The organism is Ruegeria sp. F5 (assembly GCF_056533845.1).
In genome coordinates this window covers 1-57,671 of record NZ_JBQFOU010000013.1, presented here as the reverse complement: position 1 = coordinate 57,671, position 57,671 = coordinate 1, and the positions used below count along the sequence as shown (strand labels likewise).

The 57,671-nt window shown below is 54.9% G+C and carries 51 protein-coding genes (1 of these 51 running past the window's edge); 22 read left to right on the top strand and 29 right to left on the bottom strand.

The window, feature by feature from the left end; all coding sequences use genetic code 11:
- On the bottom strand, positions 1-1,772 hold the 5' portion of the coding sequence (locus ACR0K1_RS18185; RefSeq protein WP_480615861.1) for an aldehyde dehydrogenase family protein. 610 nt of this gene lie to the left of the window's left edge; 1,772 of the gene's 2,382 nt are visible here — the first part of the coding sequence; it begins with the start codon at positions 1,770-1,772; the stop codon falls past the left edge of the window.
- A 10-nt stretch (positions 1,773-1,782) separates the two neighbouring features.
- Complete coding sequence (gene deoC, locus ACR0K1_RS18180; RefSeq protein WP_480851433.1) at positions 1,783-2,808, bottom strand: deoxyribose-phosphate aldolase; 1,026 nt, start codon at positions 2,806-2,808, stop codon at positions 1,783-1,785.
- A 102-nt stretch (positions 2,809-2,910) separates the two neighbouring features.
- Here deoC and ACR0K1_RS18175 point away from each other — a divergent pair, with 102 nt between their 5' ends.
- The gene (locus tag ACR0K1_RS18175; protein WP_480851432.1) at positions 2,911-3,048 is read left to right on the top strand and encodes a Rieske (2Fe-2S) protein; all 138 of its coding nucleotides are present in this window, start codon (positions 2,911-2,913) and stop codon (positions 3,046-3,048) included.
- A gap of 79 nt (positions 3,049-3,127) precedes the next feature.
- On the opposite strand, the gene ACR0K1_RS18170 is transcribed toward ACR0K1_RS18175, so the two are convergent.
- A complete protein-coding gene (locus ACR0K1_RS18170; protein WP_480851431.1) occupies positions 3,128-3,793 on the bottom strand; it encodes a hypothetical protein in 666 nt (221 codons plus the stop codon).
- 249 nt (positions 3,794-4,042) lie between these two features.
- Here ACR0K1_RS18170 and ACR0K1_RS18165 point away from each other — a divergent pair, with 249 nt between their 5' ends.
- Complete coding sequence (locus ACR0K1_RS18165; protein ID WP_480851430.1) at positions 4,043-5,560, top strand: basic amino acid/polyamine antiporter; 1,518 nt, start codon at positions 4,043-4,045, stop codon at positions 5,558-5,560.
- Positions 5,561-5,570: 10 nt separating this feature from the next.
- Here the strand turns inward: ACR0K1_RS18165 and ACR0K1_RS18160 are convergent, their stop codons facing one another.
- Complete coding sequence (locus ACR0K1_RS18160) at positions 5,571-6,917, bottom strand: phophatidylserine decarboxylase associated domain-containing protein (protein WP_480851429.1); 1,347 nt, start codon at positions 6,915-6,917, stop codon at positions 5,571-5,573.
- Positions 6,918-7,128: 211 nt separating this feature from the next.
- Positions 7,129-7,809 carry a GntR family transcriptional regulator gene (locus tag ACR0K1_RS18155; protein WP_480615851.1) on the bottom strand — a complete coding sequence of 227 codons (681 nt, stop codon included), beginning with the start codon at positions 7,807-7,809 and terminating at the stop codon, positions 7,129-7,131.
- Between the two features lie 72 nt (positions 7,810-7,881).
- Here ACR0K1_RS18155 and ACR0K1_RS18150 point away from each other — a divergent pair, with 72 nt between their 5' ends.
- The 3 genes from ACR0K1_RS18150 to proC all read left to right on the top strand — a co-directional run bounded on the left by ACR0K1_RS18150 (position 7,882) and on the right by proC (position 10,999).
- Positions 7,882-9,120, top strand: coding sequence for a TAXI family TRAP transporter solute-binding subunit (locus tag ACR0K1_RS18150; protein WP_480851428.1), 1,239 nt, complete (start codon positions 7,882-7,884; stop codon positions 9,118-9,120).
- Positions 9,121-9,189: 69 nt separating this feature from the next.
- Entirely contained in the window at positions 9,190-10,131 is a 942-nt protein-coding gene (locus ACR0K1_RS18145; RefSeq protein WP_480851427.1) for a D-amino acid aminotransferase, read from the top strand.
- Positions 10,132-10,135: 4 nt separating this feature from the next.
- Complete coding sequence (proC, locus tag ACR0K1_RS18140; RefSeq protein WP_480851426.1) at positions 10,136-10,999, top strand: pyrroline-5-carboxylate reductase; 864 nt, start codon at positions 10,136-10,138, stop codon at positions 10,997-10,999.
- A 217-nt stretch (positions 11,000-11,216) separates the two neighbouring features.
- Here proC and ACR0K1_RS18135 read toward each other — a convergent pair whose 3' ends face one another.
- Positions 11,217-12,059 (bottom strand): AraC family transcriptional regulator, encoded by an 843-nt coding sequence (locus tag ACR0K1_RS18135; protein ID WP_480615843.1) that lies wholly within the window; start codon positions 12,057-12,059, stop codon positions 11,217-11,219.
- A 64-nt stretch (positions 12,060-12,123) separates the two neighbouring features.
- Here ACR0K1_RS18135 and ACR0K1_RS18130 point away from each other — a divergent pair, with 64 nt between their 5' ends.
- The 6 genes from ACR0K1_RS18130 (at position 12,124) to ACR0K1_RS18105 (ending at position 16,586) form a co-directional block, all read left to right on the top strand.
- Positions 12,124-13,374: an MFS transporter gene (locus tag ACR0K1_RS18130; protein WP_480851425.1), complete on the top strand. Its 1,251-nt coding sequence runs from the start codon at positions 12,124-12,126 to the stop codon at positions 13,372-13,374.
- A 78-nt stretch (positions 13,375-13,452) separates the two neighbouring features.
- Complete coding sequence (locus ACR0K1_RS18125; protein ID WP_480851424.1) at positions 13,453-13,869, top strand: VOC family protein; 417 nt, start codon at positions 13,453-13,455, stop codon at positions 13,867-13,869.
- A 229-nt stretch (positions 13,870-14,098) separates the two neighbouring features.
- Entirely contained in the window at positions 14,099-14,668 is a 570-nt protein-coding gene (locus ACR0K1_RS18120) for a DUF2087 domain-containing protein (protein WP_480851423.1), read from the top strand.
- Positions 14,661-15,041, top strand: coding sequence for a GFA family protein (locus tag ACR0K1_RS18115; protein WP_480615835.1), 381 nt, complete (start codon positions 14,661-14,663; stop codon positions 15,039-15,041). The genes ACR0K1_RS18120 and ACR0K1_RS18115 overlap by 8 nt, the downstream gene beginning before the upstream one ends.
- Positions 15,042-15,466: 425 nt before the next feature.
- Positions 15,467-15,751 (top strand): transposase, encoded by a 285-nt coding sequence (locus ACR0K1_RS18110; RefSeq protein ID WP_480851422.1) that lies wholly within the window; start codon positions 15,467-15,469, stop codon positions 15,749-15,751.
- Positions 15,752-15,887: 136 nt separating this feature from the next.
- Positions 15,888-16,586 carry a sulfite exporter TauE/SafE family protein gene (locus ACR0K1_RS18105; protein ID WP_480851421.1) on the top strand — a complete coding sequence of 233 codons (699 nt, stop codon included), beginning with the start codon at positions 15,888-15,890 and terminating at the stop codon, positions 16,584-16,586.
- 142 nt (positions 16,587-16,728) lie between these two features.
- Here ACR0K1_RS18105 and ACR0K1_RS18100 read toward each other — a convergent pair whose 3' ends face one another.
- The gene (locus ACR0K1_RS18100; RefSeq protein WP_480851420.1) at positions 16,729-17,604 is read right to left on the bottom strand and encodes a LysR family transcriptional regulator; all 876 of its coding nucleotides are present in this window, start codon (positions 17,602-17,604) and stop codon (positions 16,729-16,731) included.
- Positions 17,605-17,697: 93 nt separating this feature from the next.
- On the opposite strand from ACR0K1_RS18100, the gene ACR0K1_RS18095 reads away from it, so the two are divergent.
- From ACR0K1_RS18095 to ACR0K1_RS18080, 4 genes are all read left to right on the top strand, one after another.
- Complete coding sequence (locus ACR0K1_RS18095; protein ID WP_480851419.1) at positions 17,698-18,546, top strand: alpha/beta fold hydrolase; 849 nt, start codon at positions 17,698-17,700, stop codon at positions 18,544-18,546.
- A 277-nt stretch (positions 18,547-18,823) separates the two neighbouring features.
- A complete protein-coding gene (locus ACR0K1_RS18090; protein ID WP_480851418.1) occupies positions 18,824-21,043 on the top strand; it encodes a tetratricopeptide repeat protein in 2,220 nt (739 codons plus the stop codon).
- 656 nt (positions 21,044-21,699) lie between these two features.
- Complete coding sequence (locus tag ACR0K1_RS18085) at positions 21,700-22,683, top strand: extracellular solute-binding protein (RefSeq protein WP_480851417.1); 984 nt, start codon at positions 21,700-21,702, stop codon at positions 22,681-22,683.
- A gap of 30 nt (positions 22,684-22,713) precedes the next feature.
- The gene (locus ACR0K1_RS18080; protein WP_480615819.1) at positions 22,714-24,315 is read left to right on the top strand and encodes a BCCT family transporter; all 1,602 of its coding nucleotides are present in this window, start codon (positions 22,714-22,716) and stop codon (positions 24,313-24,315) included.
- Positions 24,316-24,706: 391 nt separating this feature from the next.
- Here the strand turns inward: ACR0K1_RS18080 and betB are convergent, their stop codons facing one another.
- The 5 genes from betB to ACR0K1_RS18055 form a co-directional block, all read right to left on the bottom strand.
- On the bottom strand, positions 24,707-26,170 hold the full coding sequence (betB, locus tag ACR0K1_RS18075; RefSeq protein ID WP_480851416.1) for a betaine-aldehyde dehydrogenase: 1,464 nt from the start codon (positions 26,168-26,170) through the stop codon (positions 24,707-24,709).
- A gap of 63 nt (positions 26,171-26,233) precedes the next feature.
- On the bottom strand, positions 26,234-27,883 hold the full coding sequence (locus ACR0K1_RS18070) for an ABC transporter substrate-binding protein (protein ID WP_480851415.1): 1,650 nt from the start codon (positions 27,881-27,883) through the stop codon (positions 26,234-26,236).
- 14 nt (positions 27,884-27,897) lie between these two features.
- Positions 27,898-29,520: a choline dehydrogenase gene (locus ACR0K1_RS18065; RefSeq protein ID WP_480851414.1), complete on the bottom strand. Its 1,623-nt coding sequence runs from the start codon at positions 29,518-29,520 to the stop codon at positions 27,898-27,900.
- 250 nt (positions 29,521-29,770) lie between these two features.
- Positions 29,771-30,346 carry a TetR/AcrR family transcriptional regulator gene (locus tag ACR0K1_RS18060; RefSeq protein WP_480851413.1) on the bottom strand — a complete coding sequence of 192 codons (576 nt, stop codon included), beginning with the start codon at positions 30,344-30,346 and terminating at the stop codon, positions 29,771-29,773.
- Between the two features lie 44 nt (positions 30,347-30,390).
- A complete protein-coding gene (locus ACR0K1_RS18055) occupies positions 30,391-30,852 on the bottom strand; it encodes an Lrp/AsnC family transcriptional regulator (RefSeq protein WP_480615810.1) in 462 nt (153 codons plus the stop codon).
- A 109-nt stretch (positions 30,853-30,961) separates the two neighbouring features.
- On the opposite strand from ACR0K1_RS18055, the gene ACR0K1_RS18050 reads away from it, so the two are divergent.
- Positions 30,962-32,776 carry a PLP-dependent transferase gene (locus ACR0K1_RS18050; protein WP_480851412.1) on the top strand — a complete coding sequence of 605 codons (1,815 nt, stop codon included), beginning with the start codon at positions 30,962-30,964 and terminating at the stop codon, positions 32,774-32,776.
- A gap of 386 nt (positions 32,777-33,162) precedes the next feature.
- Entirely contained in the window at positions 33,163-34,380 is a 1,218-nt protein-coding gene (locus tag ACR0K1_RS18045) for an MFS transporter (RefSeq protein ID WP_480851411.1), read from the top strand.
- 179 nt (positions 34,381-34,559) lie between these two features.
- Here the strand turns inward: ACR0K1_RS18045 and ACR0K1_RS18040 are convergent, their stop codons facing one another.
- The 8 genes from ACR0K1_RS18040 to aptA form a co-directional block, all read right to left on the bottom strand.
- Complete coding sequence (locus ACR0K1_RS18040; protein ID WP_480851410.1) at positions 34,560-35,192, bottom strand: tyrosine-type recombinase/integrase; 633 nt, start codon at positions 35,190-35,192, stop codon at positions 34,560-34,562.
- 230 nt (positions 35,193-35,422) lie between these two features.
- Positions 35,423-35,833 carry a universal stress protein gene (locus ACR0K1_RS18035; RefSeq protein ID WP_480851409.1) on the bottom strand — a complete coding sequence of 137 codons (411 nt, stop codon included), beginning with the start codon at positions 35,831-35,833 and terminating at the stop codon, positions 35,423-35,425.
- A 140-nt stretch (positions 35,834-35,973) separates the two neighbouring features.
- Positions 35,974-37,266 carry a TRAP transporter large permease gene (locus ACR0K1_RS18030; protein ID WP_170511078.1) on the bottom strand — a complete coding sequence of 431 codons (1,293 nt, stop codon included), beginning with the start codon at positions 37,264-37,266 and terminating at the stop codon, positions 35,974-35,976.
- Complete coding sequence (locus ACR0K1_RS18025; RefSeq protein WP_480851408.1) at positions 37,263-37,877, bottom strand: TRAP transporter small permease; 615 nt, start codon at positions 37,875-37,877, stop codon at positions 37,263-37,265. The genes ACR0K1_RS18030 and ACR0K1_RS18025 overlap by 4 nt, the downstream gene beginning before the upstream one ends.
- A 71-nt stretch (positions 37,878-37,948) precedes the next feature.
- A complete protein-coding gene (gene dctP, locus ACR0K1_RS18020) occupies positions 37,949-38,938 on the bottom strand; it encodes a TRAP transporter substrate-binding protein DctP (RefSeq protein WP_480851477.1) in 990 nt (329 codons plus the stop codon).
- Between the two features lie 104 nt (positions 38,939-39,042).
- Positions 39,043-40,152 (bottom strand): alanine dehydrogenase, encoded by a 1,110-nt coding sequence (gene ald / locus ACR0K1_RS18015; protein ID WP_480851407.1) that lies wholly within the window; start codon positions 40,150-40,152, stop codon positions 39,043-39,045.
- 25 nt (positions 40,153-40,177) lie between these two features.
- Entirely contained in the window at positions 40,178-41,689 is a 1,512-nt protein-coding gene (locus ACR0K1_RS18010; protein WP_480851406.1) for a CoA-acylating methylmalonate-semialdehyde dehydrogenase, read from the bottom strand.
- A 34-nt stretch (positions 41,690-41,723) separates the two neighbouring features.
- Positions 41,724-43,046, bottom strand: a complete 1,323-nt coding sequence (aptA, locus tag ACR0K1_RS18005; RefSeq protein ID WP_480851405.1) for an omega-aminotransferase AptA — start codon at positions 43,044-43,046, stop codon at positions 41,724-41,726.
- A 155-nt stretch (positions 43,047-43,201) separates the two neighbouring features.
- On the opposite strand from aptA, the gene ACR0K1_RS18000 reads away from it, so the two are divergent.
- The gene (locus ACR0K1_RS18000) at positions 43,202-43,756 is read left to right on the top strand and encodes a cupin domain-containing protein (RefSeq protein WP_480615795.1); all 555 of its coding nucleotides are present in this window, start codon (positions 43,202-43,204) and stop codon (positions 43,754-43,756) included.
- Positions 43,757-44,112: 356 nt separating this feature from the next.
- On the opposite strand, the gene ACR0K1_RS17995 is transcribed toward ACR0K1_RS18000, so the two are convergent.
- The 3 genes from ACR0K1_RS17995 to ACR0K1_RS17985 form a co-directional block, all read right to left on the bottom strand.
- Positions 44,113-45,672, bottom strand: a complete 1,560-nt coding sequence (locus tag ACR0K1_RS17995) for a class I adenylate-forming enzyme family protein (protein WP_480851404.1) — start codon at positions 45,670-45,672, stop codon at positions 44,113-44,115.
- Positions 45,673-46,017: 345 nt separating this feature from the next.
- Positions 46,018-46,440 carry a LysR substrate-binding domain-containing protein gene (locus ACR0K1_RS17990; RefSeq protein WP_480851476.1) on the bottom strand — a complete coding sequence of 141 codons (423 nt, stop codon included), beginning with the start codon at positions 46,438-46,440 and terminating at the stop codon, positions 46,018-46,020.
- A 495-nt stretch (positions 46,441-46,935) separates the two neighbouring features.
- Complete coding sequence (locus ACR0K1_RS17985; RefSeq protein ID WP_480851403.1) at positions 46,936-47,700, bottom strand: helix-turn-helix transcriptional regulator; 765 nt, start codon at positions 47,698-47,700, stop codon at positions 46,936-46,938.
- A gap of 47 nt (positions 47,701-47,747) precedes the next feature.
- Here ACR0K1_RS17985 and ACR0K1_RS17980 point away from each other — a divergent pair, with 47 nt between their 5' ends.
- Positions 47,748-48,071 (top strand): antibiotic biosynthesis monooxygenase family protein, encoded by a 324-nt coding sequence (locus ACR0K1_RS17980; protein ID WP_480611177.1) that lies wholly within the window; start codon positions 47,748-47,750, stop codon positions 48,069-48,071.
- A gap of 104 nt (positions 48,072-48,175) precedes the next feature.
- Here the strand turns inward: ACR0K1_RS17980 and ACR0K1_RS17975 are convergent, their stop codons facing one another.
- Positions 48,176-48,928 (bottom strand): SDR family oxidoreductase, encoded by a 753-nt coding sequence (locus ACR0K1_RS17975; protein WP_480851402.1) that lies wholly within the window; start codon positions 48,926-48,928, stop codon positions 48,176-48,178.
- Between the two features lie 223 nt (positions 48,929-49,151).
- Between ACR0K1_RS17975 and ACR0K1_RS17970 the strand changes: the two genes are divergently transcribed.
- On the top strand, positions 49,152-49,925 hold the full coding sequence (locus tag ACR0K1_RS17970) for a methylated-DNA--[protein]-cysteine S-methyltransferase (RefSeq protein WP_480851401.1): 774 nt from the start codon (positions 49,152-49,154) through the stop codon (positions 49,923-49,925).
- Complete coding sequence (locus tag ACR0K1_RS17965) at positions 49,922-50,671, top strand: 2OG-Fe(II) oxygenase (protein ID WP_480851400.1); 750 nt, start codon at positions 49,922-49,924, stop codon at positions 50,669-50,671. The genes ACR0K1_RS17970 and ACR0K1_RS17965 overlap by 4 nt, the downstream gene beginning before the upstream one ends.
- Before the next feature lie 226 nt (positions 50,672-50,897).
- Here the strand turns inward: ACR0K1_RS17965 and ACR0K1_RS17960 are convergent, their stop codons facing one another.
- The 5 genes from ACR0K1_RS17960 to ACR0K1_RS17940 all read right to left on the bottom strand — a co-directional run bounded on the left by ACR0K1_RS17960 (position 50,898) and on the right by ACR0K1_RS17940 (position 56,578).
- Positions 50,898-51,569, bottom strand: coding sequence for a response regulator transcription factor (locus tag ACR0K1_RS17960; RefSeq protein ID WP_480851399.1), 672 nt, complete (start codon positions 51,567-51,569; stop codon positions 50,898-50,900).
- A 99-nt stretch (positions 51,570-51,668) separates the two neighbouring features.
- Complete coding sequence (locus tag ACR0K1_RS17955) at positions 51,669-53,252, bottom strand: sensor histidine kinase (protein WP_480851398.1); 1,584 nt, start codon at positions 53,250-53,252, stop codon at positions 51,669-51,671.
- A 1-nt stretch (position 53,253) separates the two neighbouring features.
- Entirely contained in the window at positions 53,254-54,783 is a 1,530-nt protein-coding gene (locus tag ACR0K1_RS17950; protein ID WP_480851397.1) for an ABC transporter transmembrane domain-containing protein, read from the bottom strand.
- On the bottom strand, positions 54,780-55,844 hold the full coding sequence (locus tag ACR0K1_RS17945) for a P-loop NTPase family protein (protein WP_480851396.1): 1,065 nt from the start codon (positions 55,842-55,844) through the stop codon (positions 54,780-54,782). The genes ACR0K1_RS17950 and ACR0K1_RS17945 overlap by 4 nt, the downstream gene beginning before the upstream one ends.
- A gap of 212 nt (positions 55,845-56,056) precedes the next feature.
- A complete protein-coding gene (locus tag ACR0K1_RS17940; protein ID WP_480851395.1) occupies positions 56,057-56,578 on the bottom strand; it encodes an EF-hand domain-containing protein in 522 nt (173 codons plus the stop codon).
- A 561-nt stretch (positions 56,579-57,139) separates the two neighbouring features.
- Between ACR0K1_RS17940 and ACR0K1_RS17935 the strand changes: the two genes are divergently transcribed.
- On the top strand, positions 57,140-57,382 hold the full coding sequence (locus ACR0K1_RS17935) for a hypothetical protein (RefSeq protein ID WP_480851394.1): 243 nt from the start codon (positions 57,140-57,142) through the stop codon (positions 57,380-57,382).
- Positions 57,383-57,671 lie beyond the last annotated feature (289 nt).

Sequence of the window (57,671 nt, the reverse complement as noted above, 5' to 3'; positions counted from 1 at the left end):
CGGGCGGCCAGGTTTTCACCGATATAGTAGAGGATCTGCGCCTTGTTGTGCCCCGAGGCTTTGGCCCAGCCCCCCGCCGCACCGGTCGCGGCCTCGACCGCGTTGCGGATGTCCTTGCGGTTGCCCAGCCCCACATGGCCGATCAGCTTGCCCTTGGGTGACACGACAGGCTGCGAATAACCGCTGTCGGGCCGCGCCTGTTTGCCGCCGACATACATCTTGGCGGTGCGGTCGATGCTGCCCAGACCGCCAAGGCCGGTTTCTTTCACCTCAGCCGGTTTGATGGGGGCCGCGTCTTTCAGCGATTTGAGGTGTTTGGGTTTGACGTATTCATACAGCCCCTCGCGCCCGCCTTCGCGGCCAAAACCGCTTTCGCGATACCCGCCAAAGCCTGCGGCAGCGTCGAACTGGTTGGTGCAGTTGACCCAGATCACGCCGGCCTTGATCTGCGGCGCGACACCAAGGGCGAGGTTGATGTTCTCGGTCCAGATGCTGGCCGCCAGACCGTATTTGGTGTTGTTGGCCAGTTGCACCGCCTCGGCAGGCGTGCGGAAGGTCATGGTGACCAGAACCGGGCCAAAGATTTCCTCTTGCGCCAGCGTTGCCCCGGCTTCGACACCGGTCAGCAGGGTGGGCGGGTAATAGCAGCCATTTTCGGGCAAAGCGGCATCGGCCTGATAAAGCGTCGCGCCTTCCTCGACACCCAACTCGACCATGCGGGTGACCTGCTTGTGCTGGATGGGATCGACGATGCAGCCGACGTCGATGGATTTGTCCAGCGGGTCGCCGACGCGCAGGCTTTGCATGCGCAGCCTGATCCGGTCGTGGAACTTGTCGGCGATGGATTCATGCACCAGCAGGCGCGACCCGGCGCAGCAGACCTGCCCCTGATTGAACCAGATCGCATCCACAATCCCTTCGACCGCGCTGTCGATATCGGCGTCGTCAAAGACGATGAAGGGGGATTTGCCGCCCAGCTCCAGCGTCAGTTTCTTGCCGGAACCGGCGGTCTGTTCGCGCAGAATGCGGCCCACGCGGGTCGAGCCGGTAAAGGCCACCTTGGCCACATCCTTGTGACCGGCGATCATCGCACCGACCGGGCCGTGCCCGGTGACGATGTTCACGACACCTGCGGGCAGGCCGGCCTCAACGCAGATATCGGCAAACAGAAGCGCTGTGAGCGAGGTGTATTCCGCAGGTTTCAGCACGACGGTGTTTCCCATCGCCAAAGCGGGCGCGATTTTCCACGCCAGCATCAGGAAGGGGAAGTTCCACGGGATGACCTGACCGGCAACGCCGACGGGTTCATGATCGGGCAGTTCCTTTTCCATCAGCTGCGCCCAACCGGCATGGTGATAGAAATGGCGGGCGGCGGTGGGGATGTCCGCGTCGCGCGATTCCCGGATCGGCTTGCCGTTATCCATGCTTTCCAGAACCGCGAACAGGCGCGCATGTTTCTGGATCAGCCGGGCAATGGCATACAGGTAACGCGCCCGCGCCGCGCCGCCCATTTTGGCCCAGCCCTTCTGCGCCGCCGAGGCCGCGCTGACGGCCTGATCCACATCCTTTTTGGTCGCCTCGGTCAGCGACGCCAAAGTCTGGCCATCCGCTGGCGACAGGCTGTCGAACTTTGATTTGCCCGGTTTGGTGAAGGCACCATTGATGAACAGGCCGAAATTGCGGCCGTGATTGTCCAGCCATTTGTTTGCAAGCTCGGCGCTTTCGGGTGCGGGGCCATAATCCATGGTCTTGAAAATCTCTGCAATTGTCATGTCAGCCCCCTTAGCTGATGCCGTGCCGGAAGGCGGCCGAGTAGCGGCCCGTTACGTGGTGCTCAAGCTGGCGTTCGATATCGCCCAGCAGGCTGGAAGCGCCAAACCGGAACAGGTCGGGCTCGAGCCAGTCATTGCCGCGCTCTTCCTTCATCATCGAAAGATAGATCAGCGCGTCCTTGGCCATGGAGATACCACCTGCCGGTTTGAAGCCGATCTTGTATCCGGTCCGCTCTTCGTATTCGCGGGTGGTGCGGACCATGGTCAGGCTGACCGGCAGCGTGGCGTTGACGCTTTCCTTGCCGGTCGAGGTCTTGATGAAATCGGCCCCCGCCATCATGCACACATGGCTGGCCCGCGCCACATTGCGCAACGACCCCAACTGACCGGTCGAGATGATCGCCTTGACATGGGCATCGCCGCAGGCGTCGCGATAGGCGCGCATCTCGTCATAAAGCGCCTGCCAGTCGCCGGTCAGCACATGACGGCGCGAGATCACGATGTCGATCTCGCTGGCACCGGCGCTGACCGATTCCTCAATCTCTTTCACCCGCAGGTGAAACGGGCTGAGCGCATCCGGAAAACCGGTCGAGACCGCGGCAACCGGGATACCCGTGCCCTCCAGCGCCTCGACGGCGGTTTCGACCATGTCGTGATAGACACAGACCGCACCGGTGGTCAGGTTCAGGCTTTCGATGCCCAACGCCTCGACCAGCTCCTGCTTCAGCGGACGGCGCGCCTTGGCACACAGCCGCCGGACCTTGCCCTTGGTATCGTCACCGTTCAGCGTGGTCAGATCCATCAGGGTAATCGCCCGCAGCAGCCAGGCCGCCTGATAGTCTTTCTTCACGCTGCGCCGCGCCGTCAAAGACGCCGCCCGGCGTTCAATGGCCGAGGTGTTGGCCTGAACCGAGGACACCCAGTCCAGATCCAGCGGCACACCGGGGTTGCGCGGAAAACGTGCGGCATGCGCCGCAACCGGAAGGTGGTCGGTTCTGACCGTTTCCTTTTGATCGTCCAATGTCGATACAGTCACTGTTTCTCTCCTAGCGTGGGCAGGAAACTCTTGCCGTGGGGCGTGGCGGGGATATCCAGATGGCGCGCGGACGTCGCGCCAGTCAAAGCCAGATTACTGGACATGGATCTGGCGCGTTATCGCGCGATCGACGGAATCGCCGCAGCCCATGATCTGTGCGTGCGTCGCGGTGCCATTCCAAGCTTGGGCTGGATGGATGAAGACTGCAAGAGTATCGTCTGTCCTTTCCACGGTCTGTAAAATGGCAATGACGGGACCTGCACCCGAGGTCCCGCAATCGCTGATCGGCCGAAACCGATCCCCAAAACTGTTCGGCTTATCAGCTATCCGGCGGAAGAACGCAATGGGCTGATTGTGTGAGCGATATGTTGCAACCAAGTTGAAATGTCACTTGGTCTACAAAGTAGAAATGTCCCAGTTGCCGCGGAACGGTAGTGCAGCCTGACAGGGTGGAGACCTCAAACATCGGAGCCCTGTCTGGCTGCACGCTTTTCTTTCGCTGCTTTCGCAAACCTTGAGTTCCAGCATTGTTGCGCCGACCTGTCGGTTTGTAGTGTGTGGCCTGAGTGCCGACGCGGCGCTTCTTGGGTGGTGCTTTATCCTGCTCTTGCTTGATGTGCTCCAGCACTGCGCTCAGTCGCTTGTTCCCGATGATCGCCGCGTGGCTCACACGTTGATCTTTGTCGTAAGCAGAGTAGGGCAGTGGAACGCTCTTTGACCGGAATTCCAGCGTACCGTTCTGGTATTCATAGCTGCCCACATATTTGCCAACGAGGCCACGGGTGAGATCGTTCTCTTCAAGCGTTATCCGCTTGCCGTCGTAGCGCAGCACCAGGTTCCTGTCGACATAGCGCTCGTCGCGCCAGCACAGGACGTCCCTCAGACGGTCGGGCTCGACATTCAGGGCCCGGTGCAGATTGTCCGGCTCCTGCAGCGAAGGTCTACAATGCGGACTGCAGGCGCAGCATTCGGCTGTCATGCTCATGGTCGGCTTTGGGCCGTTAGTCAATTGCAATAAGCCATGAGGTAGACTTCCGATAATTCAAGCTTTCGAACTTGGATGCTACTTGAGGTCTCCTAGAAAAATCGTAGAACCTAGTTCGTTTGGTTCGGGCGCTAAAAAATCAACCAAAGAACCATTCAAGCATTGCAGCAAAAAATGGAACACAAACTCCGACGGTTATGTAACTTAGGCGGGAAGTAATGTTTAGAAACCGATCGGACAATAGAACTTATGGCAGTGCAATCTAACCGGGTTTCGGAAGCATCGGAAGGAGATAGTCAACCGACATCTGCTCCCAAGAAGCTTGGTCTGTTCGCCATGACTTTGCTGGTCGTCAGCGCGATGTTTGGTGGCGGAGTTTTCAACATTCCGCAGAACATGGCCGAACAGGCCGCGCTGGGTGCGGTTCTCATTGCTTGGCTCATCAGCGGTCTGGGTATCTTCTTTGTCACGCGAAGCTTTCAGGTTCTGGCCGATATCCACCCGGAGATGACCTCGGGTATCTACATGTACGCACGCGCTGGCTTCGGCAGGCTCGCCGGTTTTCTGATTGCCTGGGGTTATTGGCTGTCCGTCGCATTCGGAAATGTCAGCTATGCTGTTCTGCTGATGGACGCCCTGAATTACTTTTTCCCGCCTTACTTTCAGGACGGGAATACCTGGCAGGCTACGCTGGGTTCATCCCTGATCATTTGGTGTCTGTGTTTTCTCGTCATGCGTGGCGTGAAGAGTGCATCGCTTCTGAACAGTATCGGGACCGTGGCTAAATTCCTGCCGGTTCTTGTGTTCTTGGCAGTGGTGGTTTTCTTCTCGTTTGGTAAGGGACTTATCACGGCGGATCTCTGGGGGAATACTCTGGACACTCAACATGCCGACAAACCCTTGGGCAGTCTTCTCGACCAGATCAAAAGCACGATGCTTGTCACGCTCTGGATGTATATCGGCATCGAATGCGCCGTTGTGATGTCCGATCAGTCCGACGCCAAAACCGTCAGCCGGGCAACGATCCTTGGCTACTTCATCGTGACGGTCATCTTTGTTCTCATCTCTGTCGTGCCATTTGGCGTGATGTCCCAGGGTGAGCTTGCAGCGCTGGCCCCACCCTCCACTGCGGGCATCATGATGTCGCTCGTCGGCTATTGGGGCGAGGTTTTTATTAATGTTGGTGTAATCATCGCCTTGCTCAGCTCCTGGCTGGTTTGGACGCTGATTGTGGCGCAGTTGCCGTGGGTCTGTGCAAAGGACGGGACTTTTCCGAAGTTCTTTGCCAAAACCAATCAGGCCGATATCGCGTCGAATTCGCTTATTATTTCAACCGTTATCATGCAAGCGGCCATCATCGTTGTCTATTTTGCCGATAACGCATGGAACTTGATGCTATCGATCACAGGCGTGGTTATTTTGCCGGCATACATAGGCTCTGCAGTTTTTCTTTGGAAAGTGATCTGGTCGGGCGAATACCCGCGTACCGCAAAGCTCGGCAGGAATACGGCCTTGACTACCAGCTTGCTCGCGACCGGCTTCGGCCTGTGGCTGGTCTACGCGGCGGGCATCCAGTTCATGCTGGCGGGCGCCATTATCTATGCGGCCGGATTGCCCGTATTCTACTGGGCGCGCCGGACTGCCGCAGATTCAGCCACCGCGTTTGACCGGGCCGAGGCATTGGTTGCCGCGGGTCTGATGCTGCTGGCAGGCGTTGCCTTGTGGATGTTGGTCGACGGGCAGCTGCCTGAGGTGTTTTCGGGTTGAACGATCAGGATTATTTGCGCGGTCCAACCGTCGCAATCCGTTGGTTGACCAGGATGTTTGTGCTGTCGAGTCCCGGCTCCTGCCCGTGCAGATCAAACTCGATATCAACGTCTGACTGAAAGACCAGGCAATGCGTTGAACCGCCAAAATGGAACATGCCGATCTCGTCACCTTTGGTGACGTGCTGGCCTTCGTAAACGGTGATGTCACAAGTTGAAACTTCGGCCATGCCGATGCCGACAAAACACATGAGGCCGATATCAGGATTGTCCGCCTCAATGAATATCAACGCGCGCGTGGCAACCTCGGCAATATAACCCTGCGAGGCATTTGGACCAGCAGGGTCCAGTCCTTCCGGCATGATTTCCGAGTAATAGGTTCCTTCGATCCGACGGGTTTTGACGACCCGGCCCGAAACCGGGGCATGCCAGCGATGATAGCTGAGCGCGCTCAGGAATGCCTGGTACACTGTGGCCGAGTCGAAGTGATCAACCAGCGGATCGTTATCCAGCATGAATTGCAACGCGTAAGGTTGCGCTTTGATCCAGAACTGATCGCGCAGCTTTACCTCTCGGGCGACACGATAGGGCGCGGACTCGCAGGCGTTAACGACAACCGCATAATCGTTGGGCGCAGCAATGGGTCGAATCCCGTCGCGAAACTGGCGCGTAAAGAAATCGTCCCAGGATTTGAATCCAAAGTGAGGGAGCGACGGGTCGCAAATGAAATCCTCTTTGAAGGTGGGCATCGCTTTTTGCGCAGCTGCCCCGAACCACCCGGTTTTGGAATCATCAGTCAAAACCGATCTGCTTTCCGGTGATTGCAAATAGACTGCCCATTCATTCAGCATGTCGCGCAGGCACGCATCAATCTTGTCATCCAGAAACCCGGCCCAGCCGCCGACATTGGCCATTGACCAATCGAGGATCGCATTGAACGGAAATCCGACTAGACCGCTTTCATTAAATTCGGGCGCGTGCGTCATGATCGTGTTAAACAGCCGAAGCATGTGTTCATAGTCGCGCACCTGCGGCTTGCCTGTAGGTGTGGATTGCTTGCTCTCAGGGACCTCCTGAAACATCTGCGAAAAGAACATATAAGCCTTCGCATCCGTCTCGATCAGGGTCTTGAGCCGTTGTACAGATGGCAAAAGCGGGCTGGTGTCTTGCTCGGCCTTGGTTGCGATTTTCGCAGACCAAGCGTCCAGCACATCTTGATCCGAAGGCAACCATTTGCCGACTTTGTAATGAACGTTTACAGAAGTTTCTCTCAAAGTCATCGTAAGCACCTTTTCCCGCTGCGTCCTAGTCGATCTCAACCCTGACGATATTACGTGTCCAGACGCCACGGTGTCCATTTAGATGCAGACAACTTGAAATTTGCAGTTTCAGCGGTCCTGACGTTTTTCGAGTCATAAATTGTGCAATTGCAGCGATCGGCGGCTATGCGGGTTGCGACCACAGCATCACAAAACCACTCTGAAGGTCCCTTTTGGGCCGCTTTATCTGTATAAACTCGTTGGCTGCAAACCCCGCCAATTTCGTTTTTGATTGTCAGTTCGAACCATTTCACAACACGTTTCGCTCATTCAGAAACTTCATTGTGTTTTTCAAGCCTTGCCGCATGTGATCTTCAAGGTGAGCGAGCATGTCATCTAAATTCTCACCATTGGCGAGTTCAATGTATTTGTCATGGGATTCCCGAAGTGGCCCGCCACGCCCATGCGCCTTCTGATGCATGGCAAAGTAAAACTGGAGGTTGGGTTTCAGGCGTTCCCAGCTTTGCAGCAGAAGGGTGTGTCCCGAAAGTTCATAGCACCAAGAGTGGAGGTGCATTTCCGCCATGATCGCGCCGTAGGGATCATTATTCGAGATGCAATCGCATAACCTGTTGTTGCGCATTTGCAGGTCGGCGAGGCTAATCAGGTCTCGTTTGTCCCAGCAGAACTGAAACGCCATCTTCTCAAGCCCCGTTCGAAACGAATAGATTTCATTAAGATCAATTGGATCCAGTGTACGAAGGAAAGTTCCGCGGAACGGGATGTAAACAAGAAGGCCGATTTCGCTCAATTGAACCATCGCTTCGCGCAGTGTGGCGCGGCTGACATCCAGCTGAGCAGCAACCTGAGTTTCAAGCAGTTTTGCGCCAGGCTCCAGATCCCCGGTCAAGATCAGTTTCTGGAGTCGCTCCAGCGTTCTGTCTTTCAATGTGTCGCCGGATTTCTCCGATGAGGATGCTTGCTGTGTCATTTCGATCCTGTTGATGGAATTTCCAATGGATGGAAGGCGAGATTACGTCGTTAGGCCAAGATAGCCAGAAAAATGATCGCAGCTGAACTTCCAATTCGGTCCAATGGTCGACTGCTGCAGACCGCTCTCAAGGTAGCCGGCCACTTCAAGAATGTCGACAATCGTATAAATTGTCGACAATATGGGAATTTTGTTGTACCGTTTCGGCAGGTGGGGATTCGAAAAGCTCCGAACCTTGGCTGCGATTGCCCACTCCATCGGCAAGAGATGATCACCCGGTTTGCAACCGCGGTGACGCAACAGGTGAAAAGGGAGTTATTCATGTTGTCGAACGGCATCCTGAAAAGGAGAATTCATACCGGGCTTGCAGCATTCAGTACGATCGCGCTGCTGGCAGGTGCACCGGCGAAAGCAGAAGAGTTTCTGACGATCGGTACCGGTGGTGTCACCGGCATTTACTATGCGGTCGGTGGCGGTATCTGCCGGCTTGTTAATCAGGGCCGGAAAGAGCATGGTATTCGCTGTTCGGTCGAGAGCACCGGCGGATCGGTCTATAACCTGCGCACCATGCGCGAGGGCGAACTGGAAATGGGCATTGTTCAGTCCGACTGGCAGTTCCACGCTCTGAACGGGACCAGCCTGTTCGAAGAGGATGGCCCGGACGGCGAACTCCGCAGCCTGTTCTCACTGCATCCTGACACAGTCATCATCGCCGCTCGCAAAGACACCGGTATTGAGTCTTTGGATGATCTTGGCGGACGGACCATCAACTTGGGCAATCCTGGCTCCGGAACGCGTGGCACAGCTGAAGTCCTCGTAGACGCGATGGGCTGGGAGATGGATCACTTTGGTTTGGTGACCGAGCTTAAGTCAGCAGAACAATCAGCAGCGCTATGCGACAACACCATCGAGGCCTTTCTGATGGTTGCTGGCAATCCAGTCGCCAACGTGCTGGAGGCCGCCACAACTTGCGACATCAACATCATTCCTGTCGAAGGTGATGCTGTTCAGGCGCTGGTCGAAAGTAAGCCATACTATGGGAACGTAACCATCCCCGGTGGCCTATACCGCGGAGTAGATGGAGATGTGCCGTCCTTCGGTCTACCGTCTACGTTCGTGACGTCTTCAGATGTACCTGAGGAAACCGTCTATGTGATGGTCAAGGCAGTCTTTGACAACTTTGATGCCTTCAAATCATTCCACCCGGCCTTTGCCAATCTCAAGAAAGAGGAAATGGTGGTAAACGGTTTGTCGGCACCGATGCATCCGGGCGCCGAGCGCTATTTCCGCGAAGCCGGATTGATCAACTAAACCCACAACAGAGGCGGCGGTCGCCGCCTCTGCGCCTCTTCAACGCAACGTCCACGCAAGAGTCATGACATGAGCGAGCAAACTCTAAGCCATTCCACACATGACGCGCAGGAAGACGCGCGCAATCGAGACATCAAGATCTTTCTCAACGGCAAGATCATCCCGCGCAGCGAAGCGATGGTGTCTGTCTACGACTCCGGTTTCATGCTGGGCGATGGAATGTGGGAGGGCTTGCGACTCTACAACGGCACATGGGCGTTCTTTGACGAACACATGGATCGATTCTTCAACAGCTGCAAAGCCGTCTCTATTGACGTCGGCATGACGAAAGACGAAGTCCTGCAGGCACTGAATGACACGGCCAGAGCCAATGGAATGACAACTGACGTGCATTGCCGGTTCATGGTGACCCGCGGGCCAAAGGACAAGCCGTTTCAGCACCCGGGACTGTCTCGCTCTGGGCCCACGGTGGTTGCGATTGTGGAACACTCGAAGCCAGTGGACAGCCTGATGAGCCAGGGTATTCGCCTGGCCACAGTGCCCCAGGTACGCGGTCTGCCGATGAGTCAGGACGCCAAGTACAACAGTCATTCAAAGCTGAACTGCGTTATTGCGTGCCTACAGGCAGAACAGGCTGGCGCTGACGAAGCCCTGATGCTGGACCCGCATGGGTTTGTGAACACCACAAATGCGTGCAACTTCTTCATCGTGCGCCGAGGTGAGGTTTGGACCTCCACAGGCGATTACTGCATGAACGGAGTGACCCGCCAGAAGGTCATAGACCTGTGCCGGGCAAACGACATCCCGGTATTAGAGAAGAACTATTCGCTTTATGAAGCCTACGGAGCTGACGAGGCCTTTCTGACCGGGACTTTCGGAGCGCAAACCCCCGTTGCGTCCATAGATGGAAAACAGATCGGGGAGCATGAAGGCGCTGGTCCGATGACCCGCCGATTACGCGAGCTCTACAAAGAACTTGTGCAACGAAGCACCCTTAAGGTTGCGAGCTGATTGTATGGAACAAGTCGTGCGCCCAGAAGGTCAGTGCCGGTTAGAGGTCGGTGATCGTGGCTTGTTGCTTTTGGGGTGCGGCGAGATGGGATCCGCTCTATTAAACGGATGGCTCAATGCCGGGTTGGAGCCCGAACAGATCATCGTCCTGGACCCGCGTCCATCAGACTGGCTGGAGGGCCTTGCGGGACGTGGTCTGCGCTTGAACCAACAACCAGATGAGCCGCCTGCTGTTGCGGTAGTTGCGACGAAGCCTCAGGTCATGACTTCTGCTTTGTCGGACCTGAACTCATTTGGGTCCGGGCAAACTCTTTTCGTATCGGTTGCCGCTGGCACTTTGATTTCGACATATGAAGAGTTGCTGGGTCCGCAGACGCCAATTGTACGCACAATGCCAAACACACCAGCAGCTGTTGGTTCTAGCATTACCGCCCTTGTCGGCAATGCCTGCACTACCGTCAGTCATATGGATCTCGCAATACAACTGATGCAGGCAGTTGGAGAGACCGTGGTCCTCGATGATGAGGCCATGCTTCACGCTGTAACCGCGATTTCTGGAAGCGGCCCGGCCTATGTGTTCGCGATGACAGAGGCATTGGCAGAAGCCGGGAGAGAATTGGGTTTGGCTCAAGAAGTTTCGGCCAAACTGGCATCTGCAATGGTTTCTGGGAGCGGGGATTTGATGCGGCTCAGCACAAACTCACCTGCCGAACTTCGAAATCAGGTTACGTCGCCAAATGGAACAACTGAAGCCGGCCTGCATGAGTTAATGTCCCTTGATAAAGGGGTGTTCCCGCTCCTTCTAAGGACTGCGCAGGCTGCTCATAGTCGCAGTATCGAGCTGTCTCAAGGCAAAGACGGGACGTGATGTCCAAAGCGCCCTGATTAACTCGTTGCTGTGCTTCAATAGTAGTCCACTTCCGTGACGTCCTGTATTCAGTCTAAGGCGTGAGATGAATTGTACGTATAACAAATGGCCGGTTTCTTGAGCCTAAAACAATGATACCAAGCAAATCCAACGTCTGCTTGAGGAACGCTGCGATGCGGCGGTGCAAACAATCATTGATGTCTGCAAAGGGCCGCAATCACCTGACCGTATTTGGCACGAGAAATCTGTCTTTTTGAACCGCTCTTGGACTTACGCCAAGCGTTTGTCGGAACATATAGCTGAACGCGCTTGTCGACTCGTATCCCATGTCGAACGCTACCGAGGTTGCGCTGGCACCCGATGCAAGCAGCGAGACGGCATGAAGAACCCGCACGTGCCGCAACCATTTTGACGGCGGCATGCCCGTTTCTGCAACAAAAAGGCGTTCAATGGTCTTTCGACTGGCAGGCACATCTGACAACCATGCTTCCACCGAACGAACGTTGCCAGGGTCGTCAAGGGCAGCTTGAGCAGGCCGCTGAAGTCGCGCGTCTTTCGGCAAAACCAGACTGAGCGGTACGTCCTTCGCTGCGAGCAGCTCGTGCCTTAGAAGGGTGTGCAGGGCAGTGTTGTGATCGTAGGTGCGCGTATTTGTGACCTCGGGCATTGCGGCAACAAACAATGCATCCAAAAGCGGCGTCATGGCCACAACTCGGCAGTTGGGCCCAAGTTGCTTGGCCTCGTCGCGATTGACATCGACGTAATGCATGACGTTGTTCGACCCGTAGCGCATCCAGTGCTGTTGGTCGGGGGGAATCCAAATCGCCATGGCCGGGCTCAGGAGCAGAACTCGGTCGGGTGTGCCCACGTACATCGAGCCCGAAGCCGCAGAGATGAGTTGACCGAAATCGTGACAATGCCAGTCGTAGCTTTCGCCTGACGCTGGCTTGATTGTCTCCCCCAAATATCTGGGTCGAACTGACCGTCTTGATAGGGCATCCGACAATGACGAATCCTCGATGATAATTGCCTCTCTTTCGACAGACAGACATATCACCATTGGCTAGACAACGCCAAGCCATCGGGCATTGGGTCCGATGTGACGCTCTGGACGGAAACCTAATGTGACCAAACGAACCTTGATGGCATGGTTCGCCGTGGGCCACTTCGCGAACGACTGGCCAATTGCGACCCTGTGGCTGATTGTGCCCGCTGCTGGCCTAACAATGAACCTTTCGCCGGCTGAGGTCGGATTGCTTTTTTCACTGTTCACCGTTGGCGGTGCACTGGCCTATGTGCCTGCAGGTCTGATTGCGGATCGTGTCTCTGACCGAGGACGCCTTCTTGTCACCACCTTCTTCTGGGTTGCCTTTGGCTATGGGCTTGCGGCACTGGCTTCGGGGTATTGGAGCCTGGCCTTGCTTTTGGCGATTGCGGGAATGGGAAACGCCGCTTGGCATCCGATTGCAACTGGTGTGCTAACGAACGCCAACAGGCGCAATCGCGCCAGTGCCTTGGGCATACATGCGGTTGGCGGCTCGTTCGCCGAAGTTTTGGCGCCAATATCGGCCGGATTGCTTCTTTCGTTCGTGGATTGGCGTGGGGCTCTGGTTGTTTCGGTGCTGCCGACGGTCTTTGTCGGTTTTTGCTTCCTAAGGGTGGTTCAGGCAATTCCTACTGCCGAAAGTCCGCGCGTGAACCGACAAGACATGTTGGAGCTGATGCGGGCTTGGCGGAGCCGAAACGGATTGCGCATCGTCACGACAGCTTCGCTCTACAACATGGTACTGATCGGATTGTTGAGCATGATACCGCTCTATCTGGTGACAGCTCACAGATTCGCACCGGGACCCATCGGGATCGCCTTTGCGACCATTCTCTTAGCCGGTGCGCTGGCTCAGCCGTGGGTTGGATCAATTTCCGACAGGTTCGGCCGCTTGCCGATACTTGCAATCGGAAATGGGCTTGCAGCCCTGGCGATTGGCACACTGATGTTCGAACCTCCGTTCTGGATCATGATCGCCATGATGACGCTTGGGGTCGCGTCGTTGGATGCAGTTCGGCCAGTGATGCTTGCAGCGGCTGTTGATCATTCGGATCGCAGTGAAAGCACCACGCTGGGTTTCGCGTTCGCGATATTGGATGGCGTAGGTGCGTTTGGAGCGGTGCTGGCTGGAGTGGCGGCAGGTTTTTCATGGGGTACCATGTTTGGCTTCAGCGCCGCCCTTGCAGGTGGCGCAACTTTGCTTTGCGTCAGAAGCTGGCGTGAGTCGGAGCGGTCCCACCATCCCGCTTCGGTGACCCGAACGTGGGAAAAGCGCATGACAATCGAAGAATCCAAAGCTGAACATGCCCGGCGATACTGGTTACTCTAGGCAAAAATTGGCAGGCACAGAGGACGGTGTGACAAAATTCGGTTAGAAACACTGATGCCCTGTTAAGGAACCCAAACAATGATCGCATACATTACCGTTGGCGCAGACGACATAAGGCTTGCGGAACGCTTTTATTCGGCCTTCCTGCCAGATCTGGGATATCGGCTGGAGTACTATCATGGTGATCTGAGCTATGCGCTACCTGCGAAACCAGGACAAACACCAAACCTACCTGAGTTCTATGTCAAATCCCCATTCGATGGGTCGCAGGCTTCGGCTGGAAACGGGACAATGATTGCGTTTGAGGCACGCAATCAACAACAGGTTCGCGACCTTCATTCCGCCGCTGTTGAGGCTGGCGGATCGGACGAGGGTGCACCGGGCTTCCGAGAGCTTTATGGGCCAAACTTCTTCGTTGCATACTTGCGCGACCCTCACGGCAACAAGATCGCAATATTCTCGAGCGATCAGAACGAACCGGGACGGGATGGATGACAGCGACAGTTATGAAGGTGATAAACGTCAGAATGCCGCCTTGGCTAAGGTCGCAAATATTGTTATGCCTCAATCACGGTCGGCAGACACCGAGGCGTCGCTGCTCCTTTCGGAGAGCTAAACCTGCCATAAAGATCTAACGGCATAGCACCCATTCACTCAGATGAGAGCGCCGTTTCGTCAAGCCAGCGACCGACGATCCAGCACTGGCGCTCGATTTGGATGACCCATGCCTAAACTTCAATTGCCGCTATATTCGGACGACCTGACTGGCTTTGTGCGCTCTCTGTCCAAACAGTTGGGCGACGCAAGCCCTTCGCATCTCGTGCTCATGAACATGGCTGCGCGTGCCGCAGGCTTTCAAAACCTACAACATATGCGTACGGTTCATGCAGCCGGGCAAAGGCTTGGGCGCTCAGTTGGCGAGCGGCCTTTGGATGCGCGGGCTGTAGAGCGCGCCCTAAATCAATTCGATGTTGTTGGTCGCCTCATTCAGTGGCCGTCCAAACGCAATGTGCAGACGCTTGCTCTCTGGGCGCTTTGGGCGAGACTGCCTGCGGCACAGCCTATGCCAGAGCGTGAGGTGAACGAGCGCCTGACCCTGCACCACCTCTTTGAAGACCCGGCAACCCTGCGCCGAACAATGGTTTCCTGCGGGCTTCTTACTCGCCGCAACGACGGAACAGATTACCGGCGCATCGAACAGGAACCGCCAGCGGAGGCCAAAGCGCTGATCAAAGCTCTGGGTCTGCGGTGCTGGGCAAATTCGCAAAGTGCGAAAGAGGTGCGCCATGCATAAGGGCTCGTGCCTCTGCGGCGCCGTGCGGATCGAAGTGAACGGTGACCTGCCGCGCCCCACGGCTTGCCACTGCCAGCAATGTCGCAAGCATTCTGGTCACTACGAAGCTTCCATAGATATTACCCGGACGGCACTTCGGGTAGAAGGAAAAGCCGCTGTGCAATGGTACCATTCATCCGAAAAGGTCCGGCGTGGCTTTTGCAGAATTTGTGGGTCGACATTGTTCTGGGATCCGATCCACCATGACTGGACGGCTGTTGCCATGGGTGCACTTGATGGCCCAACGAACACCTCGCTAGCGATGCATATCTTCGTGTCAGAAAAAGGCGACTATTACGAAATCGAAGATGGTCTTCCACAGAACGAACACTAGCGCGGGCTGCGGCATAGGTGGATAAGTCGGATGATTGGTTTGGTCGTCAAGCCGCCTTCCGCCAGCTCCGATCGGGCTCCTGGAGAAACAAGGACCGTAGTCAAATGATCCGCTGATTGAGTTCATTGGGATCGTCTACGTCGACTTTCCAAAAACTCCTGAGCAGCTTTCGGTAACCTCGCCAATACGCGCTCAAAATCGCTGGCTTTGTACAACGACGGATCGCCCATGCGGTTGCCTCAATTGCGTTATTCGGAGTCAAGTTGTGATGCTTACGAACGTTCTTGGCCTCGGCCAGTAAGTCTTTGCATGGCTTGAATGGTGCCGGCGGCTCGGAGACATTCCATCCTGCGACAAAAACTGCCCTCACTGTCTTTGCCCCCTAAAATTGGGCCACTACTTTGGCCGAGAAGGGGGAACAAGGGATGGCTCGGAAGCGATACTCGGACGAAGACATTCTGAAGCTGCTGCGTGAGATTGAACTGAAGCTGGCAGATGGCGACGATGTTCGGACAGCCTGTCGTGGTGTCGGTGTCAGCGATGCGACCTACTACAATTGGCGGCGTCGGTTCGGTGGCATGGGCAAGTCGCAACTGTCGGAGTTGCGCAGCTTGGAGAAAGAAAATACCCGGCTGAAGAAGAATGAGCCCTTTGTCCGCCATTGGTCCGAGGACAATGGGCGAATGCCGAACTGGAACTGGACAAGCTGATCCTCAAAGAAAGTCTGAACTACCTAAAACCGAGGGTCCGACGACGAGCTAACTTCGTCAGGCCGTCATTCATGCTCGCCAGAAGCTCGGCACATCAGAGCGTCGCACCTGCAAGGTGGTCGGCCTAGCAGCTTTCATGGGCTCTCTGGTTAGTGGTCTGGGCGGTTTTGGCGGCTCATTTATCATCGTCATCGTCCTGACGCCGGTTGTTGGGGCCAAAGCGGTGATCCCCTTGATCAGCGTTTATGCGATTTGCGCGAACCTTTCTCGGGTCGTCGTCTATCGCAAAACGATCGCCTGGAAACCAGCCATCCAGTTCACACTGGCTTCGCTGCCCGGTATTTTTCTGGGCGCTAGTTTCCTGAAAGAAGTGCCCGAACAGGTTTTTTTGGGCTTTATGGGTGCGATCCTGATACTTATTCTTCCTGCTCGGCGATTTCTAAAGAGAACGTCATTTGAGCCGGGGTTAAAAACTGTTCTCAGCCTTGGTTTTTCCTTCGGTTTCATGAGCGGAACTGCCGCCGGGTCGGGCATGCTGGTCATCGCGTTTTTCAACAGTATCGGCCTCAGCGGACCGTTGCTGTTGGGAACGGACGCCGTCATCGGTTTATTCAACGCTGTGACGCGCCCGGGGACATTCTACGGATTTGGTTTGTTAGACAAAAACCTGATACTTCTGGGCCTATTCATGGGTTTGATTACTATCCCAGGAACTTGGCTGGCCAGTCGTTTGGTCCACAAGATGGGCGCGCGCATCCACAACTATCTTATAGAAGCCCTAATCGCAGTGTCAGGAGTGTTGTTTGTCGTACGAGCTTTCACTGTCGGCCCGTGAGACCGGTGGTTCTCGCCAAATAGGAGAATTTTGGGAAGCCGATGAAGTCCGCAAAGCCGTTGTTAGGTCAACTTACTATGAAAGCCCGCGTTGAGCCCAAACTGCGTAGCGCCACGTCATAGGCAAAGTTTTTCTTTTGCGATCAAGCAACGCGCAACGAAGTAGGTCTTCCAACCTCCGCCGCGATTTCTTTAAGCAGTGCGCGAGCAGTGTCACTTCGGCTCTTGGGAATAGAGCGCGCGACGTAGGCAATCGCCGGAGGCTCGGGAAAGATACCTTCCATAACCTCTAGGTCTGAAGACAAATGCAGGCCGTTCATCAGTGCTACGCCAAGCCCTGCGCGCGCTGCCGCAAGAATGCCAGAGACGCTCGGGCATTCGAGCACAGCGTCGAACTGGTGCCCCAGTACGGTGCCGTGTGATTGCGCCCAATGCTTGAAAAAACAGTTTTCATCGAAGGCGAGGAACGGCACAGGCGCGTCCGGCTTTAGCGGCAGGTCATGTGACTTGATCCAATGCAGCCGATCCTCGTAGAGCACGATGTCGTCGCGGCGAACCTCATCTCTCAAAACCTGAATGACCGCGATATCGATATCGCCCGCTGACAACCAATCCAACAAAGTCAGGCTCTGGCCTATCCTTGTGTTTACCTTGGTGTCGGGATGCAAACGCGTGAACCGCCCGAGAATACGGGCCACGTCTCCACCAGTCGTGTCTTCGGTCATTCCCAAACGAATGGTGCCAACCATAGGTTTCTTGCCTAGCGCGGCCAGAGCTTCGTCATGTAAATCCATCATCCGCCGCGCATATTCTAACAAACGCGTTCCAGCTTCCGTGAATAAGGGCCCACCGGCACGTCGTGCCAACAGTTCACAATCCAACACTGTTTCAAGCCGCTTGATTTTATGGCTCACCGCAGGTTGCGACAACGCCAGATGTTCAGCGGCGCGTGTAACGCCACCGTGGGCAGAGATTGCAACCAAAGCACGCAGGCCTTCAATATCGAGCCGCTCAGTCATTCGAAAATTCGATCATGTTATGACAATCATTCATTTGATGTATTGACTAGCAAAGGGCTAAGGCTGGGAAAAGTAGAAAATGGAGTTTCCCTCATGGCCCACTTTGTTGATCAAGATGTTCTCATCAACGGCACACGCATTACGCACGGCGTGCATGGACGCGGAGCCCCCGTGGTTCTTCTCCACGGCACGCCTTCCTCTTCCTACATCTGGCGTAATATCCTGCCGACGTTGGTTGAATCCGGCTACAAGGTTCACGTGTATGACTTGCTCGGTTACGGGTTGTCTGAGCGCCCGCAAAACCCAAGCGTCGACACATCCGTGACAGGTCAGGTGCCGATCCTTGAGGGACTGCTGGAGGTTTGGGGGCTCGAAGACGCCCACATTGTTGCGCACGACATCGGCGGCGGCGTTGCTCAGAGATTTGGTATTCGATGCCCTAAACGGATGCGAAGCTTGACTATGATCGACGTAGTCAGCTTTGATAGCTGGCCCTCCAAGCGGACAAGTGAACAGATGCAAGTCGGGCTTGATAAGCTGATCAAGGCAAGTGACGCGGACCACCGCGAACACTTCCGAGACTGGCTCTATTCGACGGTCCAGAACAAGGAACGTTTGGCAGAAACGTCGATGGAGACTTACCTCGATTTCATCTGCGGGCCGGTCGGACAGAGTAGTTTCTTCCAGCATCAAGTGATGCACTATGATCCCAAGCACACTGACGAGATTGCACCGCGATATGCCGAGCTTGGGCAAAAACCGGTGCAACTCATTTGGGGGGCAGATGATGCGTGGCAGGTCGTTGACTGGGCGAACAGATTGCATGCAGCAATTCCCGGGTCAGAGCTGCATGTCCTGGAAAATTGCGGCCACTTCTCGATGGAGGATCAGCCCCAAAAAATCTCTGCGTTGCTAGTCGAATTTCTCGGCCGGAATTCGTGACGCAAAAGAAATATTGCTGCCGTACCATAAATGAGGGTGGACGGTAGCTTCGTCCGCAAGCTTGCGTTTGGCTTACACCGAATTCGGCTCTTGCAGCGAAGGTCTGCAATGCGGACTGCAGGCGCAGCATTCGGCTGTCATGCTCATGGTCGGCTTTGGGCCGCCCTGAACCGTACGGGTAGCCACCGGTGACCTCGATCACCAGCCTTAAGCACCCAACTCGTCATCTTCCGGAGAACTTCCTATACTGTTCGCAAATGTGGTGCGAGGGATCGGTTTGGTTCAGGAGATGCTTCAACGTCGGCTGGCGGCCATCGTCGCGATCGACATGGTCGGCTACAGCCGCCTCGTTCAATTGGACGAGGCTGGCACCTTGGCGCGCCAAAAGGCGATCCGTACCGATCTGATTGACCCCGCGGTGCGGAGCTTCGGGGGGCGAATTGTCAAGACGACGGGCGACGGTGCGCTGCTTGAGTTCGCAAGTGTGGTCAGCGCCGTCGAATGGGCCGTCGCTGTGCAGCGCGAGATGCCCGACCTCGAAGTGGACATTCCCGAAGACCGCCGCATCGCTTACCGGATCGGTATCAATCTCGGCGAGATCGTGCATGATGGCGACGACATCTTCGGTGACGGGGTGAATATCGCGTCCCGCCTGGAAGGTTGCGCTGACCCCGGAGGAATCTGCATATCCGAACCGGTCTTTCTGAACGTCCGCGGTAAGCTCGATCTCGGCTTCGCGGATCTTGGCCCGCAACAAGTCAAGAACATACAGGATCCAATCACAGCCTTTGCGGTGCTTCCAAACCCCGAAGATGCCGGTACCGTTGTCACGGCCCGCCGCATGCCCAAGCCGACCCTGCGCTTTGGGGCGGTGGCGCTCGCCTTGGTGCTTCTTGCTGCGGGATATCTCGCCTGGAATTGGCTGGCACCGCCCGAGCCTAGGGGCGACCGCCTGCTGATCCTTCCATTCGCTGTTGCCACGGCCGCGGACCGGCAACTTGCCGACGCTGCGACCGAGGATTTCATCGCTTCGCTGTCGCGGGTTGAGGGGTTGGAAACCGTCCCGCACTCCGTTTCCATCGGATATAAGGGCATCGCACCCGAACCTGGTGATATCGGTTTGGACGCCGGTACACGTTACGTGCTCGACGGAATGGCGGCCCGCTTGGACGACCGGATTGAGCTGGCTGTAAGGCTCAGGGATTTCGGTGATGCCGGCGCGGTAATCTGGGACGAAAGCGCTGGCGGGGCACCTGATGAATTCTTCGATCTTTTGGCCGGACTCAAACAAAGGGCCATCGCCGAACTCGTAGGCCCCGTGTCGGCACGTGAACGCTCCGTGTTGCAGGCTCCGGGCACGAAGGATGTAAGCGCGTTCCTCGCCTATGCCGAAGCCGAAAGGTTCCTCGCCAGCGGGAACTTTTTCGAACTGGAAAAATCTCTACCTCTCTACGAGCGCGCGATCGAGCAGGATCCCGATTTTCTGGCCGCGCATGCAGGTTACGCCACCGTGAACTTCATCATCTGGAGCCGCAGCTACAACACCATCCGATATACCCTCGATGCGCTCAAGGAAGCGGAACAAACGGTTCGCCAAATCCTCGACATAGATGATACATATCCGGATGCGCTCGGGCTTCAGATCGGCATCAAAATCGAAAAACGCCAATGGAACGCTGCCCTGACCGAGGCCCGGGGTGCGGTCTTCCTGCAACCTGATGAACCCCGGTTGCGGTACGTGTTGGGCCAGGCTCTTCTTGCGGCCGGGCTCTATGACGAAGCGCGCACAGAATTCACGGCTTACGAAGACCTTTCGCCCCGGCTCAATGCATCGGAAATGCGAGAGCTTGCCTTTCATCGCCTTCTTCTGGACGAGGTCGACCTGGCGCTTGCGCTCCTGGACCGCGTCCCGCCCGAAGAAAGCGACCGGATCGATCAGTATATTTTTGCGGCGGCGGCACATGCCCGGAACGGGGATATCGAGATCGGGAAACAGTTCATGGACCTGTTTCTGAAGGAAACGGTCTGGAACAACCTCCTTTGGCAAAAGGGTTACTTTGGACGGTACTCGGATCCGGCCCTTTACGAGGTTTGGGCTGAAGCGCTCGCGGCCGTCGGAATGCCAGCCTCGCCATTCGATTTCGAGAAGGGGCGGGAAGCCGACAGATTGGGGCATGACGAATTGGTCGCGCTCTTCTCGGATGAGTACGAAGAAATTGTCGACACCGGCCCCTTCGGTACGCCCTACCGGCAGGATCACCCGTCCAAGGGGGTGACCGTTATGTTTTTCGGCTGGATGGATGGCCAGCCAATCACGTCGCGTTGGGCGATCCGGGACGGTCAGTACTGCCACCGCACGAAGGCGGTCCATGTCAACCGCGAAGAGTGTAACAACGTCTACATCGATCGGGAAAAATCGACGGACGCAGTCAAATACGTCGCGAATGTCTATTCCTTCGGTGTATTCGAGTCCGAATTCCGGCGCCGGGTAGACTAGGCGGCGCTACGCATATTTTGCATGGTCCTGTGCAAAGTAAAGTTGCTGTGACTTCATCCAGGTTCTTACTTTGCGCTTGCCGCGAATGTCCGCGAAGCGGGCTGCACTCGCGGCATTCCAGGACCCTGGCCAAGGTCTGATCTGGGCCGATGCGGGGCAGGGACCCATGCTGCGCTGCATCCGAGGTCTGGAATGAGCCGAGGCTGTCCGCCGTGGGGTGAACAATAGTGAGCAGAGTTCGCGACAACTGCTTTTTTTGGATCTCTCACCGAAATGTAGGGCCCATGAAACGACAAACTGGTCGGTGTATTACCTCGAAAGGTCGTTTTTGTCCTTTGGTAGCGACCAGTAGTCCTGATGATCAAGTGAACGGCCGTGCGACTTGGGTTTTCGTTTAGTGTGCAAGATCGGAGCGGCACCCGAAACTTGACCTGTTCGGATTAAGAATCTTTGAAAAACCAATTGGGAGGACAGAAATGAACGACCGCAGACCCCTTAAGAAATTTGGGTGGTACTTGGCACCCGCCGCGCTTGTGCTGTCCATAACGGCGGGGGTTTCCAGAGCGCAGGAGACCACTAATGAAGTTCAAACAGCTGCGCAACCGGCCCAACCGATCACCTTTACTTCGTGGACCGGTCCCTACATGCGAAGTCAGATGCTGGGCTTTGTACGGCCATATGAGACCGAGAAAAACACGCGGGTGCATGTTGCGCATTACAATGGAGGAATATCGGAAATCCGCGATCAGGTCGAAAGCGCCAACGTGATTTGGGATGTGGTTGATCTGACGCAAGCAGACTCGCTGAGGGCTTGCAATGAAGGTTTGCTGGAAGACTTGTCAAACATCGAACTGCCGAATGGGGCTGATGGCACACCGTTTCGCGAGGATTTCGTCGAGGGCGCGCTGAACGATTGCGGCGTAGGCGTCATCGTCTGGGGCACCGCTTATGCCTTTAGCAACACGGCTTTTGGCGACAACCCACCCGCCAGTATCGTTGACTTTTTCGACACAGAAACATTTCCGGGCCCACGTGCCATTCGCAATGACCCGACCGTAATCATGGAATGGGCCCTGATGGCCGATGGTGTGCCGCGCGAAGAGGTCTATCCGACGCTGGAATCCGAAGACGGCGTGGAACGGGCCCTGGCTAAGATGGATGACATCAAATCCGGCCTTCAGATCTGGGAGACCGGCCGTGAGCCGGTGCGCATGCTCAATGGCGGGGAGGTCACTATGTCATCGATCTGGGCCACGACAGGGGCGACTGCGTCACAAGAAGACGGGGCCGATTTCACCGTCAACATGGACGGTCGGGTGATCGAGCTGGATCTCTTCGGCATCCCGAAAGGCAGCCAGAATAAGGAGGCGGCGATCGATTTCATCCGCTTTGCCAGCAGTTCGCAGTCGCTCGCCGACATGGTGGGTTACCTGCCCAATGGACCGACCCGCAAATCGTCCATTGCGCTGTTGTCCGAAGATGTGTTGGAGCGCATCCCCAATGGCCCAGCCTATGATGGCAAGCTCTTTATCATGTCGGATGCCGATTGGTGGTCCAACCACCACGCAAGGCTCGAAGAGGCCTTTCAGTCCTGGCTGGCCGGGTCCGCGCGCCAGGGCGCTGCCGGATCAACACGGTAAGCGCAGGCAGCAGGGAAACGAGGTATAAAAATGACTGACCAAACAACACAAAGACCTGAAAACCTTGTCGCCAATTCCGGGCTGTTCAAGGGTATGAATCCGCTGATGGGCATCGCCTCGATGGTAATGATCCTAGGGTTCGTGATCTTCACCATCCGCGATGTCGAGGCCTCGAGCGCCATCTTCGCATCCGGCAAGGACTTTATCATAGGCAGCCTAGACTGGTTCTACGTGCTGGTGGTCAACGCGGCCCTTTTCTTCGTGCTCTGGCTAATGATCAGCCGGTTCGGCCATGTGAAACTGGGCAAGGACGAGGACGAACCTGATTTTTCGACCTTTTCCTGGATCTGCATGCTGTTCAGCGCGGGGCTGGGATCGGGCCTGATCTATTGGGGCGTCGCAGAGCCGATGTTTCACGTTCAGGGTAGCCCGTTCCTGGATCGCGGCGGGATTGAACCCGGTTCTGTCGATGCAGCCATCTCGGCAGTCACGATCACCAACTTCCACTGGGGCTTCCATGGCTGGGCGCTCTATGTGCTTGTGGGTCTAAGCCTGGCCTATTTCGCCTATCGCCACGGTTTGCCGCTGACTCTGCGCACTGCGCTCTATCCGGTACTCAAGGAGAGGATTTACGGCCCTTGGGGTCACCTGGTCGATCTGATCGGCGTCTTTGGCACGATCTTTGGCCTGGCCACCTCGCTTGGCCTTGGCGTCACGCCGATTGCGGCAGGGCTTGAAGACCTCGGGTGGATGGCCAACACCCAGACCAACCAGTTGATCCTTGTGGCCATCATCACCTGCATGGGCACGGCCTCGGCCGCATCTGGCGTGGGCAAAGGCGTGCGGATCCTGTCAGAAACCAACGTTATGGCCAGCGTCTTCCTCTTGATCCTGTTCATCGTGCTCGGGCCAACCGCGTTCCTGTTAGGGATCACTCTATCTGGATTTGGTGACTACCTTTGGACGGTTATCCCAATGGGATTCTGGATCAATGGGGAGCCCGATAACCAGTGGCAGAGCTGGTGGACGATCTTCTACTGGGGCTGGTGGATTGCATGGTGTCCGTTTGTGGGTCTCTTCATCGCACGCGTCTCAAAAGGGCGCACCATCAAGCAGTTCTGCTATTGCGTTCTGTTGATCCCGACTTCGGTCGTGATGCTGTGGATGGGAGTTTTTGGTGGTGCTGCTGCCGGCGTTGATCTCTTCTATGACGCTGGCGTGGTCGAGGCGGTCAACAACGACTACGCCGCGGGCGTCTTCGCGACGGTCAAAGGCTTTGGTTATACTTGGTTGACCTACCCGATCACGGTCCTGATCACGGTCCTGCTGATCTCGTGGTTCGTGACCTCGTCGGATTCTGGCACGCTGGTGATGTGCACGATGCTATCGATGGGTGATGAGCACCCACCAGTCAAGTTTCGCGTCTTTTGGGGCCTCACTGCTGGGATTGTTGCGGGTGTGCTGATGCTGGCTGGAGGCCTGAGCGCCCTGCAAACGGCATCAATCGTGGCGGGTCTACCAATCGCAATCATCCTTCTCTTCATGATCTACGGCATCGTCGTGTCGCTGCACGAAGAACACCCGCTGCCCGATGTCGAGGACAAATACGACCTGGAATTCCTTAACCGATAGCCAGTGGAGCCAGGCGCAAAAAAGAATGGCGGCTGCGGTCGCCCTTCTTTTTTTGATAATTCGAGGTCTTTGTGAGCAGCTTCATCTGACTGGTCCAAATTGATTTTCAGTGCACGTTTGGCCTTGGTTCCAGCCGCACGATAGCTTGCCGCTAAGCCGTCAGTGAGTGGTTTTGGTAAGTGCCGCGCTCGCAGCGAAAGTCTGGTTCGGTGAAGTTGCATTGCGGTGTGGGCGGACCCGATGAATGGCAGGTTTGGGCCGAAGGTGCTTCTAGAGGCTCAGAACTAGTTTAGCTTCTTTACAGCGAAGGTAGGGTAACCGGTTTACGTTCACACATCTTCGAAGTTTGATGGCCAAACCTCGATCTATGGATCGAAATTGACGATCTAAATCAAGCGAACGGATTGGCCAATTGTTTCAGGCTGGAGTAAATGCCTTTCGTGCGCATATGCTCGGCGAGTGTCTGCAATCCATTTTCGTATCCAAGCCCCGACTGTTTGAAACCTCCATACCCAAAGCCGACAGGCAGATCGAGCACTGTGTTGATCCAGATGGTTCCAGCATCCAACCGACGCGCAACTTTATGCCCGCGCGCCATGTCTTTGCTTACAATAGCGGCGCACAATCCGTAGATCGTATCATTGGCCCGCCCCACGGCTTCGTCGAGAGTGTCATAGGTAAGGACAGCCATGACGGGGCCAAAGATATCTTCACGGACGGCACGCATTTCATCATGACAACCTGCAAGGACTGTTGGTTCGTAAAAATTACCGAGTGGCAGCTCGGGTACATCGGCGAACCGGCCACCGCAAATGATCTCGGCCCCATCCTTTTTTGCATTGGTGACATATGAATGCACCTTGTCTCGGTGATCTGGAGAAATCAGCGCGCCCATATGCGTTTTTGGGTCGAGGGGGTCGCCGACACGGATCCCAGCAACGGCTTTGCGTACACGGTTCAGAAACTGCGCTTCCAGTGAATGCGGCACGAAAACCCGTGTGGTATTGCCGCAGATTTCGCCATTGGAAAGGAAATTTCCTTGTGCAGCTATGAAAGCCGCCTGGTCGATATCTGCATCCTCTAGAACGATCAGTGGAGACTTGCCGCCAAGCTCCAGCGAAGTGACGTTAACTTCAGAACTAGCGGCCTCCAAGATGCGCCGTCCAGTCGGGATACTTCCCGTCATCGCGACGTGATCAATATCCGGATGGCTTACCAAAGCTTGGCCAACTGCACCTGCGCCCAAGACGACGTTGAACGCACCTACCGGCAATCCCGCTTCGGTCAGTATTTCCGCAAGGACCAAACTTGAAAGCGGTGTTAGTTCAGATGGCTTAAGGACAACTGCGTTACCCGCCGCCAATGCGGGAGCAGCCTTCCATGCCGAAATTTGTAACGGATAGTTCCAGGCGCCGATTGCAGCGCAAACCCCAAGAGGTTCGTATCTAAAATGTGCAATTCCGTCGGGAAAATCCTGGGATCGTCCCTCAAGCGTCATGGCAGCGGCAGCGAAGTATTCGAAACCCTGCGCGGCAGTTTCAATATCTATCGGACCGATTTCAGATATCGGCCGACCTGTCTCGGCAACTTCCAGTTCGGCCAGCGCCGCGCGCTTGTTGCGAAGAAGTGCGGCAGCTCGATGAAGGATCGAGGCGCGCTCAGCGACAGACACAGCAGCCCATCCAACCTGCGCCTGACGCGCGGCTTTCACTGCTTGGTCGACACAGGCAGGCGTGGCCTCGCCGACCTCGGCGATCGTCCGACCGGTGCAAGGGTTACTTGACGCGAATGTCTTACCAATTGCCGGTAAAAATCCCCCTTGTACGTATGAGGAAAGCCCCGTTGGTTTCAGCATCTTTAGTCCTTTTGAGGTGTTCTAAGGCCAACTTGGGCATCCACGTAATCACCGCACGATCTGTTAGGTGAAGCCCCACTTATACTGGTGGTGATCCCAGGTGATGTGCCGGCCCACACCCTTGAGTCCTGGCTTGAAGTGATTATAAACCGCCCGCCAGTAGGGCTGTATGATTACGCCATCCTCTTGCATCAAGACTTGGATATCCTTCATCACCTCACGTCGCTTGTCAGCATCTGCAATCGACATAGCCTTATCCAGTAGGCCGTCGAACTCGGAGCTTGCGTACCCCGTTTCATTCCAGGCGACACCGCCGCGATAACCGGCGGCAAGCACTTGAACGCCAAGCGGTTCATGGTTCCACTGGGTTGCTGAAAATGGGAAGGAATTCCAACCATTCCAATAGGTACTGCCTGGCAGGACTGTTCGCTTGACTTTGATCCCAGCATCTCGCAACTGCGCCGCAACTGCATCACACGTATCCTTCTGCCAGACTTCCTCATGGCTGATCAGTTCATGCTCAAAATCTTCTAGCCCAGCTGCAGCCATTAATTCTCGCGCCTTTGCCTTATCGACAGTGGCAGCTGGCATTTCAGCATATTCCGGGTGCATCGGGCCAACATGGTGGTTTTCCGCGACCGAGCCGCGTCCACTGATCCCTAGTTCCAGTAGAACCGAATTGTCGACCGCCAAGGCGAGAGCGCGACGCACATTCGGATCTGCATAGAGTGCCTTGCCGTCGATCTCGGATTGTTGGTGCGGGCGGATTACAAGGGTATTGGCTGTCACAACTTCAGCCCGTTCAAAACCAATGCCATCCAGCACGTCAATGAAATCGCCGGTCGTTTCGTCCAGCACATCGACCTCATCCGCTTCCATCGCGGCCACCCAAGAAGCTGCATCCTGACCAAAATCAATGTACTCAATCCTGTCCAGGTACGGTCCACCATATACTTCGGTGCCCCACCAGGTGTGATCTAAGTTTCGGCTCAGGACGGCCTTTTGGCCAACCTCCAGCATTTCCATCAGAAAGGGCCCCGTGCCGACGTTGTTGAGGTAGTCGTCAGAGAAGCTTTCATGAACTACCTGTGCCGGAAAGATTGTGGTGCTGGCGATGATGGCTATGTCTGGTTGTGATAGTTTCAGCTTCAAATTCAAATCGTCTATTACTTCAACAGCGTCCGGGCGCATCTTTCCGGTGTCTTCATCAGTCATAGCGCCAAATCGCGAGGCCATTGAATTGCCTTCGACCGTGTTGTCGCACCAGCGTTCAAAGTTACGCGCTACATCATTTGCCGTGAACGCATCGCCATTGTTCCAGGTCACGCCCGGGCGAACTTTCAGCATGTACTCAGTGGCGTCGTCGTTCGCTTCCCAACCTTCCAGAAGCATGCCCCGAAAGCTGCCGTCATTCTGATATTCAACAAGGTATTCTAACGTTCCACGGGAAAAGTTGGACATCTGGATCCAGTCGTAAAGCCGCGGATCCTTGAGCGCTTGAACGCTCATCTGGTGCCTCAAGACACCGCCTTGCTTCGGAGGCTCGTCGGCCAAAACCGGTTGCGACACTCCGATCAAGCCATATGCAGCAGTCGCTGATATCCCAAGCGCCGTAACTCGTGTAAGGAATTCCCGCCGATCCAGCTTACCTGATCGGTACTCTTCGGCGTACATATTCGCTGCCGGATGGGGTTTAGATTTTAGTTGGGCCATCGGACTCTCCCTTTTCATAGGGTTGCGGAAGGCTGGGGTTGCGGTGTCAACATCGGGCCTCCCTTGATATGATCTGCGGCCTTTTCACCGATCATGATGCACGGAGCATTCAGGTTACCGCTTGTGATTGACGGAATGATTGAAGCGTCTGCAACACGAAGCCCTTCTAGCCCGTGGACTCTGGTCTCGGGGTCGGTGACCGACATGGTATCCATTCCCATCCGACAGGTTCCGCACGGGTGGTAGGCGCTTTCAACGTTGGCTAGGATCGCTTCATCGATTTCCTGTGAGTTTTTGGCTTCTGCAAAGGGGGCTGCGGCTTTTTTTCGGAAGGGAGCGAGGCTGGGTTGCTCACCGATCTCACGTGCTTGCTCAAGACAAGTGCGCAATTCGGTGAGGTCCCTGGAGTCTGTCAGATAACGAAAATTGAGAGCAAGTTCGGCGCGGGGATCGCTTGAGGTCAGCCGCACCTCACCGCGGCTGCCGGCACGCAATGTACCGACACAGAGGCAGAAACCTCCTTCGCTTGAATAGATGTTCATGCCGTTTAGGAAGAAAGGGAAGAAATGGTATTGGATATCCGGATGAGCAACATTTGAACCAGACTTTGTGAAAGCTCCCACTTCGACTGCATTAGTCGCGCATATGCCATTCCTGAAGGCGATCCACTGCGCGCCCGCGGCGACCTTTCGTATCGGATTGGCGTATCGGTTCAATGACCTTGACGGTGAGCCAGTCCATTGCACATGCAGCTCAAGGTGATCTTGTAGGTTTTGCCCGACGCCAGGCAAATCGGAGATAACATTGATCCCGTGATCCCGCAGGTGATCCGCCGGTCCAATTCCAGACCGCATAAGTATCGCCGGTGACCCAAAGGCTCCCGCAGACAAAATTATTTCACCGTTGCAGGAAACAGTTTCGACTTGTCCTTTGCGCTCAACCTCGACACCAGTAGCGCTGTGATTATCGAACAGAATTCTATGGACCAATGCTCCGGTCATCACCTCGAGATTGGAGTGCGGTTTGCCCCCACGCAAATACGCATGGGCGGTGCTTGCCCTTTTGCCCCGGCTAATAGAAGCGTCGAAACTGCCAAAACCTTCCTGTTTCGGACCGTTGAAATCTTCTGAAAGACCAAATCCCGCTTCCTGACCAGCAGCGAGGAAAGCGCTATTCACCTCCATGCCCATATCCTGCGGTCCAGTTGCTACTGGCCCCGACCCACCGCGCCATTCGGATTCTCCCCGACTGTGGGTTTCAAGCTTCTTGAAATAGGGAAGCACTTCGGCGTGGCTCCAGCCGATAGCACCTTCCGTTGCCCAACGGTCGTAGTCGGCAGGATGACCACGCAAAAACGCCATGCCATTTATCAGTGAGGAGCCACCAACACCGCGCCCTCGCGGGTGATACACACGGCGTCCGCAGAGCTTTGACTGCGGTGTGGAGCTAAGCGCCCAGTTGAAAGGCCCCCCCGCATAGTTGACGTAGTAGGCCAATGGCATTGCCGTTGACCAATGCCGCGCCGGCGGGCCCGCTTCGATCAGCAGGACACTGGCTTCGCGATTTTCAGCAAGTCGAGAGGCCACTACACAGCCAGAGGAGCCGGCACCGACGACGATATAATCGTAGGCGGCCACGCTAAACGCTTTTGCTGATCAGATTAATTTTTTGAGTCGACATGCCCATACCCTCCTGAACCCGGTCTTCATTTGGCGTGCGAACTACGCTTGGTCCGCATCGACCAATGGACAGAATCCTCGCTTACTTGGGATTGTCATACGATCGTATGATTCGAGTCAATAAATTTCATACGATCGTATGATTTCGAGAATGACCCGGAAAAAAGTAAAGTTTTCATTAATTTATTTGGGGAGATCGTCTGCGGACTCACAGCATCCGACGAATGCTCTCGACCACCAGGTTGCGAGCGCGCTCGGGAGGCATCAGATCGGGTTCCACCTGCGACCGAAGCCAAAGGCCGTCTGCTAGTGCCATTAGCGAGGCGCTGAAAGTCGCAGGGTCCACATCTTGTCCCGTCTCGAGGTTGTGTTTGTGAATTTCATCCCGAAGTGCCTTACGCCAGGTGGCATAGGCCTTATGACAAACCACTCTAAGCTCTTCGTCGTGCAAAGAGGCCACTGAAAAGGCGATCCAGGAGCGAACGCTGCGGTGATCGAAATTGGGTGGGACAAACATCGATACAGTCATATTGACGATCCGTTCCTCGGGCGTACATCCACCCTGTGAGAAAAAGATATCGTTCCATTCTTCAAGCAAGTGTTCGTAAGCAGCGACAAGCAAGGCGCTCTTAGTGGCGAACCAATAGGTTACCATCCCACGTGAAACGCCGGCGATTTCCGTCACGGTCGACACCGACGTATCGCACAACCCCCGTGTCTCGATTGACGTAAGTACGGCCTCAATCAAGTGTTGGCGTTGTTCGGTGACGGGTTTTGCTTTCATGTCTTTTGACTAGAACAAAAGGGACTGTCAGGTCGATAGGGACTTCACCTTGGAGGCATCGGGAAATTTGGCGACTGTTTAACTTGTCCAAATACGAAATGTGTCTCCAAGCTGCCGATCCCCTCTATCCGGGTCAGCCTATCGCGGACGAACCCTTCGTAATCCTTGAAGGACTGACACATGACTTGAAGTAGGTAATCGTGCCCACCGGACATCAGGTAACAAGCAATGACCTCATCCAAGCGAGCCACGCCTCTCTCGAATGTAGTGATCGTCGCTTCGTTTTGACGCTCCAACCTGATCTGGACAAAGGCCATCACGGCGAGACCGTAGGCCTCGGGATCAATTACGGCGGAATAACCCTGAATAACACCCGACTTTTCCAGTTCTCTAACCCGTCGAAGGCAGGGTGTAGGCGAAAGGTTGACCCGCTCGCTTAATTCCTGATTCGTTACGCGCGCATTTATCTGAAGCTCGCGGAGGATTTTATAATCTGTCGAATCCATGTTTCTTTATAGCAGATTCTGCCAAAAATTTGATTGAATTATAGCAGGTTTAGCTACATTTGCGCGATCTCGTTGCCATACTTCCCAAACAACATCGGGAGGCACCAAAATGACTAAAACTGCGCTGACACAGCTGAGCCCACTGAGAAACACGACCCGTGCAACTGGCGCTGAGGATCTTGCCCGTGAGCAGGCCATGCATTTCGGGATCGATCCGGACACCGATTACGGGCGCGCGTTGATTGAGCTGACTCGCAATCTCTATGCGGCCAACGCTGCTACGGCCGATTTGTGGAAAATCACGATGGATGGGTTGGACGGGGTCGACCGTGGGGACAAATTCGCTTGGTTCAATGCCAAGCGTTTTGTCAGCTTCCAACTGGCAAAGGTTCTCGACAACCTGCAGAACCCGTTGCGCGCCACGTATCAATCAATCACGACGCACCAGCCCGGTTTTGTGGTTAAAGGTGCCTATCCGCTTTTCGACAATGTCGCTGCGATTTTTTCCGCTAGTCCGGTCATTACCCGAACCGCGACCTACCTGTTTGCATGCACTGAGTGGGTCGAAGACGCTTTCAACGGCCGCGAGCCCTTGCATGACATCTATTCACGCTTGCTGAATCCAACATCCATCAGCCTTGCCAACCATATCGTGGACATTGAATGCGGGCCTGAGTCGAACCAATACATGGCTTGGAATTTCAACTCCGGCATGGCCGCTATCGATGGTGTGCTGAGCCATTTGGTCGGCCGGGATGACATCATCGTCGCTTCCCGGAATGTTTATGGCGGCACCTATCAACTGCTGCATGACTGGTACGCCAAGAGCTCCAACCTCGCTGTCGAGATCGAATGGGTCGATGGCTATGACGCAGAGAGTTTTGCCAATGTGATGGAAAACGCAGCAGAGAAATATGCCGAGCGTCTGGCCGAAGGGCGAAAGATCTATGTCTATCTTGAAAGTCCCTGCAACCCTCATGGTTATGTACTGGATGTGTCTGGCATCAGCCGCGCTGCGCATGAGCGGGGCTGGCGAGTGGTCGTCGATACGACAGTCGGCACACCGTTTCTGCACCCGGTTCTGAAACACAACGATGCGATGGCGCGACCTGATTTCGTTGTGCATTCCTACACGAAAGAGCTTGCCGGGTTCGGGACAACAACCGCTGGAGTCGTCATTGGTCGTAACGAGGACATGTTCGTGCCCAAGGGTAGTTCTGCCGATGCAGTCTGGCCAGACGGTAGTGCCCGTAACGTGAATTGGGACGAATGCATGTTCTGGAACGTGTTTTACATAAAAGGCGGTTTTCTAGACTCAGAAAAAGCATTCGAGGTCCTCAACGGAATGAAAACCTATGAGATGCGCACTTTGCAAAAGGCCATCAATACAACCGTCTTAGCACGAGTGCTAGACATGCACCCAGACATCAACGTGTCGTGCCCGGTTTTGGAAAACAATCCCAATAATACGATGTTAAAAGAGCATATGTATCTGGGTCTTCCAGCTGGTCTGTTCACCATAGATATGGAGGGTAAGAGCGGTGGCGGTGTTCCTGCAGAAGCCTTCAAAAGGTTCTTCGATGCACTTGAACCAGCGCTTGGGATGCAGGTGAGCTTAGGCCAGACCTGCACCGTCGGGCTTTGCCCGGCGTTGACGACCCATTCTGAATTGAGCTCCGAGGCGCAATCAGTGGCAGGAATCCACCCGACTACAATGCGGATTGCCGTGGGGCTGGAAGATCCCAGGATTTTTCTGGCGCACGTTCAGAGGACCGCGAAACGCACTATCGACCCTCACATCACCGGGTTCTCATCTGGCTTCCCGGTAGGAGAGGAAATCGACAAAATACTCAAGGAAGTGACACATGACATCCATGATCGACACCTTAAATCTCTGCCTAGCAGTGACCGCTTATCAAGCTAGGTGAAACCGCGAAGCATAGTCTCGGTGAGTTCAAACAGAGACCCAATTCTTTTCGGGATCACCTTGGCATCCGAAAACGGCAACTATGTCCCGCGCTCTGTGAATTCGTCCAAAAATAGATTTTGCAGGCGCGGCGAATGACCGGAATGAATGCTGCAAACGCAGAAAATCGGTGCCGTGTCGAGTGACCGGTATGGGCCGTCTCCATCTGAAACAGATGGACCTATCGATCGAATGATGCGTTTGCCTCTCTGGCGGCTGTGAGCCCTAGGTTCTGGATGCTGCACGGAACACGAACGGCAGCTATCAGGTCTAATTTGCACAACAAACTTGCGCTCGTATCTTCCCTGGGCAAGAGTTCTTCTTGCATGTCTGGAGTACCAACAGTGGCCGCATATCTGCTCGCCAGAAACCGTAACTTTCGCCTGCTTTTTAGCGCAGGAACACTGACCAACTTGGGCGACGGGCTGGTTATTCTTGCGCTGCCTTGGCTCGCGACATTGATGACGCAAAACCCGATAGCCATTGCTGCTGTCGCGGCTGCAGGGCGGCTACCGTGGTTGCTGTTTTCAATTCCGGCCGGGGTCATTGTTGATAATGCGGATCATCGCAAGCTCATAGCGCGTACCGACTTGTTGCGGGCGGCCGTCATTCTGGCAATTATGATGTTGGCAATGAACCAACAAGCGCAAGGGACTGTCTGGGTGCTTGCAGGTCTTGCCTTCTTGCTGGGATCGGCAGAGGTCTTACGGGACAATGCCGCCCAAACCTTGCTCCCATCCATCGTGGACTCACAAGACCTCGAAAGTGCGAACGGTCAACTTTGGAGCAGTGAGCAACTCACCGGTCAGTTTATTGGCCCTCCGTTGGCGGGATTCTTGATTGCCGCTGGAATTGCTATTCCTTTTGGCATTGACGCTGCACTGCTCGTATTGGCGGCAGGCCTCGTCTGGATGATTTCGCTCCGACCCAAACCAAGGGTCAGCGCTAGCTTTCGTACAGCGCTGATCGAAGGGATCACGTACATGCGACGTGATCCGTTTTTGCTTCGACTGGCGATTGTCTTGGGAATTGCGAATTTCATTGCGACCGCAACAATCACGGTTCAGGTTCTCTTTGCGCAGGAAGTCTTGGCGCTTTCGTCGTTACAATACGGCTGGGTGTTGTCTGTAGAAGCCGCTGGCGCGATAACTGGTAGTTTACTTGCAGCCAGATTTATCTCATTGCTTGGAACTCAGGCCTGCTTGTATCTATCCATTGCAGCCTGGAGTCTTGGCTATGCGGTGGTTGGAATAAGCCAATCAGTTGTCACAATGAGCATTGCGTTGTTCTTTGTTTTGGCAGGGGCGATGCTCTGGAATGTGATTACAGTGTCTTGGAGACAACGGCGCATCCCATCTGAGTTACTTGGCCGGGTCAACAGCATTTACCGTTTTTTCGGTTGGGGTTCCATGCCTTTAGGGGCTTTGGCTGGCGGGGTCGCTGTATCTGTTCTGGAAATTGAGCTTGGCCGTGAACTCGCCTTGCGTTCAACATTCCTACTGGCGGGCCTCACTTGTGCTTTCTTGCTGGCGTACGCATTGCTAAAACTGCGCTTGGATTAAAGGCATAGCAGACCTAATAAGCGTAACAGGCTATGGCCGTTTCGTCCGCGATGTGTCAGTTGGTGAATCTAAAGGCTTTGCGCTTGCATCGAACGGCGGCTCTGACGCGCCGCAATGCGGCGTCGCAAGTTACGGTTGGAGGTCGGCTTTGGGCCGCCAACGAAAGCGGCCCGTGGTATTCAGATTTCAATTGCCTCTGCAATAGCAAGTGCATCCTCAAGCTCAACGCCGAGATACCGAACGGTACTGTCCATCTTCGTGTGCCCGAGTAAGAGCTGCACCGCGCGCAGATTGCCCGTCTTTTTGTAAATTTGAGTGACCTTTGTGCGCCGCATCGAATGTGTGCCATATGCGCTGGCTTCCAAACCTATAGACGTGACCCAATCACGCACGATCCGCGCATACTGGCGCGTTGAAATGTATAAACGCTCATGAAAACGCCCTGGCCAAAGGTACTCAGACCCGACCATGAGTTCGTCTTGCATCCACCTCTTGACTGAGCTCCGAGTTCCTTCAGAAATCTCGAAGCGGACTGGTTTCTGAGTTTTGCTTTGCAGCACCGAAGCCCGCTCCTTGATCTTACCAGAAGCCATGATGTCAACGACTTTCATCTTCACCAAGTCACAGCCGCGCAACTTGCTGTCGATGGCCATATTGAATAGAGCGAGGTCGCGATGGTTTTCTGCGAGCTCTAATCTTATTCGAATTGCCCAGACGTGTTTGGGTTTCAACGGCCGTTTCTGACCGACGATGCGTCCGTTTTTCCAAGCTGGGCGAAGCGCGCGAATGGCAGGCAAGTTTGGTGTTTCCATAACTGATCCTCCGATCCGCCATGCCCGCCCACAACGACAACCCGACGTTGACGAAAGAGGATATCACACGATGCCGCGTTGCCGCCGAGGTCGGCTGTGAGCCCTACCTCTCAAATGCCGCAAAGTAAATTCTGGTAGGAACGCCAATAGCAGACCTTGGTCGCAGTGAGACTTGCTTATTACCGCAGATCTCAAAGGACAGAGTTACTGACACGCTGCGGGCGCCAGCATCACAGACGGAGTACATGCACCGAACATTGAGCATGTCGAACGACGAGAGCGGCTGTTGAACCCAAAAAGAACTCTTTCATCCCTGGTTTGTGCGAAGCAAGGACAATACAATCTATGCCATGTTTGTTTGCATACTCGGTGATTGCTCTGCCAGCTGATTGACTCTCGATCAAGACAGAAGAAACCTCAGTTTCGTTTTTTAAGCGCTCGGCCAAACGCGCCTTTGCTTTTTGGAGAGATTTTTCTGCGATCCCTTCATCCATATAGTACATTATCTGTCTATTTGGAGGCTCATGGATGTGCGCGGCAGTGATTTTTCCGCCTTCGGATGCAAGGGCATGCGCCGCAGAGATTGCATGTTCACTGATGCCATGTTCCAGAGACAGCGCGACTAAGATATTTTTATACATTAAAACCTCCGTAATTGGGTTTTCAGTTTTTGGCTGCGTACGAGCCTCTCCCAATTCATCTGTAAGAGAGTGCTCAGGCACCCCAGTCGTTAGAATTGGGGTGCGTGCTTTTTGTCTTGCGCTACAGCGCTTTCCCATCGCTACCTGCTGAGCAGGAGGTCCGGCAGGAAAAGGGCCAACTCTGGTACAAATGTTGTCAGCATCAGAGTGGGGAGCCAGGCAAAGACGATGAAGATCAAAGTCGGCCACAACATGCGCGAAACCGGTTCATCACAAACCTGAGCGCCAAGATAAAGTAGTGGCGCAGTTGGAGGGGTGATGTTCGCCATACCAAGGTTCACGCCAATGACGGCCGCAAAATGGATCGGATCCATGCCAGTGCTCTGAGCAATGGGCAGCAGGATTGGTGTTGCCAAAAGCAAACCGGAGATATCATCCATTAGCATTCCGATCAGGATCATCACGACATTAATCATTAGAAGGATGACGACCGGATTGTCCGAAACGGAGTAGACCAGATCTTTGGCCAACTGAGGGGCGCCTTGCGAGATCAAATTGTCCGACACGATCAGAACCATGAAGATCATGACCATGACCACGCCAATCGTAACACCGGAATTCTGGATGGTCTGAGCCAGTGTTTTCCAGGTAAGGCCGCGATAGAAGTAGATCGCGATCGGGATCGAGTAGACCACTGCAATACCCGCAGCCTCGGTCGGCGTCATGATGCCACCATAGATTCCGCCCAAAATGATCAGCGGCATCATAAGCGCAGGTCCGGCCAGGCGCGCCTGAACTCCGAATGTCGGCAGGAACGGTTTGGGACGTTCCGTCAGGTTGATGTCGTCATACTTCCGCAGCATGAACTGATTAACGACTATCAAAAGCGTGATTAGGATGATCGCTGGAATGACCGTGGACAAGAAGCACTTCAGTACGTGCTGCTGTGCAACCCAGCCATAAAGGATGTGCGACGAACTCGGTGGAATCAACAGGCCCAAGGGGCTGGCCGCCACGATCAGAGCTGCCGATTGCCCACCCGGATAGTTGGCCTTTTTCAGGTGGGGCATCATGATGCCACCGATACAAGTCAGTGTTGCATTTGCACTACCTGAAATGGAGCCGAACACACCGCAGGCCAGCACCCCAGCAGCGCTCAATCCTCCTTTAATATGGCCAATGAACATTTCAGCCAGAGAGACAAGAGGGGCCGCGATTTTACCTTTCTCCATGATGCCTCCGGCGATCATGAAGAGTGGGATCGCCAGAAGTACAAGTGAGCGGATACCTGTAGAACCGGTGGGCAAGTAGCCGGTGATGGATTGATCTCCGACAAGGGCGATGAAAATCAAAACCGATCCGAATGCCACATAAACGCTGACGCCCAACAGCAGCATAAAGCAGACGATTAGGAGACTTCCTCCGATGATCATTGGGTTTCTCCTTTTTGCATTTCTGATCTCAAGGGAAGCCCGAGCCCCTTGCGGATATGCACGTACAGATATGCCGCCGTAAACGTCGCCATGAGGCCAAAGGCAATCATGATCGCAATCCGCCAGGTCACAAACGGAATGCGCAGCACTGGGGTTGCGCGCAGCCGGGGGAATGAGAAGTCATCAAGCAGCGAGACATAACAGGCGTACATGAGGAATAGGATCACCAGCACCTCGACTGTTAGGACGACAAATCCGCGCCACCAAATCAACCGAGGATTTTGGATCACGATGCCAAGAATGTCCGCGTTGATGTGCAGGTTGCGGGCAGAGGCCAGAACAGCACCTGCAAAAAAGCCGATGATGCTAATGCCCAAAAGCCATTCTTCGTAGGCAAACAGATCACCGCCAAATCCATACCGGATGACAACAACTGCCCCAAATGTGAAAGCCATCAGGAAACCGGCAAACATAACGACCTGCCTCATGGCAAAAGCCACTGCTTTCAGCGGATACCCAATAATGACTGGCAACTCGTCAGTGATTCTTTTCGAGCTCTTCTTTTCTGCACTTTCGACGACCAACGGACGCCCAGCTTCAGTGCTAGACATCTTTCTCCCTCCCTTTGTTGAGCTAAATACGAAAAAAGGGCCAACTGATTAGCTGGCCCTTTTCTCAGTGTTTATTGCTGTTCTTTTGCTGCCAGCAGGCGGTCGATGATGTCCTGACCGACGTTTTGTGCCATCGCTGGCCAGACCGTTTCCTGGACATGAGCGGCCATCGCAGCTTGTTCTTCGTCACTCAGGCGCAGGATGGTGTAGCCTTTGTCGAGCAATTTCTGGCCGAACACTTCATCATTCTCACGGTTGTAGGCAAAAAAGTCTTCGGACGCCTTCGTCATCGCGGCTTGCAGCGCGGCGCGCTGTTCGTCGTTCAGCTTGTCGAGTGTCCGCTGCGACGCGTAGAAAGTTGTCAGCTCTGAGATCGAATTGTATTCGACAAAATAGGTTCCAACGTCCGACTTGGCGAAGATCGAGTAGGTCGCGGTTTTGGTGCAGCAGATTGCTCCATCGACAATCCCGGCCTGAAGTGCGGGGAAAATGTCGCCCCATGCCATGGTGGTCGCTTGATAACCTAGTTCTTCGACCATTGATTTCACGACGCTGGACGACCAGACGCGAATGTTCATGCCCTTGTCGTCAAAAGTATTCCAGTTCTTGGGCTCTTGCGACGAAACGATGCCGATGAATCCTTCCGGATTCTGCGCCATGACGCGCACGCCATATTCGTCGGTGATCTCTTGCAGGATGGTGTTGAACTCGGAATCCATGTTCAGAAGCGTGCTCTCCATGTCATCCCAGCCGCCCAGCAGGAACGGCATTGACAGGAATTCCAGGCGTGGATCAGTATCGGCGTAGATGAACGCCGATGCCAGGTCGATATTGCCGCGTGCAACATCTTCGAACAGCGCCTCACCCGAACCCAGTTGGTTTGCCGGGAATACTTCGATCTTCAGGCCGACGTCTGCTGCCGCGACATCCGCTGCGACCTGCTCCATCATTTTCGTGCCCTGATGGTCAATCGGGAACACGCCGGCAAAGCGCAGTGTCATGTCTTCCGCTGCGGCTGCTGTCGAGAGTGTGGTTGCAGCAAGCAAAACAGCGCCACCCATCGCGCCGAGGGCGCGGCGGTTAATCTTCGTAATCATTAAGGTTTCCTCCTCAGTGGTGGGTGTCCCGCCGCATTACGCGCGGCGGGACATTTCTTTGCTTCAAATCAGCAAAGTTCCGGGGCGACGAACTCGTATCCAAGGTCATCGGCCACAGCCTTGTACGTCACCTTTCCGTGGGCCACGTTCAGGCCGTTCATCAGATGACGATTATCTGCCAGCGCCTGCTTCCAGCCATGGTTTGCAATAGCCAGAGTGTGCGGCAGCGTGACGTTGTTCAGTGCATAGGTCGACGTTCGGGCGACTGCGCCCGGCATGTTGGCGACGCAGTAATGAACAACATCGTCGACAACATATGTGGGCTCAGCGTGAGTGGTGGCTTTGGACGTTTCAAAGCAGCCGCCCTGGTCAATCGCAACGTCCACGACGACCGCACCGGGTTTCATTTTTGAGATCAGCTCGCGTGTGACCAGCTTGGGCGCAGCAGCACCCGGGATCAGAACCGCACCAACAACCAGATCAGCATAGGTGATTTCTTCCTCCAATGCGGCTTTGGTCGAATAGACAACCTTGGCGGACGCCTCGAAATGGTTCTCCAGCTTCTCAAGCACTGCCGGATTGCGGTCCAGAATGGTCACGTCCGCGTGCAAGCCGACGGCCATCTGAGCTGCGTTGAAACCAACGACGCCTCCACCAATGACTACTACTTTGCCTGGTTTCACACCGGGCACGCCGCCCAGCAATACGCCCAGACCACCCTTGGCCTTTTCCAACGCGCTGGCCCCGGCTTGGATCGACATGCGACCAGCAACCTGACTCATCGGTTTCAGTAGGGGCAGACCGCCATTGTCGTCGGTGACGGTTTCATAAGCGATGCAGACAGCGCCCGAGTCGACCAGATCTTTGGTCTGTTCCGGGTCGGGGGCCAGATGCAGATAGGTGTAAAGGATCTGACCTTCCCGCAGCATGGCGCGTTCAACGGCCTGAGGTTCCTTCACCTTCACAATCATCTCTGCATTGGCAAAGACATCGGCTGCGGTTTCGGCAATCTCTGCGCCAGCGGCCCGAAAGGCATCATCATCTGTGCCAATGCCGATGCCGGCATCGGTTTCCACGATGACGTTATGACCATGAGAAACCAGTTCCGCGACGCTCTCGGGGGTCAGGCCGACCCGATATTCATGGTTCTTGATTTCCTTGGGAACACCAATGAACATGTTCTTCACTCCTTGGATCGGATGATCATTGCGCCGTTGGCATGACGAATTCGGCACCTTCCGAGATGCTTTCGGGCCAACGCTGCATGATAGATTTCTGTTTGGTGTAGAAACGAACACCCTCTTCGCCATAGGCGTGCATGTCGCCGAAAAGGCTCTTTTTCCAGCCGCCAAAGCCATGCCACGCCATGGGAACCGGGATCGGAACGTTGACGCCGACCATGCCGACCTGAACCTGTTTGCCAAACTCACGCGCTACGTTGCCGTCACGGGTGAACAGTGACACACCGTTACCAAACTCGTGGTCGTTGATCAGTTGCAGACCTTCCACAAAGTTGGAGACGCGGACGCAGGACAGGACGGGGCCGAAGATCTCTTCCTTGTAGATCTTCATGTCGGGTGTGACGTTGTCGAACAGGGTGCCGCCCAGGAAGAACCCTTCTTCATGCCCTTCGACGGTATAGTCGCGACCATCGACCAGCAGGTCAGCACCTTCTTCGACGCCAGAGTCGATGTAGCCTTTGATCCGGTCGCGCGCAGCAGCCGTCACGATAGGGCCCATTTCAGCGTCCAGCTCAAGGCCATTCTTGACCTTCAGAGTTTCGGCGCGCTCTTTCAGGACCGGCATTAACTTATCGGCAGCATCACCAACCAGCAGAGCAACCGAGATCGCCATGCAGCGTTCGCCTGCCGAGCCAAAGGCTGCGCCAATCAATGCGTCCGCAGTCTTGTTCATGTCGGCATCGGGCATCACCAGCATGTGGTTCTTCGCGCCACCCAGAGCCTGAACGCGTTTGCCATGCCGCGCACCAACCTCGTAGATGTAGTTCGCAATCGGGGTCGAGCCGACGAAGGACACGGCTTTGACGTCGTCATTTTCCAGCAATGCATCCACGGCGACCTTGTCACCTTGTACGACGTTGAACACGCCATCGGGGAAACCGGCCTCCTGCATCAGATCGGCGTATAGCAGCGCAGCGGACGGATCGGTCGGTGACGGTTTCAGGATAAAGGTATTGCCTGCGGCGATGGCGATCGGGAACATCCACATCGGCACCATGACCGGGAAGTTGAAGGGAGTGATCCCAGCCACAACGCCCAACGCCTGACGCGTTGTCCAGTTGTCCATGCCAGTGGAGACCTGCTCCGTGTAATCGCCCTTGAGGAGTTGCGGAATGCCGCAGGCAAACTCGATGATATCAATACCACGCTCAACTTCGCCTTGGGCGTCGGTGAACACCTTGCCATGCTCAACCGTGATGGCGCTCGCCAGATCGTCCTTATGCTCGCGTACCAGGGCCAGAAAGTTGTTCATAAGGCGGGCGCGGCGGATTGGCGGTGTGTTTGACCACTGCGGGAACGCGGCTTTGGCAGCGGCCACTGCGTCGTCGACGGTCTGAATGTTCGCCAGTGACACCTCGCCGGTTTGCGCACCGTTTGCGGGATTGAAAACTGGCTGCGTATTTTCGCCGGAAGGAACAGTGATTTGGCCATTAATGTAGTGGCCGATCAAAGCGATCGGGGATGCATCTTTCATGATGTCAGTCCTATTTGGGGTTAGAAGTTAGGGGTTATGGCAGATCCGCCAATACCTCTCCAAGTGTTTGAAAAAGAGTCGTTATTTCGGGTTCCGAGATGATCAGTGGTGGCGACAAGGCGATGATGTCAACTGTGACACGGATCATTATTCCGGCGTCCCAGGCAAGTTTCATCGCGTCATAGCCCCGTGCCCCCGGCGCGCCCTCTCGTGGTGCAAGCTCGATCGCGCCCACCAATCCCAGATTGCGGACATCGATGACGTTCGGCAGACCTTTGAGGTTGTGAAGCTGATCCTCCCAGGGCTGCGATAGCAATGCAGCGCGGCGGAACAAATCATTCTGCTTGTAACTCTCCAGCGTTGCCAGTGCGGCGGCGCATGACACAGGGTTGGCGGAATAGGTGTAGCCGTGGAATATCTCAATCGGCGCATCGGCATTTTCCATAGCCGACTCGTAAATCTTGTCGGATACGATGACCGCACCCATCGGGATGACGCCATTGGTCAGGCCTTTGGCCGTCGTGATTATGTCCGGCTTCACATCGAAATACTCCGATGCTGTCGCCACACCCAAACGACCAAAGGCGGTGATGACCTCGTCGAAAATCAGCAGAATGCCATGGCGGTCGCAGATTTCCCGTAGTCGCTTCAAGTATCCTTTCGGCGGCAGAAGCACACCGGTGGACCCGGCCATCGGCTCAACGATCACTGCCGCAATTGTCGATGCATCGTGAAGCGCGACTAATCGTTCCAGATCATCCGCCAGTTCCGCGCCGTGTTCCGGGCAACCGCGGGAAAAGGCATTTTTCTCTAGATCATGCGTGTGGCGCAAATGATCCACTCCTGTAAGGAGCGTCCCGAAATGCATCCGGTTCTTTACGATGCCGCCCACCGAGATGCCACCGAAGCCAGTGCCGTGGTAACCACGCTCACGCCCGATCAATCGCGTGCGCGCGCCATCACCGCGCATTCGGTGGTAGTGTAGCGCGATCTTGAGCGCTGTATCGACAGACTCGGAGCCAGAATTAGTGAAGAAAGCGTGGCTCATCCCCTCAGGCATCATCGCTGTCAGCTTTGCCGACAACTCAAACGCCTGAGGGTGGGAGAACTGGAAGTTCGGTGCATAATCCAACTCGTGCACCTGTTTCTGAACCGCTTCAACGATCAGCGGATCGCGGTGACCTGCGTTAACGCACCACAGTCCGGCGGTTCCATCCATGACCTTCCGACCATCAGAACTGGTGTAATACATCCCCTCGGCCGCTTGGATCATCCGGGGCTCGCGAAGAAAATCACGATTGGCCGAAAACGGCATCCAAAACGATGACATTGTATTGGGTTGATCGAGCACGTTCATTCCTCGTGATGCAGATTTTCATTTGATGACAGATCCTTGCAGAGTTCAGACCTTCCGCACACCCGGCTTTTTTTTAATCTGTAAGTTATTGAAAAAAATCGTCGCGCCCCTAGAATGCTTTCGATCCAAAGCAAGAAAGCACTAGAGTAACGGTTTTGTCATCAGATCTCGAAACTGCCCGTCGTCTAAAGTTGATTCGGACGACCAAGGGCCTCAGTCAACGTGAAATGGCCAAACGCGCGGGAGTCGGTAGCGGGACGATTTCTCAAATCGAAAGCGGTTCGACCCAACCATCTGTGGCGTTGCTAAAGAAGATCCTTGCCTCGATAGACGTCAATTTGGGCTTTTTCTTCAGTTTTGAATTGCAAAACGAGGAGTCGTTTTTTTACCCGCACGAAAGAATGCGCGACTTGGGATCACCTGGTGTCTCCTATTTGCTTGTCGCAGGAGAGCGCCGAGACAGAAAACTACAGATGCTCATAGAAGAGTACGATGTCGGTGCCGACTCGGGTCGATCTGTACTGTCGCACGAAGGTGAGGAATGTGCGGTTGTGATAGAGGGCCGTCTTGAAGTCACAGTAGATGGGCAGTCCAGGGTTCTGGGCCCCGGGGACGCGTACTACTTCTCAAGCATATTGCCACACAGGTTTCGAAACGCTGGAGACGCACCCTGCAAAGTCATTAGCGCATGCACTCCTTCGTCGTTCTGACTGAATCCCAGAAGCTCTTTTGTGAGCGCTTCAATATATCTTTGGATGGTCAAATTCGACATCCAACTCAGAATGTAGAAATGAAATCGAAATTCACGATCATGGCCGTTTGTCGCCTTTCTCACGCGATCCCCGTCGGCGGGCTTTTTAGATTTCGCGCGTGCAGCGAATGGCCGGAATGCGGGCTGCGGCTGCGATCTCCAACGAAGTGCTCAAAGTCGGCTCTGGGCCGTTGGCGGGCATAGGCCATTGGTTTACGATGCAGCATTCGGTGCTTGGTACCCAAGACATCGCCCAATCTTTCCCGCAGAGAATAGCGGGGAATCGGCTGCGACTGCCCCCGGCCATTTAGAGTTTTACATCACATGCGCGGGACCGCTTTCTTCTGCGGCCAATCGTTTTAGCGCCATCCTATCAAGCTTGCCACCCATTGTTAACGGAAGCGTATTCAATACCTTAACTACATCTGGCGCTTTGTAACCAATCCGCTCCCGCGCGAAGTCAATTACTTCACTGGCGCTAACTGATGCGACGCCTTCGGCTAGACTCACGAATGCCCAAACATCTTCGCCATGCATCTCGTCGCGCACCCCAACCACCACTGCTGCCGCTACGGCTGGATGCAGTGTTAACGCATCTTCAACCTCTGCCGGGCTGATATTCGAGCCATCATGCACGATGATCTGTTTCTGGCGCCCCCGGAACCAAAAATAGCCATCCGCATCTCGCTGCATCAGATCACCGGTGTCGAACCAACCGTCCCGAAAGGCCGATGCAGTCGCCTCCAAATTTTTCCAATACTCGGTCATCATGCTTGGACTTTTCACCCAGTGCCGACCATCAACCCCTGCGGGGACCTCCTCCCCGGCCTCATTGCGAAGCTCAGAGACATATCCCGGATTGTTCTGTCCCACCGCTCCAGTCTTTTCAGCGCCTCCATGCGTGTTGGAATGCGACGTTCCCATCTCCGTCATCCCGTAGAATGATCCAATCGGCACACCAGCCAGCGCGTCGAACGCTTTGACCACCGTTTGCGAGGGTTTGTCGCCTCCCGCCATCATCGTTTTCAGAGAAGAAAAATCCTCTCGTACTGCGCCGGGCGCCGTAAGCAATGAAGCCAACGGCGCAGGTAGGATTTGCGCAACTGTCGGTCGTGTCTTTCGCAACAACCCCAAAAGCTCGTCAGGGGTAAAACTCCGTGCGACATTCGTTTTGGCACCGGACCAAAGCCCCGCAAACGTAAGCCGCAGCCCTGCGGTATGAGAAATCCACGAAGCTGGCAGCACCACGTCCTGAGGGCCAAGTCCCAACCCTTGGGCATTGCTCGCCGCCATACTCCCCATACTGGCGTGGCTATGCGTTACTCCTTTCGGTTTACCAGTGGTTCCGGAGGTGAAAAAAATGAATGCCGGAGCTTCCGCATGAACTTCGGGCAGCGCTTCTTCACATTCAGTGTCCATAAGGTTCTCAAAGACAAATGCGCCGTCCAGTTTGCCTTCATGGGCTATCACCCCCACAGGCAATTGCGATATGCCGGTGACCGCGGAAATATCATGGGCGCGCTCACTATGCACCAAAAGCGCGGCCGGAGTTGCCAAACGAAGCGCATAATCAATATCCGCAGCTGAATACCGATAGTTGAGCGGCATCGCCACCAAACCTGCTCGCATGCATGCCAGATAGTGGATCACCAGCGCTGCTCGGTTCGGCATGATCGATGCCACACGGTCCCCCGGCATCAGCCCCAGGTTCAGATAACTCCGAGCAAGCCGGGTACAGGCGGCCTCAATCTCTCGCCAAGTTAGAGCTCCATCCAACGCAAAAAGCGCGATGCCGTCGGGGTTTGCTGACAAACTCTCGCCAAGCAAGTTTGTCAAATCCGCCGATGCAGATAGCGGCGGCCCAGCTACCGGCATGTACTTCTCCTTAAATCCAACCTGTTCCAAGTTGTAGTCTACACTGCGCAGTCGCAGAAGGTCTCGACCTGTGCAAAATTCTAAGTCAGAACGAGCGACGGACGACTACGCCACACTTAATTTCTTTGTTCGACACCGTGGGCGCAACTGCCTACAAATTTCGCGTACGCAGCGAACGGTGGGTTCGACGGGCCGCTTCGCAGCATCAGTTGGCGACGCTCAAAGACGGCTTTGGGCCGTTAGACGTATCGTGGAAAACGGGGCAGGGGCCAGTGCTGCGTCTGCACGAGGTCCGCAGCAGAGCCCGAAGCAGACACCAGTTCGTGACATCAGACGACCTCAGGTTCAGAGAATTGTTCGCGTGCCGAGATGGTCTGCAAGCTGATCGAATGCCAACCTGATCCTTCGCGCTGTTTGTAACTCAGAGTGTGTGGCCAACCAGATAGGAAACTTGAATGGCTCGTGTTCGGGCAGAACACGCTCCACACCAGGTGTCAGGGCTGCCACATCGTCTGACATAACACTAATGCCGAAACCTTGGCGCACAAGCTCCCATGACACTACCCCGCTCTGCGACCCGATCCGAAAACTCTTGCGGGTTACTTCGATGCCAGCCGGATTGAGAAATCCAATCATCGTGTCAATGTCTCCAAAACCGACGAAATCCAACTTGGCAATTTCTTCTTCATTTCTTGGTCGTCCAACCTGTTCGAGGTACGAACGGGCAGCGTAAAAATGTGCCGTCGCTTCTGCCACGAGCTTTGCAATCAGGTCCGGCTGTGTTGGGCGAACATGCCGAATTGCAATATCTGCCTCACGCCGCTGATGTCTCGTATGTCATTTGCTGCGACAACGTCGATCTCAAGCCGCGGTGCCGCGAGCCCGATCTGTTTGAGAATAGGATGTCGCTTTTTGCTGGCCTATTTCGGATGGCATTTCCAGACGGTCCGCAGGCTGAGCAGAGTATTAGCACTTTTGTACTTATTGGCATTTTGTTCTTGGCTGTCTCATTCATCACTTGGAAGGCGTATACTGCACCAAGCCGGCCTTAGCAAAATGGCGGCCTTTCCCACCAAGCAGTTCCAGTACCGTGGCCAAGGTCAATTTTGCGTCCTGCGGACGCAGCAGTTTTGCACCTTGCCAATTGGCAGGAATTGGCCGTGTTCGACAGCTCAGTTCTGTACCTTTTCTTCCGTGCTGCGCCGAAGACCAACCTTCCCGCTGTTTTGAAGGGCCTCCATTTCCGCTGGAAGCCACGCATATCTATGGAATGTTAAAGTCGTGTCCCTCCAGACTCTGTTTGAAATCAACCCGAGCCCGCACCTGGAACTTTGAATGTGTTATTCTCGCTGACCGAATTCGATCGCATCGAAAAGTGCGCGGTTGGTCCTTGTCCTGATCCCAAGCGAGCACATACCACACCGGATAGCTGAGCAGCAGATAATGCGGCTCAATTTCCCTTGTCGTTCTTTCTCCTTCTACATCAACGTATTCGATCTCGATCGAGTGGCATGTCAGGAAAGCCTGGTGCAATCTCTCGACACCCGAAGACTCCTGTTGAGCTATGTTGGCCTGCACAAAGAGTGAAGCTGTCTCCCCAATGAGTATACGTGATTTCAATCGGTTGATCTCATGAGATGATTTCGGGGAAAACGACGCCATCAATTTCCTGCGGATCGGTGTTAGGTTTGCCAAGAGGATTGGCGACTGCAAACGCTCTATGACCGCAAGGCTTACTAAGAGATCAACGGCCTCTTGGTAGCTGAGGTTGATCCGCCCGATGCCCCAGCTCCAATGCAGCCGAACACCGCCGCCTCGCCCACGATCCGCTTCAATTGGAAGACCGCGGTCTCTGAGGAGTTCGATGTCGCGCCCAAGAGTTCTTCCACTCACCCCGAGTTCAGCCGCCAATTCACGCACAATTAAGGCGTCGTCTGTTTTTAACCTTGCTGCGAGTAAATCCAGGCGCTGGAGGCGGGAAAATGTGGTCGACTTTTTCACATTATCAAATACGACATATAATGTCATATTTGTCCATAAGACTGTTTTGCGACCTCAAATACAAGGAGAGATTCATGAGTGAGCAAGTGATTGAAATGGCCGAGATCAAACTCGTGGTGGGCAAAACAGAAGCAGACTTGATAGCGGGCGCTGAAAAGATGCGTGAAGAATTTCTTGCTCTGCAGCCTGGCTACGTATCCCACGATCTCGTCCGAACGGGGGGCGGCAAGTACGCGGACATCGTGCGTTGGGAAACCGATCAACATGCACGTGAAGCCATGGGTAAGGCAGAGCAGTCGGCGGTATGCGGAGCGTACTTCACCCTCATGGAGTTCGACCCTGAGAACCCTCATGACGGCGTCTCACATCTCAGCGTTCTATCGGCAGGAAGCAAGTAGCGTAAAACCGAGAAAACTTCATGCCATTCAACCAATAAGGAAACAGAGCTTCCAGAGACTTATCAGCCCACGGCCCGGTCAATGCCGAGCCGTGGATTGCGCTTCTAACCTTTCGTTATGGAGTTGCCACCGTCAGCAGTCATGGCGCTGCCCGTAATGAAAGAGGACTGATCTGAGATCAGGAACATGGCGGCCTTCGCGATTTCCTCTGCTTCCGCCATACGTTTAAGAGCATGAATGCTGGCGACCCACTCGTGCGCCTCGGGATCGTCGCCCGCCATTTCGGTTTTTGTTCCGCCCGGCAAGAGAGCGTTTACACGAATGTTCTCTGCACCATGTTCTACGGCTAGAACCTGTGTCAGCCCAATAAGACCCGCTTTCGAAGCGGCATAAGCCGCCATGCCTGGCAGACCGATTGTGTGCCCAACAAATGTTGATGTGAGCACGATTGAGCCACCACCCCGCTTGTTCAGTGCCGGAATCTGATGCTTTGCCGCATGAAACGCACTGGTCAGGTTGGTTTCGATGACATTGTCCCAATTGGCGTTTGTCATTTCTGAAATCGGTCCCATTTCTCCTATGACACCGGCGTTATTGAAGGCTGCATCAAGCCCGCCGAATTCAGCTTCCGCCAATTCAACTAACTCTTCCGCGTAGGTATCATCAGCGACATCTCCCGCCAGATAAGCCGCTCTTCCGCCGCTGTCGCGAATCTGGTTGCTGAGGCCAGCCAAACGGTTTTCCCTCCGGGCGCCAAGCACGACATTGGCGCCGCTTGCGGCAAAAAGCGTAGCCGCCGCCTCGCCAATTCCACTGCTCGCACCTGTGATGATCACGGTTTTGTTCTCAAGTAGCATAGTATCTCCAGTTCTGAACTTTCGAGCGAGAGATAACTGTGTGCCAATGTCGGAACGACCCGTTTCATGCGCTTCCGATCCACAGGCCTTCGGGAAGCGCAAGAAACGGGTCGTGAGGCTCGAAGAGCAAACATATCCCTAAGGCAGACGAGGCGAGTTTGACCTGAGACGGAAGCTGGGTCCCAAACACCGCCCCAATCAGAAACTAATGGAGATTTGTCCGATGACGATGCACACATCAGATTTTCCGCAGTCACTTGAATTCGCATTGAGCGATGATGACAGATGGAACGCGGTCAAAGACAACGACGCCACTCTTGACGGTCGTTTTGTCTATGCGGTCCGAACTTCCGGCGTCTATTGCCGCCCTTCTTGTCCCTCGAGACTGCCAAAGCGGGAAAACACCACTTTCTTTGATGGGACGGAACAGGCAGAAGCTGCCGGCTTCAGGGCATGCAAGCGCTGCGGTGGTATTCCAGCGCCTCGAAAACCACACGAAGAACTTGTCGGATACGCGATCGAGAAGACCGCAATTGGATACTGCTTGGTTGCAATTGGGCCACGCGCCGTGATGTCGGTTGAGCTCGGAGATAGTCCAGACACCTTGCGCGAAGCGTTCTGTGCCCAGTACATCAATACTGTTGAGTTACAGGCCGACCACGCAGCCATGCGGATCATATCGAACGTGATTGCGATCGTTGAAAACCCGAAATCATCTCATGCAATCCCCTTGGATTTTCAGGGCACGCGTTTCCAGAAGAACGTCTGGAATGCGCTCAGAAGAATTCCTGCTGGCCAGACCGCAACCTATTCCCAGATTGCCAACGCCATAGGGAAGCCGAACGCAGCCCGCGCCGTCGGAGCGGCCTGTGGAGCCAACCGCTTTGCGGTACTGGTGCCGTGCCATCGGGTTGTACGTGCCGACGGTACATCCAAAGGATTCAGATGGGGATTAGGGCGGAAAGAGCAACTCCTTCAGTTGGAGGCTGCGGCATGAACAAGCACAAAACTCATGAATTGGGCGAACAAATGGTTGGTAGACCGGAACAGCGGGTGGCCCAATACGACTGGGCGGCCATTCACGAGCAGCTTGACCGTGACGGATGCGCCGTACTGACTTCACTGCTCAGTAGAGATGAATGCACGGCGATCGCTAGGCAATACAACGAAGAGGACATCTTTCGCAGCCATATTCACATGAAGCGTCACGGCTTTGGGCAAGGAGAGTACAAGTACTATTCCTACCCGTTGCCTGGTGTTATCAGTCAGCTTCGAAGCAAGCTCTATGCTCGGCTCGCGCCGATCGCCAACACATGGGCTGAGCGAATGGGGACGGGCATTCAGTACCCAGAAATGCACTCCGATTATCTGGATATGTGCCATATAAGTGGGCAGGAGCGTCCAACCCCCTTGCTACTTCAATATGTGGAAGGCGACTTCAATTGCCTCCACCAAGACCTGTATGGGGACCTGTTCTTTCCTCTTCAAGTCGCTTGCCTGCTTTCGGAGCCCGGGCGTGATTTCAGGGGTGGTGAGTTCGTATTGACAGAACAGCGACCGCGAATGCAGAGCCGCCCGCAGGTTGTCTCACTTGGCCAAGGTGATGCAGTAATTTTTGCGGTGAACACGCGACCAGTCAATGGTGCGCGTGGGGATTATCGCGTCACGATGCGACATGGGGTTTCACGCCTAGAGGAAGGGCATCGCCACACACTTGGCATCATTTTTCACGACGCAAAGTGAACGGAGCATCGTGGTGGGCTGAAGCCATAATCGCGCAGAAAATCGGGCTCTGATTTCAAGGCGGCGATAAATCTCTGATTGCTGGTCAATGTCCGTTTTGGCGAAGCTGCACTGCGGCGTTGCAGGACAAGTCGGATGACCGGTATGAGGCCGGAATGACTATTTTCTAGAATTCCGAATTCGCCGAGGTCATCTAGACCTACAGACAGAGTTTTCAGTGTGTTTGTCAACTCATCCTATACCCAACATTTCTGAGCGTTACGATCCGTTGACCTTCTGCTCCGATTTTGCGCCTTAGGCGGCCAACGTAAACGTCGACGACGTTGGTTAATGGATCTTCGCTCATGCCCCATACGGAGTTGAGGATGCGCTCTCGGGACAGAACCCTACCCACATTGGTCAGAAATAGCAGAAGAAGATCGCGTTCTTTTTTGGACAGTTGCACCTCTTCGCCAGCTACGGATACGTGAAGGGAGCGCCGGTCGAAGCTTAGGGTTCCACATGTTATGACGGACCCCCCAAGATCGCTGGCATAATTGTTGGCACGCCGGTGCAGGGCCTCAACGCGCGCGATGAGTTCGTCGAAATCAAAGGGTTTCGGAAGATAGTCGTCAGCGCCGATTTTCAGCCCTTCGATCCGTTCTTCGGGGCTGTCAAGCGCTGTCAGCATCAGGATTGGGATTTTCGATTTACGGGCACGCAGTTTACGGCAGACATCCTGCCCTTGAATTCCCGGCAGCATCAGATCCAAAAGGATGACATCGTATTCTCCGGTAGCCGCGTATTCCAGTGCATCTTCCCCGCTTGAGGCATGATCGACAGTCCAGCCTTCTGCAGACAAACCACGACGGATGAAATCGGCAACGCGTACCTCGTCTTCCACAATTAGAATATTCATGTCACCCTCAATTCACTTGGTGCTTCTATCCATCACAATGACAAAAGGAGTATGGCCGCATCGGTTCTGGAAACAGAAATTCAGATATACAAAACAACATCAGCCCGTCTCTCGCCACGTATCAGGTTGCACAACTTTCATCCGTGGGCCTTTGGGCAGTGTTAAGACAATTTTCAAACCACCCTCTCGACGGTCTTGCAGATCAACGGTTCCACCATGGGCTTCGACGATTGACTTAACGACCGGAAGGCCAAGACCGCTGCCCTCGATCCCCTGGCCCGACGCGTTCGAACCTCGGTAGAAACGATTGAATGCCTGGGACTTTTCTGCGGCGCTCAACCCTGGCCCATCATCTTCGACCGCAATCGAGCAAAAGGCGAGGCCTTCATCCAGCTTGGCCTCAATCGCAGGGCCGCCATAGCGTCGGGCGTTCTGCAGCAGCGCAAGCAAGGACTGGCGCAGGCGGACTTCGTCAACGGAGGCGAGAACTTTGTCCGCGGGTGTTACGACCTGAACCGGATCAGGGAACATGGCGACCGCATCGTGCAATATCTTTCGCAGGTCGGTCTTCCTGCGATCAAGGCGAAGCTGGCCCGCCTCGAACCGGGCGACGGTCAGCATATCGTCGACAATCTGATTGGTGTGTTTTGCAGAATCCCGGATACGGGCGAGGGAATCCGAGACCTCTACTGACAGTTTGTCAGATGTCCTTAATGTTACATCGGCCTCTCCAAGTATGATCGCCAACGGTGTGCGCAATTCGTGACTTATATCGGCCATCAGTTGCTTTCGGTTCTTTTCCCCAGTCTCGAGTTTATCAATGAGCTGCTGAAGCTCGGACGTTCTTGCCGCGACAGTTTGCTCGAGCTGTCTTTTTTGTTCCGCGCGGCTGGCTTCGCGCGCAGCCAATCCTTCGGCCATGCCGTTCAGAACCACGCCAAGCTCCCTGAACTCACGGCTGCCACCCAGGTTCACAGGCTCGGAATAATCGGCCCTGCGAAGGTGGCCAATGGCTTCAGCAAGTCGGATCAATGGCTTTCTGATCTGGCGATTAAACGACATAAGGGCGACCAGAAGCACTCCGATTGCAGCCGCGACAATCATGTAGACCAATCGCTTGTTCCATTCCCTGAAAGCTGTGGCCTCGGTCAGAACGTCTTCGACTTCCTCGATTTCCTCGTCGAGCGCGGACTTGATTTTTCGGTCCAGTTCGTCGTCGATATCTCCGTCCAGAAGGGCTGCCAGACGTTCGATGCGAACAAATGTTTCAATCGGGCTGCCTTCTGCTGTGAGACTGGCAATGGCTGCGTTCACAGATTCGATATCGTCCTCAATTTGATCTAGCAGTTCCAGTTCTTCGATTTCCTCGTCACCAACCATTTGGATTTCACGAGCAATGACATCGCGAATGTCTTCAAGAGTTTGCGCGATTTTGACCTGTAGTTCCGCTTCCCGGGCGCCGTCATCCCGATCCCCGATCAGCAGCGCGTCCCCATGCTGTTTGAACAGACGATAAAGGTCTGCTTCTAGCCGGAGATGGAGCCCATAGGACTCCTGGGCCAACAGTATCCGGGCATCCCACCAGCGGGTTTTTTCCAGACTGTAAAGGGTCAACCACGCAAGCCCGCCCAGAAACCCGACAAGTACAGCGGCGTATATTCCGAACAGGGTGGATGAGCGCATATCAAATGACCTTTGAAATCTCATGCATTTTAGAGGGGGCGGAGCCGTCGGCCAATACGATCGTTGCCGAGGAAAGTTTTTGAAACGTTGCAAGCAGTTCAGCCACCTGATGTAGGCAGGCAATCCATCTGATCGAGGCAATCACTACGACTTCGGCCTTGCCCAGTACGGCGCGGGCAAGATCCAGACGCAAAGTCTGATCAGATGTCAACCCGTGACCGTTTTCCGCGACGCGCTGGTCGAGCCCTTCGGGGGCCATAAGCAGGTCGGATAGACCCAATTGCCGCAGTACCTTCGCGATCCTGCGGTCACTGGGGCGTTTCCTGCACATCAAGGTTACGGATCGGCGCAAACTGCCCTGAAGCCCGATATGAGTGTCTCCGATAAAAGCGAGTTTTGGCGGGACTTGCTGATCACCATAGCGAACTGCGATGCCCTCATGAGTGTCAAATCCCGCGATACATCGCGCGAGCCTGCTGGCATTTGGCCCCCTCAGCTCCGAGACGCTGTTCGGTCGGGCAACAAATGTAACAGGCGTTCCGTCAAGCTCTCCGGTGACGTCAATTCCCATGGTATTGGTCTGATTTGCGATTCTTCTTTTTACCGTTGGCTCTGAAAGAAGCCGTTGAGATTTCTCACGCGCGACTTGCCAGGCGCAGTGATAATCCCATGCGCTGGCGAGGTGTTGTAGAGGCAGCGCGATCAACGCCATCACTGCAAGACAAGCTGCAACGGTTGCAGGTGCGATGCCTGTTCCGCCGGCCCGCCAAAGCATCAACAGACCTGCGAACACCACACCCAATTGCAGGATTATTTGAAGGCCCGCTACAATGCCACGGCGCGCAAGCGCATCGTTGCGAAGCGATACACCCTGCGCGTCCAGCTTTTGCAATTCACGGTTTGTCCGGCCCATAAGATCGAGCTCGGGGGCAATCGCAATCCGCTCGGTCATGGAGATCGCAATGTTGGCCCGGCGGCGGCGCAGTATTCGGTGGCGATACTCAAGATGCCAGGCTATCGCTGCCACCAGCAGCAGCGTCAGACCAAGTACTGTCATTCCACTGACCGCAAGAGCGGGGTGAAGGTAGTACAAAATGGCTGCCGCGCCCGGGATAACGACTGCTGCCGCGCAGACACTCGGCAAACCGCGCCCAAACCACAGGCGGGCCGCCGAAAGATCACCAACAAACCGTAAAGATAACGCGCCAACCCGGCGTCTCTCGTGGCGTGATTTGGGAAGTTGTGCGATTTGCTGATAGAGCGCGCGCCGCAATGATATTGCATAGCTCTGGCCAAGCGCTTCCGCACGATATCGTGAAAGGAATAGACACACGGCAGCGATCACACCGGAGGCGGCCAATTGCCATAGGATCTCGTGGGCGGGCGCACGACCCGCGTGGATCGCTTCAAACGCGCCCCGTGTTGCGAGGGCGGCCATTGCCAGGGCTATCGCCTGAACGACGCCGCTTGATACCACGAGGACCGCATCGATGATGCGGTCCCGTGTGGCCAACCTGGGGAAGGGGGTCATGCGGCCACGTTCTCTGGTTCATGCCGCATCAGAGGGGCAACATGTTGTGCGATCATTGCAGGCGACCAAAGATCTTCACGCGACAGGATCGGGCACCCGGTGGCTTCAAACGCTTCGGCTGAAGCGAGGGGTGAGCAACTTACCCGCCCGGAAATCGCAAATGGGCTTAGCCCAACCCGTCTCAGCACAGTAATACCGCCCAATGCGCTCAGCGCGTCTGGCGCTGCAAACAGGATGCCATCCAGACGATCCCGAATGCGCGAGGATTTAAGGATTGCGCGTGTTTCCTGTTGGAACACGCCGTCTGCGATTTCTACAACCACCACTTCGGCCCCTCGCGATGCGGCTGTAGCTATAAGCGTGTCAAAGCCCGTTTCGATCTTCTCCAAAGACATCCGATAGGTTGTCGCCATTCCTACATCCGTAAAATCAAGCGCAACCGCGCCTGCATCCTCAAAACTGTTGAAATCGCCGAAGGCGCCGGTGCCTGTGGCTTTTACACCTGCCACAGAATACCCCGCGCGCATCAAGCCATGGCCCAGGCTTGAAGCAGCGGTTGTCTTTCCGGAGTTCATCGATGCCCCAAATACGCCGATTACGGTTACCCGGTCATTGGCGGGCAATTGTGGCAGGGCATAATCCACGATATTGATCACTTGATCTTTGGCGTTGGTCAGAAGCCCGAGGGGCTTCAGCCGCGTTGGTTCTTCCATGCGGATATGCGCGGCATCCACCCGGCCCGCTACACCACCACCCGCAACCAGATCAATGAGATCATCGTCGACAACAGCACTGGCAAGGAATTGATCCGGCGCATAGCGATCACCCAGGCACAGTACCACAAAATCGCCTGGATAGCTGGTCGAAACTCGCCGCTCGGCGAGCTGTATTTTCTTGTGGTGCCCGATCTCGACGATCTCGCAGAGGATCAGATCGCCTGCTTTTGCACTGCTCGTCTGAGTGTTGAGGCCGTAAACATCCGACCGAACAACGCGGCGGGTTGTGAATGCCCATTTTGCGGTTTCGCAAGCACTTATGGGGATTGGGGAAAACTGTGTCATGCTTTGCTCCGTGGCTGACGTGTCCATGGTTTCATCTTGTCAGCACCGTGTGAGAAAGGTTGCAAAGGTGCATGACGGGATGTGGTGCGATTGAATGAACAGCAGATGAACGCGTTGTCTGGGCGGGAACTTAGATTCGTAGCGGCCCCAATATTCTGAGCAGGCAGAGATGCAGGGATTGAGCTTAGCACCCAACGACGGCTGGTCGATGATCAGTCGTCATCGCCGTCATCATCCCCATCGTCGTTCCCGTTGTCATCTCCACCGTCATCATCACGGTCGTCACCGCCACCCTTTCCGCCAGAGCCGCCATTGTCGTCGTTTCGCTCCCCTCCTTTCCGATTTCCCCGATCTTCACGTCCGTCTCGATCTTCATTCTTCCTGTCCGAGCTTTGCCGCAATTCCCTGATCGTAATGCGGCTGTCACCATTTCGGTCGATATCGTCAATCAACCTGCGCGCGCCTGCTTCCCCGAAGGCAGCCACAAGTTCATTGAAACTAAGAACGCCGTCAGAGTTTGTATCGATAGATCGAAAGCTCGCTGTCTGTGCAGTGGCCATGTCCGATAGACCAATGCTGACCATCAGGGTAATGGCGAAAATGAACGAACAGAACCTATGGCGGAATGTTCTTTTTCTGCACTTCACCGCCTCGCGTCGATCCAACAACAAAGATATCCCTTTAACCGACGATTGTTCTTTAAGAACCAACGCGTTTCTATCCCAGTAGGACAAGGTAGCGCGCTCAGATGAAGCGCTATTATTTTGCGGATGAACGTCAGATGACAACCTCTAGTATTTTTGCCAGTTGACGTTTGGAGCGAGGTCATGTGTTGGCAATCGACGACATAGAGGGAGTGAGCGTCGTCTAGCTCGAGCTGTTTTCGAGCAGGTTTGGTCTCAATTTGGGTATTGCGATACCAGTAAAGAGTGATGTCTCGCACAAATTTTCGCTTTTAGGGTGCCGTTGCGGCAACCGAAAGACGTTTTCAAGGTCGGCTTTTGGGCCAGTTGAATAGGTAGAGTGAATTGGGGCAGGGGTGTATGCTGTGTCAGGTCCTGGGTCTGCAACGAGCTCAACTTGACCCTGAGCTCCAACGTTTTCCGCTGATGAAACGTCCAATAATATCCATCTCAATATCCGCCTGCGTCCTATGTTCCTAGTGGTTTGGAGAAAAATCGAATGGCGACGCGTGGGTATTGTCTGTGTAAAAAACAAGCTGGGTCTATCGGGGTGATCAAACATGGGCGTGCTATTGCCACTGCGATGACTGCCGTCGGAATTGTGCCGCACCGGTGGTCGCATGGTTCGGTGTGCCGATAGAAAAATTTCAGTGGACCGGTGATAAACCCCGCACTTACGAAAGCTCCAAAGGCGTTTTAGGCGCTTTTGCGGGACGTGCGGGTCACCCGTTGGATTTGAAGCCGATCACTATCCGGGTGGTATGCACCATTATGCTGCGTCGCTCGAAAACCCGGAAGATTTCAAACCGACTTTTCACGTCAACAACCAAAGCAAGTTGCAGTGGCTGCAAATGACTGATGACCTCGACGCGTTTGAAGGCACATTGCTTCTCATCCCTAATGACCCAGACGGATACCAGTAGTTGGGGAAACCATCTGATTTTCCAAATGGCAACTAAGTCCGCTCTTGAGACCTTGGCCATCACCAAAGTTTAGCAGGCGAAGTGAACGACAGCTATGTGGGCTGCGGCCGCAGAAACTTGATAGGAGGCCAACGGCATCTGTGGGTGGCTCCTGCATTGCAAGAGTTTTTTGGTGATGTTTGCGGGTATTTTGTCAGTACCTTCGTCTGTCCGGCCTGTTT

Excerpts from the sequence above, each read along its gene's own strand:
- ACR0K1_RS18175 (WP_480851432.1), top strand. The coding sequence starts at position 2,911 with ATGGATCTGGCGCGTTATCGCGCGATCGACGGAATCGCCGCAGCCCAT.
- ACR0K1_RS18170 (WP_480851431.1), bottom strand. The coding sequence starts at position 3,793 with ATGAGCATGACAGCCGAATGCTGCGCCTGCAGTCCGCATTGTAGACCT.
- ACR0K1_RS18165 (WP_480851430.1), top strand. The coding sequence starts at position 4,043 with ATGGCAGTGCAATCTAACCGGGTTTCGGAAGCATCGGAAGGAGATAGT.
- ACR0K1_RS18160 (WP_480851429.1), bottom strand. The coding sequence starts at position 6,917 with ATGGACACCGTGGCGTCTGGACACGTAATATCGTCAGGGTTGAGATCG.
- ACR0K1_RS18155 (WP_480615851.1), bottom strand. The coding sequence starts at position 7,809 with ATGACACAGCAAGCATCCTCATCGGAGAAATCCGGCGACACATTGAAA.
- ACR0K1_RS18150 (WP_480851428.1), top strand. The coding sequence starts at position 7,882 with ATGATCGCAGCTGAACTTCCAATTCGGTCCAATGGTCGACTGCTGCAG.
- ACR0K1_RS18145 (WP_480851427.1), top strand. The coding sequence starts at position 9,190 with ATGAGCGAGCAAACTCTAAGCCATTCCACACATGACGCGCAGGAAGAC.
- proC (WP_480851426.1), top strand. The coding sequence starts at position 10,136 with ATGGAACAAGTCGTGCGCCCAGAAGGTCAGTGCCGGTTAGAGGTCGGT.
- ACR0K1_RS18135 (WP_480615843.1), bottom strand. The coding sequence starts at position 12,059 with ATGGTGATATGTCTGTCTGTCGAAAGAGAGGCAATTATCATCGAGGAT.
- ACR0K1_RS18125 (WP_480851424.1), top strand. The coding sequence starts at position 13,453 with ATGATCGCATACATTACCGTTGGCGCAGACGACATAAGGCTTGCGGAA.
- ACR0K1_RS18120 (WP_480851423.1), top strand. The coding sequence starts at position 14,099 with ATGCCTAAACTTCAATTGCCGCTATATTCGGACGACCTGACTGGCTTT.
- ACR0K1_RS18115 (WP_480615835.1), top strand. The coding sequence starts at position 14,661 with ATGCATAAGGGCTCGTGCCTCTGCGGCGCCGTGCGGATCGAAGTGAAC.
- ACR0K1_RS18110 (WP_480851422.1), top strand. The coding sequence starts at position 15,467 with ATGGCTCGGAAGCGATACTCGGACGAAGACATTCTGAAGCTGCTGCGT.
- ACR0K1_RS18105 (WP_480851421.1), top strand. The coding sequence starts at position 15,888 with ATGGGCTCTCTGGTTAGTGGTCTGGGCGGTTTTGGCGGCTCATTTATC.
- ACR0K1_RS18100 (WP_480851420.1), bottom strand. The coding sequence starts at position 17,604 with ATGACTGAGCGGCTCGATATTGAAGGCCTGCGTGCTTTGGTTGCAATC.
- ACR0K1_RS18095 (WP_480851419.1), top strand. The coding sequence starts at position 17,698 with ATGGCCCACTTTGTTGATCAAGATGTTCTCATCAACGGCACACGCATT.
- ACR0K1_RS18085 (WP_480851417.1), top strand. The coding sequence starts at position 21,700 with ATGCTGGGCTTTGTACGGCCATATGAGACCGAGAAAAACACGCGGGTG.
- ACR0K1_RS18080 (WP_480615819.1), top strand. The coding sequence starts at position 22,714 with ATGACTGACCAAACAACACAAAGACCTGAAAACCTTGTCGCCAATTCC.
- betB (WP_480851416.1), bottom strand. The coding sequence starts at position 26,170 with ATGCTGAAACCAACGGGGCTTTCCTCATACGTACAAGGGGGATTTTTA.
- ACR0K1_RS18070 (WP_480851415.1), bottom strand. The coding sequence starts at position 27,883 with ATGGCCCAACTAAAATCTAAACCCCATCCGGCAGCGAATATGTACGCC.
- ACR0K1_RS18060 (WP_480851413.1), bottom strand. The coding sequence starts at position 30,346 with ATGAAAGCAAAACCCGTCACCGAACAACGCCAACACTTGATTGAGGCC.
- ACR0K1_RS18055 (WP_480615810.1), bottom strand. The coding sequence starts at position 30,852 with ATGGATTCGACAGATTATAAAATCCTCCGCGAGCTTCAGATAAATGCG.
- ACR0K1_RS18050 (WP_480851412.1), top strand. The coding sequence starts at position 30,962 with ATGACTAAAACTGCGCTGACACAGCTGAGCCCACTGAGAAACACGACC.
- ACR0K1_RS18040 (WP_480851410.1), bottom strand. The coding sequence starts at position 35,192 with ATGGAAACACCAAACTTGCCTGCCATTCGCGCGCTTCGCCCAGCTTGG.
- ACR0K1_RS18035 (WP_480851409.1), bottom strand. The coding sequence starts at position 35,833 with ATGTATAAAAATATCTTAGTCGCGCTGTCTCTGGAACATGGCATCAGT.
- ACR0K1_RS18030 (WP_170511078.1), bottom strand. The coding sequence starts at position 37,266 with ATGATCATCGGAGGAAGTCTCCTAATCGTCTGCTTTATGCTGCTGTTG.
- ACR0K1_RS18025 (WP_480851408.1), bottom strand. The coding sequence starts at position 37,877 with ATGTCTAGCACTGAAGCTGGGCGTCCGTTGGTCGTCGAAAGTGCAGAA.
- dctP (WP_480851477.1), bottom strand. The coding sequence starts at position 38,938 with ATGGGTGGCGCTGTTTTGCTTGCTGCAACCACACTCTCGACAGCAGCC.
- ald (WP_480851407.1), bottom strand. The coding sequence starts at position 40,152 with ATGTTCATTGGTGTTCCCAAGGAAATCAAGAACCATGAATATCGGGTC.
- ACR0K1_RS18010 (WP_480851406.1), bottom strand. The coding sequence starts at position 41,689 with ATGAAAGATGCATCCCCGATCGCTTTGATCGGCCACTACATTAATGGC.
- aptA (WP_480851405.1), bottom strand. The coding sequence starts at position 43,046 with ATGAACGTGCTCGATCAACCCAATACAATGTCATCGTTTTGGATGCCG.
- ACR0K1_RS17995 (WP_480851404.1), bottom strand. The coding sequence starts at position 45,672 with ATGCCGGTAGCTGGGCCGCCGCTATCTGCATCGGCGGATTTGACAAAC.
- ACR0K1_RS17985 (WP_480851403.1), bottom strand. The coding sequence starts at position 47,700 with ATGACATTATATGTCGTATTTGATAATGTGAAAAAGTCGACCACATTT.
- ACR0K1_RS17980 (WP_480611177.1), top strand. The coding sequence starts at position 47,748 with ATGAGTGAGCAAGTGATTGAAATGGCCGAGATCAAACTCGTGGTGGGC.
- ACR0K1_RS17975 (WP_480851402.1), bottom strand. The coding sequence starts at position 48,928 with ATGCTACTTGAGAACAAAACCGTGATCATCACAGGTGCGAGCAGTGGA.
- ACR0K1_RS17970 (WP_480851401.1), top strand. The coding sequence starts at position 49,152 with ATGACGATGCACACATCAGATTTTCCGCAGTCACTTGAATTCGCATTG.
- ACR0K1_RS17965 (WP_480851400.1), top strand. The coding sequence starts at position 49,922 with ATGAACAAGCACAAAACTCATGAATTGGGCGAACAAATGGTTGGTAGA.
- ACR0K1_RS17960 (WP_480851399.1), bottom strand. The coding sequence starts at position 51,569 with ATGAATATTCTAATTGTGGAAGACGAGGTACGCGTTGCCGATTTCATC.
- ACR0K1_RS17955 (WP_480851398.1), bottom strand. The coding sequence starts at position 53,252 with ATGCGCTCATCCACCCTGTTCGGAATATACGCCGCTGTACTTGTCGGG.
- ACR0K1_RS17950 (WP_480851397.1), bottom strand. The coding sequence starts at position 54,783 with ATGACCCCCTTCCCCAGGTTGGCCACACGGGACCGCATCATCGATGCG.
- ACR0K1_RS17945 (WP_480851396.1), bottom strand. The coding sequence starts at position 55,844 with ATGACACAGTTTTCCCCAATCCCCATAAGTGCTTGCGAAACCGCAAAA.